The sequence below is a fragment of the Janthinobacterium sp. PAMC25594 genome (assembly GCF_019443505.1).
GTDB lineage: Bacteria > Pseudomonadota > Gammaproteobacteria > Burkholderiales > Burkholderiaceae_D > Janthinobacterium.
Genome location: NZ_CP080377.1, coordinates 6,358,299 through 6,415,969, shown reverse-complemented (window position 1 = coordinate 6,415,969; position 57,671 = coordinate 6,358,299). Strand labels below are relative to the sequence as shown.

Genomic DNA, 57,671 nt, shown 5'->3' with positions numbered 1-57,671 from the left:
ATCGCGGCCCGAGCGCGCCGCAACCTGTCACCGTCGTGCGTCGCCCTGATCGCGGCGATCTGGACGCCACAGAATCACATCCAGAGAAGCACTTATGAAGCGCCCATCATTCCAGTTTTATCCAGCTGACTGGCGCATCAATTCCAAGCTGCGCCGCTGTTCCGAGGCGGCGCGTGGAGCTTGGGTCGATATCATGTGCGTGCTGCACGATGCCGATGAATATGGCATCTGCCGCTGGCCCCTCAACGAGCTGGCCCAGGTGGCCGGCGTGCCACTGAAGCTGGCGCGCGAACTGGCGGCTAAGGATGTGCTCAAGGGAGCGGACAATAATGCGGCGGACTACGTTTTCACGCCACGTCATGCAGGTCGTGACGGTCAGCCGGTGACTTTGGTGACGTCAAACGCAGGCCCATTGTGGTACTGCAGCCGCTTCGTGCGGGATGAATATATCCGCCAACGGCGCGGGCAAGGTACCCGTTTTGGCGACGAAAACGCACCACCAAACAACACACCAAAGACAACACCAAAGCCCACCATTGGTGATGACTTGGGAGACGGCTCTACATCTTCATCTTCATCTACATTAAAAACAAGTACCCCAAACCCCGCTGACGCGGGGCCTGCTGCCAAGCCGGGCAAAAAGGACTCAACCCCGGCGACTGCGCTGCAAACGTTCCTCGACGACTGCCAGGCCAAGAACGAACGCCCCCTGCGCAACTACGCCCCGCTGTGGGGTTACGCCCAAGGCGCCGGCCTGCCTGTCGACATGGTGGCCTTGGCCTGGGCCGAGTTCTGTCGGCGCTTCCTGCCGGGCGGAACGCAGCCAGCGAAGCGGCAGAAGGACTGGCGCGCCACCTTCCGCAAGTACGTCGAAAACAATTATTTCAAGCTGTGGGCCATCGACCGTGAGGGCCAGTACTTCCTGACTTCGAACGGCAAGCAGGCAGAGAAATTTCAAGAAACCAAGGAAGCGGCATGACCGAAGAACAAACCCTGCCGGCCGCCATTGAGGCCGAGCAATCCGTTATCGGTGCACTGTTGCGCGATAACGCTGGCGTCGACCGCATGGGTGATCTGCGCCCGGCGCACTTTTACCGGCACGACCACCGCACGATCTTCGTGGAAGTGCTGCGCCAGATCGCCCAGGGTGGCGAATGCGACGTGATTACGGTGTCCACCGCGCTGGCCCAGTCGCTGCCTGACTGCGTGGCCTACCTGAACTCGGTGGCCCAGAGCATGCCCAGCGCCGCCAACATCGGCCGCTATGCCGACCTGGTGCGCGACCGCGCGTTGCGCCGGGGCCTACTGGCCGCCACGGCCGACATGTCCGAAATGGCCTTCAAGCCGGACGGCCGCAGCGCCGGTGAGGTGCTCGACGCTGCGCAATCGGCCCTGGCGGCGCTGGCCGAAACGCGTACCTTGCGCGAGCCGATCCAGGCCAGCGCTGCCATGATGGCGCACATCGATGTGCTGGGCGACCGTGCAGAGCGCAAATACACCGGCATCGCCACCGGTTTTGCCGATATTGACCGCCTGCTGAACGGTGGCCCGAATCGTGGTGCGCTGGTGATCCTCGGCGCGCGGCCATCGATGGGTAAAACCGCGCTGGCCCTGAACATCGCCACCAATGCAGCCGAGACACACTCGGTGCTGTTCCTGTCGCAGGAGATGCAGAACGGCGAGCTGCTCGACCGCGCCGTGGCCGCGCTTGGCAGCATCCCACTCAGTACGGTGATCCGCGGTGATTTCAGCGATGGCGACTGGAACAATTTCACGGTGGCCAACGTGAAACTGAACGCCATGGGCCTACACCTGGACGATCAGCCGGCGCTGACGCTGCTGGACGTACGCAGCAAGGCGCGCCTGGTGAAACGCAAGCATGGCCTTGACCTGCTGGTGGTCGACTATCTGCAACTGATGAGCGGCGCCGGCGACAACCGCAATAGCCAGATCGAGGAAATCACGCGCGGCTTGAAGGCGTTGGCCAAGGAGTTGAACATCGTCGTGCTGGCCCTGTCCCAGCTGTCGCGCAACGCCGCCAACAAGGCGCGCCCGCAACTGTCCGACTTGCGCGACTCCGGCGCCATCGAGCAAGACGCCGATATCGTCATCTTCGTGCACCGCGACGAGGTGGACAACCCGCAAAGCCACCTGCGTGGCTGCGCCGATATCTTCGTGGCAAAGAACCGGCAGGGCCGCATCGATGACGTGCTGCTCGCCTACGAAGGCATGTACACCCGCTTTACCGACAACAACCGGCCACGCCCGGCGGCCCCCACCCAGAGCTACAAGCGCGGCCTGGCCGAACACCTCTAGCAAAAAGGACCATCCGCATGACATTCGCCCTGTTCAAGGTCAAGAAAATCTGGCACTACCGCTTCCAGGTGGCCGGCAGCCGCGTTCAGCGCAGCACGCGCGAACGCGCCAAGGCTCGTGCCGAAGCGGTGGCCAGCCGCGCCTACGATGAGGAGGTAGTGCGCACGAACGGCGGCAAGCCGGTACCGACACTGCGCGCGCTCTTCGCCGAGTGGCTATTGGTGCGTGGCCCGGTGTCGAGCGCCGCCCACGTGCGCAGCGTCAGCACCTGCTACCGCCTGCACCTGTACGACCTGGGCGACCTGCTCGTCAGCGAGATCACTGCACGCCACATCGAGCTGGCCCGCAACGAACACCTGACCACGCGCGAGCCGGCCACGGCCAACCACTGGCTGCGCGTGATGCGGCTGGTGACGAATTGGGCCGTTTCCCAGGGCATGCTGGCACGCCGGCCATGGAACGTGGCCATGCTCAGCACACAGAAGCGCCCGCGTAAAATCCTGCCGCTTGATGTGGCCATGCAGTGGCTCGATGCCATCGACGGCGCCGGCCGCCGCTCCCTTGCCGTCTCCACTGCTATCCGCTTCATGTTTGGCCTGGGCCTGCGCGAAAGCGAAGCCGCCAGCGCGCGCTGGGAATGGATCGATTGGGAGCGGCGCACCTACACGCCCGGCATCACCAAGGGTAAGGAGGCCGAGCCGGTACCGATGCCCGCGTGGCTGGTCGACTACCTACAACCCCGGCGCCAGCCCGAAGGCCTGATTACCGCGCGTAAGGACGGCAGCCAGCAGCCGCCCGGCTTCGCCCGGCGCCCTATCGCCACTGCCAACGCCCACTGCAAGACCAAGGGCATCACCCCACACCGTCTGCGCGGCAGCTTCGCCACCCTGCTGTCCGAATCAGGCGTGCCGATCCAGACCATCCAGAAGGTGCTGCGCCACAAAAGCCCGTTGACCACCATGGCCTACCTTGAGAAGAACCTCGACACCGCCGTGCAAGCGCAAGGCAGCATCGCCAAGAAAATGGGATTCACTGCACGGCGAAAAAGTGGCGAAGACCAACCCGCAGACCCGCATGAATCCTGAATAGCATGATTATCGGTAGTCATCGGTACAAATCCGGCGCGGAAATCCGCCGCCGGCAAAAAATAGATACAAACTGAACAAGAAAGGGACCGAAAATGCGTCGCGTCAGAAAAGAGGAAGTGCAGTTCGAGCGCCAAAATGGCCCTGATCCGCTGGACTATTGCTTGGAGTGCTGGAAGGAGTGGATGGATGACGACGACCGCGACCTGGGTGCCAAAACTATGGGTGGCCTCGTTGGGAATTCTGATGGGCATGGCACTGATTCGATTGAAGATCAGCGCAAACGCGACCATGAGATTGCCAGGGCGACCGATGCGATGATAGACAGCCTTTCAAAACTGCACATGTGGGCTATCTACAAGTCTTGCAGCGTCGGCACCCCGTGGCGTTTCCCAAATGCTGATTTTCCTGCTGTTGCCATAGAGGCGCGGGCGGTCCTGTTTGCAAAATTGAAGAAAAATGTTTGCACTGGTTCTCGTTTTTGACCTACAATTCGAAGTACAGGCGGGTTCCGCTCGCCTGAAAATATTGAAGCCAGCCTAAAAAGCTGGCTTTTTTGCATTTCTGAACGTGTTTTTTTCATAGGGGAACTTGTCATGGGTCGCAAATCTTCGCTGACCGATGACCAGTGGATTGAGGTCGAGCGGCGTCACCTGGTCGACGGCATTTCGATCAATGCGCTGGCGCAAGAATTCGGCGTCAATGAATCCTCTATCCGGCGCAAATTAAAGCCGAATAAAGCCGAAGCGCCGAACACGAAAAAAGACCTTCGCGTCATAGCGGAAAAGATGGTTCAGGCTGATGCGACGAATAAGCATATTGCCGAACTGTTCGGCGCATTGCCGCAAGGCCAGCAGCGGATCGTCTCCGAGCTGGCGCGCAAGCTGTCGAATGTAAGCGAACATGCCGCGTCAGCAGCCGAGTTTAGCGCTGCCTCGATGCACCGTTTGTCGATGCTGGCCAATCAGCAGCTCGAGCTGGTAGATGACGTCGATCCGTTGAAAAGCATCAAGCGCTTGCAGGTGGCGGCGCTGCTGCAGGGCCATGCCAACGCCGCCAGCAGCATCCCGATGAACTTGTTGAGAGCGAACAAGGAAGCCATCGACGATATGAACAAGGGCAACGTCCCGGAAACGATGAACTGGCAAATCGAGTTCGTGAGTCCTGATGGCAATTAAATTCCCGCAAAAGCTGGCCTTCCTGCTGACGAAGAAGGCGCGCTACAAAGGCGCGAAAGGCGGCCGTGGCAGCGCAAAGTCCTGGAGCTTTGCGCGCGCGCTGCTGATCAAGGGAAGCGCGCAAAAGCTGCGCATCCTGTGTGCGCGTGAGGTGCAGAAGTCGATCAAGCAGTCCGTGCACAAGCTGCTGAAGGATCAGATTGAGGCGCTAGGCCTGGGCTCCTTCTACCAGGTGTTCGATACCGAAATTCGCGGCAAGAACGGTACCGAGTTCGCTTTTTCTGGCCTTGCTGAGCATACGGTCGAGTCGGTCAAGTCGTTCGAAGGCTGCGATATCGTGTGGGTGGAAGAGGCACAGACGGTCAGCAAGCGTAGCTGGGCCGTGCTGATCCCGACCATTCGAAAGGACGGCTCGGAGATATGGCTGTCGTTCAATCCTGAACTTGATTCGGACGAGACATACGACCGCTTCATCACGAATCAGCCTGAAGACGCGATCATCGTCGACATGAACTACATGGATAACCCGTGGTTCCCCGAGACGTTGGAGAAGGAGCGGCAGCATGCCAAACTGACGCTGCCGCCCGCTGAATACAGCAACATCTGGGAAGGCAAGTGCATGCCCGCCGTAGTGGGCGCGATCTATTACGCCGAAGTCGCCCAGGCCGAGGAGGAGAAGCGCCTCTGCAATGTGGCTTACGATCCGATGCTCAAAGTGCACGTTATATTCGATCTTGGCTGGAACGATGCCATGTCGATCAGCTTGGTGCAGCGGCATGCTGGTGAGCTGCGCATCATCGAGAACATCGAGGAAAGCCACAAGACGCTCGACCATTACTCGGATGAGCTGAAAAAGAAGAATTACAACTGGGGCTTGGTGTTCTTGCCGCACGATGGTCGCCACAAGGATTACAAGACCGGCAAGAGCGCGGAAGAGATCATGCGCGGCTTTGGCTGGGACGTGCGCATCACCCCAAACATGAGCATCGAGGACGGAATTCGCCTGACCCGCATGACCTTTCGCCGCATGTACTTTGACAAGGGCAACGCGGCCCGGCTATTCCAGTGCGCCAAGCGGTACCGGCGCCAGATCAACCAGCAAACCCGCGAGGCTGGCGCGCCACTGCACGACGAGTGGTCGCATGGCGCCGACAACCTGCGCTACATCGCCATCAATGCGGAAAGCATGACCAACGACACGTCGCGGCCTGTCTACGACTACACCAATTCAGCAGCATCAGGAGCAAGGGCAATTTAATGGACGACTTCCAGGAAGCGCAGGAGCTGTACGAGGACGCGATGAACGCGACTCGCGAACAGCGGCAGCAGATTGAGGAAGACCTGCGCTTTTCCGACCCATCGAACCCGCAGCAATGGGATGAAGCCGTCAAACGCTCCCGAGAGCTTGACCCGGGTGGCGCGCGGCCGTGCCTTGTGATGGATCATGTGGGCCAGTACGTTGCCAACGTGGCCGGCCAAGTCACGAAGTCGCCACCGGCCATCCACACAGTTCCAGTCGGCTCCGGCGCCGACGTCAAGGTCAGCGAGCAGCTCGACGGTATGCTGCGCCACATCGAATACGCCAGCCGCGCGCAGGCTGCTTACGGGATCGCCCTGACCTCGTCGGCGCGCACCGGCGTGGGCTATCTGGTAGTGCGCCCTGAATACGTTGACCGCGCGCTTGGCTATCAGGAGCCGCGCATCAGCGCTGTAGCCGATCCGCTGCGCGTGGTGTTCGACCCGTGGAGCGTGCAGCTCGACGGCAGCGATGCCACGTTCGGCTATCTTCTGACCGCCGTCAGCCAGCGCGAGTTTGAGCGCAAGTACGGCGCCAAGGCCGAGAAAAAGAGCTTCGGTTCGGAGCGCCAGTCATGCGGCGAAGGTGAGCGGCAATCCATCATCGTGGCCGAGCAGTGGTACAAGGAAGAAAAGACGCGCCAGATCAGCATCTGGACCGGCGCCGACGGCGAGGACCAGGCCGGTAGCGAAGATGAATACTGGGCTGCGTGTCAGGCTGCTGGTGCGCAGCTGCCCCTCCAGCGCGTGTACAAGGATAAATACGAATGCGTCAAGTGGCGCACGATGTCTGGCGCTGGCATCTTGGAAACGCCGAAGAACAAGGACAGCAGCGAAGGCCTTTACCCAGCCGATTCCATCGGCATCGTGCCGGTGTATGGCTACTGGGGTATCGAGAACGGCGTCATGCGCTATTGCGGCATCCCGCGCCGCGCGATGAACCCACAACGGGCCTACAACTATCATAAATCGGAGTTGCTGGCCTACATGGGCAGTGCGCCCAAGGCGCCATGGATTGTGCCAGCGCGCTCTATTGCGGGGCTGGAAACGCTGTGGGACCGCGCGTCGCTTGATTCACGCGCCTACTTGCCATATCACGATGTAGATGAGCGCGGCCAACCTATTGCGGCGCCATCGCGCCCGAATGTCTCCGTCAACCTGCAAAATCATGCAGTTGGCGCCTCTGATGCGCTGCACGACCTGGAAGCGAGTATCGGCATGTATCAGGCCAACCTAGGCGCGCCGAGCAACGAGTCGTCTGGCGTGGCCATCGATGCACGCAAGCAGCAAGGCGAGGCATCGACCAGTCATTTTCCGCAGCAGCTGGCCTTTTCGCTGGGTCAGGTGGGTCGCATTGCCGTGCAGATGTCGACGAAGCTGATCGATACCAAGCGGCAGCAGCGCATCATGGGTATAGACGCGAAGCCTGGCACGGTCACGATCGACCCAGAGCAGAAGGAAGCGATGCGGGACACTGACGAGGGTATTGTCATCAACCCGAACGTCGGCGACTACGACGTTCGCGTGGTGGTCGGCTCGTCGTTCTCTACCCAGCGCAGCCAGGCGCAGACCGCCCTGGGCGAGGTGATGCGCACGAACCCAGACCTGACACCAGCCATCGCACCGCTGTGGGCGCGCAACCTGGATATCCCGCATGCCGATAAGCTGGCCCAAGTGTTGACCGCCATGGCGCCGCCGGCGGTACAGGCCATCCTCGACCCGGAAACCAACAAGACGCCGAAGCCGGAGCAGCTGATGCAGCAGATGAAGCAGATGGAAGAGTCGCTGAAGGAGGCCTTGAAGCACGCGCACGACGCGCAGGCCGAGGCCGACGAAGCCATGGAGCAGGTACACAACAGGCGCGAGGAAAACGAGGCGAAGGAACGCGAACTGAACATCAAGGCCTACGATGCCGAGACCAAGCGGCTTCAGCTGACCAGCGCGGCCATGACACCGGAGCAGATCCAGTTGATGGTAGCGCAAACCGTCGAGAGCATGCTGAGCAACCCGACGCCGCTGCCATCGGAACAGCCCCAAGCGGCCGAGCCGGTCGCGATGCAGCCCGAACATCAGGAACAGATCGAGCAGGTGCAGCAGGAAGAGCCAGACCCGAATGACCCCAGCCAGATGGATGCTCAAGCACCGCCCGGCATGCCTGACCAGCAGGACCCTGCTGAAATGCAGACCCAATCGAACCCGCCAAGTGCGGGTTTTTCTTTGCCTGAACCACAACCAGGAGCATGACCTTGACCACTGAAAACGCATTGCCACAAGGCGGCGACGCCGCGGCGGGCGCCACGAACGACGATCACACCGGCGCCGAACACGAAAACCAGCACGGTGATGCCGGTGACGCAGGCAACTCCACCGCCATAGCCGAAGGCGAAGGTAATGCCGCGTCGGCCGAGCAGCAGAAGGAAAAGACGGCCGAGCAGCGCGAAATGGCGCGCCTGCGTCGCCGGGTCGACAACCTGACGCGCCAGAAATACGAATTGCGGGCCGCAGTCACGCCCGCACAGCAGCAACAGCAGCACGCCGACGAGAACGACGACGAGCCCGTATCGATGACCCGCGCTGAATTGCAGCGTCATATCGCAGAGCAAGCCAAGCAGCTTGCACCAGCGTTGACGCAGCAGCAGGCCGTGGTTGATCGCCGCCAGGGCGTCGTCGCATCGCTGGCGAAGGAATGGGGTGCCGAAAAGTTTGACACCCTGGCATCCGATCTGGACGATGTGTTCGACGGTTTGGCAGATCGCAGCGGCGCGCCCAAGCCCGCCACTGATGCGATTTTCGAATCCGACAACCCGAAAGGCTTGATCGAGTACCTGACCGACCCGGACAACGTCGAGGAAGCCGAGCGTATCGCAACCATGTCGCCCACCCAGGCCGGCCGCGCGATCGCCCGCATCGAAGACAAGATCGCGGCAGCCGGTAAGGCAGGCAAACCCAAGCCAAGCAACGCGGCAGCGCCGCTGGAAGCGCCGCGTAACGGCGCCGGCAAGACCAGCCCCATGCCCGACCCATCCAACACCAAGGCCTACATCGCCTGGGCAAATGCCCAGGAACGGGCACAACGCTAAATAGGAGCCTTTCATGGCAAACGCACTCCAGACCTCGCAGATCATCACCAATGAAGTGTTGCGCATCGCGCACAACGCATCGGCCTTCCTGGGTAACACCAACACCGACTACAAGGATGCCTGGGAAAAGGATCTCAAGCCCGGCCAGAAAATCAGCGCGCGCGCACCGGTCCAATTCATGCACCGCGATGGTGAAACGGCCGTGGTGCAGGACATCACCGAACGCAACGTCGACGTGACGCTGCAGCCGCTGCTGGGCCTCGATTTCGCCATCGGCTCGACCGAGCTGACCACCTCGGTGGGCAGTAACGGCCAGGTCAGCAAGGCATTCAAAGAACGCTACCTGAAGCCAGCCGGCCTGAAGCTAGCCGCCCTGCTCGATTACCGCCTGGGCGTCGTGCTCAAAAATGGCACGCACCAGATCGTGGGCACGCCCGGCACCCCGCCAGCAACCTTCGCAGACCTGTTACAGGCTGGTGTGCCGCTGGACCGTATGAGCGTGCCGCGCGATGGCCAGCGTATGGCTGCCATCGAACCGGGCGCCAACGCCACCATCGTGGCAGGCCTGTCGGGCCTGTTCAACAACAAGGAAGTGCTGGGCGAGCAGTACAAGACCGGCGTGATCAAGACCGGCGCTGGCCTGGACATCGCCATGTCGCAGAACGTGCCATCGCACACGGTCGGCCCGTTGGGCGGCGTGCCGCTGGTCAACGGCGCCAACCAAGGCATCATCAACGCAGGCGCGACCGACAATCCGTATGCGGCCACCACGTCGCTGGTGACCAACGGCTGGACCGCCGCCGCTGCGCTGCGCCTGAATGCCGGCGACACCTACACCGTCGCCGGCGTGTTTTCGGTCAACCCGGAAACCAAGGCCAGCACGGGCGTGCTGCAATCGTTCCTTGTCACCGCTGCCGTTTCGTCGGACGGTGCCGGCAATGCCACCATCATCGCCAGCCCGGCGATCATCGCTGGCGGTGCTTACCAGAACGTGACTGCGCGCCCAGCCACCGGCGCGGCCATCACGATCACCTCGGGCGCTGCCAATACGACCTACACGCAGAACATGGTCTGGCACCGCGACGCCCTGACCTTCGTGTCGCCAAAGCAGGAACTGCCAGGCGGCATGGATATGGCCTACCAGGCATCGATGGCTGACGAGGGCGGCATTAGCCTGCGCTTCGTGCGCGGCTTCGATATCACCGCCAACAAGTTCATCAGCCGCTTCGATGTCCTGTGGGGCGCCGCCGTGACGCTGCCGAACTTCTCGGTGCGCCGCACCAACTAAAGCGACCAAGGCCAGCCACGCGCTGGCCTTTTCGCATTTACCCAATCAAATGGAGCACACCATGTACCCACTCAATATGAAACTGAAGGAAGGCGTCGGCTTTGCCGTTGCCAACGACGAAGCCGAACACGACACGCTGGCCGCCGCCGGCTATGGCCCGGCCCGCGCTGGCGCCGTTGCAGTCGCGCCAGCGACGCAAGCGGATTTCGCCGCCAGTGTCCGTGCCCAGCTCGATGCGGCCGGCATCAGCTATCCGGACGGCGCTGGCCTGGCCAAGTTGGTAGCCTTGCTGCCAAAGGAATAAGCAGTGGTCACCGCCCGCACCATCATCAGCCTGGCACTCGAAGCCATGAACCGGCTTGCGCCAGGTGAGGCGGTAGATGCCGACCTGGCGGCTGTCTGCCTGCGTCGGCTCAATGCCATTGCCGATGACTGGTCGGTCGGCAGCACCATGCCGCCACAAGACCAGATCGTCTCCGGTGTGATCACGGGGCCAACGCTGACGCTGGGCGTGGGTGATTTTGCAGCAATCGCACCGGGCGACCAGGTCGAGCAGTTGCAAGCCGACGACTATCCCATGGCACCGATCACCATGGCGCAATACAACGATATTCAGCTGAAAACGACAGGTGGCCGCCCGGAAGTATGGGCGCGCGATGGCCTGTCCACCATCTTCCTGTATCCAGCCGCCACTGGAAATACCATCAACGCGCTGTCGCGCAAGGCCTTTTCGCAGTTCGCCGACCTCGATACCGCCTACCTTCTACCCGCCGGCTATCAGGGCGCCTTCGCTGCCGCGCTGGCCGTGGCCATGGCGCCGGCACTGCTGGGCAAGGTCACGGCCGATCTGATGCTGGCCGAGCAGCGCGCCCTGTTCCGCATCAAGAGCGGCAATATTCGCCCAGCCATGCTGAGCACCAATCCACTGGCGCCCAACTGCGTCGGCAACATCCTGCAGGGCTGGAACTGATGGCCGGCCGCAATTACGTCGCCTGTATCGGGCCCAGCTACCACTTGGATGACCGCAAGGCAGCTGTGCAGACGGCGATCAACTGCTATCTGGAGCAAATCGAAGGTCTGGGCGAGACGCGCGTGCTGACGCAGGTATCGGCCCCTGGCTTGGCCCTGTTCCTCACCTTGGGCGCCGAGATTCGCGGCCAGCGCAATGTTGAGGGCCGCTGGTTCGTCGTAGCTGGCAGCACCTTGTTCGAGATCGTGGCCGGCGCCGCCGTCAGCCGCGGAACGCTGGCGTCGTCCAGTGGCGCCGTCGGAATGGCGCACAACAACACCCAGCTGGTAATCGTGTCCGGCGCCGTGGGTCAGGTCTACACCTTGGCAAGCAATGTGCTGGGCACGATCACTTCGCCGGCATGGCGCGGCTCGAACACGGTCGACTTCATCGACGGCCACATGATTTTTGTGGCACCCGGTACCGACCAGTTTTACATCACCGCCCTCGACGACGCCAGCAAGCTCGATGCCCTGGACTTCACCTCGGCCGACGCCCAGCCGGACAACATCGTCACCAGCAAGGTGCTGCACCGTGAACTGATCCTTCTGGGCACCTACACCACCGAAATCTGGATCAACAGCGGCGGCGCCTTGTTTCCCTTCGCGCGCTACAACTCGGCGCAGATCGACGTCGGTTGCGTCGGCAAGGATGCCGCCATCGTCGCCGCCGATTCGATCTTTTGGATCGGCCAGACGCGCACAGGTAGCGGCATCGTATATCGCATGCTGGGCCATGCGCCCTCTCGCGTTTCCACGCGCGCCATCGAGCAGCTGCTGGCCAAGTCTACCGACCTGGCAGCGGCCAGCATGTGGACATACCAGGTTGACGGGCATGAATTCATCGGCATCAACGCGCCGGGCATGGACACCACACTGGTCTATGACGCCGCCATGCAGCAATGGCATGAACGTGCTGAATGGGGTGATGGCTGGGCGCCGCTGCGCGCTATCGACGTGTGTTTCGCCAATGGAGCGCAATACGCTGGCGATGCCGCCGGCAAGCTGTACAAGATCGACCCCGCCACCTACACCCTGGGCGGCGATCCGCTGGTGCGCGAGCGCACATGGCCCCACATGGTCAAAGGCAGCATGGAGCCGATCACATTCGCTGGCCTGGAACTGGCTTGCACTACCGGCCATGGCGGCAACGTCACGCTCGAACTATCGAACGATGGCGGCTATACCTTCGGCCCCAAGCTGCTGCGCCCGCTGGGCGCCATCGGGCGCTGGATGCAGAAAGTGCGCTGGATGATGCTGGGCACGGCGCACGACCGGGTTTTCCGCATCCGCTGCTCCGATCCGGTCCCATTCAATATCCATGCGGCGGCCATCGATGATTAGCGTCCCAGCCCCAACCCGTATCGCTATCGGTACCGCAATGGTGGCGGGCAAGCAAGTCGAGATCTACATCACGCCGGAATGGGCGCGTTATTTCGAGTCGCTCAATGCCCAGTCATCCAGCACCTTGCAGAATTTCAACAATTTTGCCATGGGCGCCTTCATGGGCCTGCTAGCCGAAGGCAGCGACGGCGCCGAATCAATCCCGCCGCCGCCTGGTCCCCGTGGCTTCCCAGGTGATCAGGGTTCAACCGGCCCGGCGATAACGCTGGGCGATGAGGGCGGCGGCTCAACAGAGTTTGTGCCCGGTCCACCAGGCCGGGACGGCGAGCCCGGAAAGCCGGGCCCCGCCATTTTTATGCTGCAAGAGCCAGAGACGACTGACGTATTCTGGCCCGTCAAACCTAACTGAAAGGCAACCATGGCCTCGAATAAGACTTTCCGCTTTGGCCCAGTCGCCCTGAGCGCGACGCTGACCACCAACTTGCTCAGCCCGCCCACGGCCGCCGGCGGCGTCAACGCTGGTGCATCGTCGCAGTACATCGTGCTCAAGCATATCCGCGTGACGAACAAGACAGCCAGCGCCGCGGCCTTCTCGACATTCCTCGGTGCCAGTGGCGCCAACGCAGCGGGCACCGAAGTCATCGGCGCTGGCCAGCAGGTGCCCGCCAACAACTCCTACGACTGGTACGGCATGCTGCGCCTCGATGCAGGCGAATACCTGGTCGGCGGCGCTGGCACGGCCAGCGCGCTGACGATTTCGGGCGAAGGTGAGATCGGGGTGGCTGGCTGATCATGCAGAAAATCACGGTGACCTATGGATGCGGTTTCGCGCCAGTGCCGGCCCGCACGATGCACGACCAGGTGCGCCGGCTGCAGGAAGACCTGAGCAAACTACCGCAGTATCAGCCAGAAACTAAGCATCGCTTTCATGGCGGCATGTACTGCCGGGAAGTCTGGCGCCCAGCTGGCGTACTGGTGGTCGGCAAGGTGCACCGCAAGGAGCACTTCTACCTGATTGTCAGCGGCACGGTCTGTATCACTACTGATAGCGGCGTGCAGTGCATTACCGGCCCGGCCATGATTGAAAGCATGCCAGGCACCAAGCGCGCGGTCTACGCGAAAACGGATGCCCTGTGTATGACGTTTCATCGTACTGATGCGACTGACGTCGATGCGGCCGAGGCAGAACTGGTCGAGGACGAACCGACAGCAATGTACGCCGCTGGCAATTTGATCAAAAACACGACGCAAGGAGTTCTGTCATGACATTTTGGGTAGCGGGAGCCGCAGTCGTCGGCACCATTGGGGGCTCGCTGATCAGTTCGAACGCCGCCGGCAACGCCGCCGACCAGCAAGCGCAGGGTACTGCCGATAGCCTGGCGGAAAGTCGTCGCCAGTACGATCTGACGCGATCGGATTATGCGCCGTACTTGGCAGCTGGCACCAAGGCCCTTGGCACGTTCGCAACGGAAAACGATACTCCGCTCGATCGGAGCCAGGTCCAGCTCGAACCCGGTTACCAGTTTGGCCTGGATCAGGGCCAGCAGGCAATTAACCGCCAAACCTCGGCCGCCGGTGGCCGCATCTCCGGCGCAGCCCTGAAGGCTGCGGCCCAGTACGGCAGCGACTACGCCACCAGCGGCTACAGCGCGGCATACAACCGCGCTAACCAGACGCGCACCGACCGCCTGAATCGCCTGGCCGCGCTGGCCAATATCGGGCAGACCAGCACTCAAAATGTGAGCGCATTGGGCGCAGAGGCCACGGCATCGAACAACGCGCTGACCCGCGCTGCTGCCAACAACGCCGGCGCTGCCACGCTGGCCCAGGGGAACATCTGGGCCAATACTGGCAATCAACTCGCCGCGATTTATGGGCGCAGCGCAGGAACCGGGCAGCCAGCAGGCGGTTACGCTGACGAAATGGCGCGAATCAACGCACAAGCAGCGAGTGGAGGATAAAAATGGCAGACGACAATATTTTCCAGCAGTACCTGCGGCCGCCGAAGTCGGTGCTGGAATACGCCGACGAGTACGACCAGGCCGACGCGCGCAAGCAGACGCTGCAGCAAAATGCACTGACACTGGCTGCCGGGCAGCAAAAGCAAGACGACTATACGCGCGAACGTGGCGCCGATAACGCGCTTTCCCGCCTCGTTTCGAGTGGGCAGACGCCAGACCAGGTCGCGGTGGGGTTGGCCCAGGCCGGTTACGGCAAGCACGCACTCGCCTATACGAAGCAGCAGCAGGAGCTGGCGAACGCCAAGGCGACCAATGAGCACCTGACCGCGCAGACCGGCAAGCTCACGGCGGAGAAAGACGGCCTTGCCTATAAGCAACGAGAAGAAAAGCGCCAGAAATCCATTCAGGATATTGCGGCCTTTACCGACCCGCAGCAGGCACTGGTCAGCCTGGCTTTACATGAACAGGCTGGTGATATCGATCCTGAGCAGGCGGCGCTTGTGCGGCAGACTATCCCGAAAAACCCTGCCGACTTCCCGAAATGGCAGGTCAGCATGTTGCAACGGATAATGTCGGCCAAGGATGCGGCCGGCCAGATCGCGCCCGATGCGAACAACATTGCCACCAACGCCCGTATCAAGTCCGAGGGCGATGCAAACCGTGCTGTGACGGTGTCCGGGCAAAACAAGGTCGATGAGCGTGCCCGTAAGGCTGCAAGCCAAGGCCGCATCCCTACTGGCTATCGTGCCAACCAAGATGGAACACTTGTATTTATCCCTGGCGGGCCAGCCGATCCGAAAATCGTCAAAGGCAAGCCGACCGAATTCGAAGGCAAATCTGCCATCTTCGGTGCGCGTGCCGAAGAGGCAGATAGGATTTTGAACTCGATTGATTACCGGCCTGCGGCCGTCAACTCAAAGCGATCACTGGAAGGCTTTCCCCTTATCGGTGGCGCTCTGAGCGCCGCCGCCAACAAATTCTCGTTGACAGATAGTGATCAAAAGGCAGAGCAAGCCCAACGCGATTTTGTGAATGCGGTGCTGCGACAAGAGTCCGGTGCCGCGATTGCCGCATCGGAATTCGATAATGCCGTTAAACAGTACTTCCCCCAGCCAGGCGACAGCGTTGGCGTGATAGCACAAAAAGCCAAGGCCAGAAAAACCACGATTCAAGGCTTGAAAAAGAACGCCGGAAACTCCGCATTCACCGCGGACTCTGGCGTCGCCAAGCCATCCCTCAACGACATTTTCAAATAATCCATGGCTACCGTACAAGAGAAAATTGCGCAGGCCAAGGCGGCCGGCTATGGTGATGCTGAAATTGTCGGTCACCTGGCCGCAATGCCTGAATATGGCGAAAAAATCAAGGCTGCATCGAGTGCCGGATACAAGCCGGAAGAAATCGTCAGCCATCTTGGCGGTCCGCAGCCTGCTGCAGCCGCGCCGGATGCCTCCAAAGCAAAAGGCGGCGGCTTTCTCGATGGCGTGGTGGCCGCCGGCGCTGGCGCCGGATCTAGTGCCGGACGCTTCGTCCTGGGCGCGCAGCGGCTTGTGGGCAAGGGCCTGGTCGGCCTCGATAGCGTCACGTCACCAACCCCGTCATTATCGGATTTGGTTACCAGCAATAAATCCCCATCCCTGTTGAATCGGGCCGGTAACTGGCTGGTCAAGGATGCAGAGGAAGGCCGCGCGCGGCTGACTGCCGATCTGGCGCCCTATAAAGAGAAGAACCCGCTGTCCGCCCTGGCGGGTGAAGTAAGTGGCGATATCCTCGCGTCGCTGCCGGTCGGTGGCGCCCTAGTGAAAGGCGGCGCAAAATTGATGCAGATGGCCGGCATCACGCAGCAGGCCGGCAAGGTCATTGGTGCGCTGCCACGTGCCGCACAGGCCGCTGGCGTGGGCGCCGCCTACGGTGGCGTCATGGGCGCCACTAACTCTAATGCCGACACCTTTGGCGGCTCGCTGGGCGATGCGGCTACGTCGGCCGCCGCCAGCGCGGCGTTTGGCGGCATCTCATCGCCAGTGGTGAGCGGCCTGGGCGCCATCGCGGGCAACGTGAAACAGCGTTTTTCCCAGTCATCCGCCCTTGAATATGCAAAACAAAAAGCGGCCGAGGCTATCGCGCGCGACGCGCGCGGAACCCTGGCGACCGGCGGCTACGTCAACCCGCTCACCCAGGTGGCGGCCCGCTTCGGCAAGCTGGGCGATGAGGCAGTGCTGGCGGATGCCGCCGGGCGCAATACGAATCAGCTGCTCGATACGCTGGCCACCCTGCCCGGCCGGACCAAGGAATCCGTGTATAACCTACAGCGGCAGCGCACGGCCGGCGTGGGCGAGCGCATGCGCAGCGCGGCCGAGAAAGCCTTGGATACCCAGGGACAGCGACAAGCAACCACCGTGGAGGCGCTAATTTCTCGCCGCAACCAAGATTCGGCTCCGCTGTATGCGCAACTGCGCCAAATTGAGGTGCAGCCATCAGATACCTTGAAAGCCATCGTTGCCGACGCGGACAAGCTGGGCGCCGTAGCGCTCGGCCGCAAGATTGCGACCGGTTACCAGCAGCCCTTTACCATCGACGGCACGCCCGCAGCGAATGGCATCATGAACCAGTCCGGCAAGTGGGGAATGGGCGACTTGGATCACGTCAAGCAAGGCCTGGACGACTTGTTGAAGTCCTCGAGCGCGACGAAGCCTGATGGCACAGTGACGGCGCTGGGCCGCTCGATCACGGACTTGCGCAGCAAATTAATCAACGAACTCGACACGGTCACGACCGACCCGCAAACCCGGGTGTCTCTGTACCAGTCCGCCCGCAACGCGTTTTCGCAGCCCAGCTCCCTGATCGATGCGGCCAACGCGGGCAAGAAGTCGATCAATCAGGGTGAGGCCGGTATCAACACCGTTGTGCGTAACATGAGCGACAACGAGCTGCAAGCATTTCGCATCGGTGCCTTTGAGGGTCTGCGCGAAAAGCTCGGCACCCAGGGCGGCCAGACCAACATCATGAATATGTGGAAGGAGCCAGCGACGCAAGAGAAATTGCGCGCAATCTTCGGCAGCCAGCGCGCCTACCGCGAGTTTGCCGCTGATGTGGCCAAGGAAGCGCAATTGAAGCGCATCCAGAGCGTCGGCGTGGGTTCACAGACAGCGGCGCGCCTGGCGGGCATGGGCGACCTGGACACGCGCGCACTCACCGAGGCTGGCAGCAGCGTTGCGGCGCTGAAGGCCGGCAACCCGCTGGTGGCGATTGGCGCCGCCAAGAATGCTTGGAACCGCGTGGCCATTCCGGAGCCCGTGCGTAACCAAATGGGCGCCATGCTCCTGTCGCGCGGCGCCGAGGGCCAGCAAAACATGAATGCCATCGTCAAGATCGTGCAACAGCTGAACGACCACAATTTGATGCTGAATGGCGGCGTCGGTGCCTTGGCTGGCCAGGCCGGCGGAAGCCTGTCCGGCAACCTGTCAACGCCAGCACGCATCCAGCAGCAGTAACCCGCACCCCACGCACCCAGCACGCCGCCCTTCCAGGCGGCTTTTTCTTTTCCAGCCTCGCTCATGCGGGGCTTTTTTGTTTCCAGGGCCAACCATGTCAGCAAGCCAGCCAGCACTTTTCAACGTCCAGGAATTCACCGACGACGGCATCACCCTGGTCGGTGGCCGCCTGTATACGTATGCCTTCGGCACTACGGCCCAGAAAGTGGCTTACACCGATCCTGAGGGCACCGTGCCGCAGACCTACACGGCCGATGGCCTGGGTGGCCAGTACATCGCGCTCAATGCGCGGGGAGAGCTGCCGACGCCTCTGTACCTGGGTAATGGCTCATACGATATCAGCCTTAAACGATCAGACGGTACGACGGTATGGACGCGCAAAGCAGATGGAGTTAATAATCTTACCAACACATTTATAGCGCTGTTGGCTAGTTTTCTCGGATCCAGCCTTATTGGTTGGATTTCATCGGCGATTGGTTCGGCATTCCGAACCGTGCAGGATAAACTACGCGACCAAACAAGCTTATTTGATTTTATGTCTATTGAGCAGATTAATGACGTCAAGGCTGGAACAAAAGCAATTAATGTTGGAGAATCAATACAGGCCGCATGGGACTGGTGCGTCCCTCGAGGAATTGCATTACACGTACCAGCAGGTGTATACAGAATTGATGCTCCACTTATAAAGCTGAGCAGCTTCTCGGCACCTGTGATGTTTGGCGAAAATGGAATGTTCTCTGTTTTTGATTTTTCCAACATTCCAGCAGGCGCATCTTCTTGTTACATACAGGGAGGTAGCGGCCGCCTTTTGTCCGCAAATTGGTGCAATATCGGATTTAAAGGAAACGGGACGCAGATAGCTATAGAAATAGATGGACAATGTGGAATGACATTTAGTGACTGTGTTTTCTCCGACCTGTCCGGTGGATTTCTATTTAATAATAAAACTGCGGGTTCATTTGGTGAATATCTTATAGCAGATTCTTGTGAATTCAAATCATCTTGCTTAAAACCAATTGAATACAGAAAGTCCAGTGGAGATGCGAGCTTCCACGGGTCTGGACTGCGGGATTGTTTGGTCAATGGCGCAACCGGATACCCGGTTGTGACCGTAGGTGATGGATGCTTTCCATATAATTCACCACTTAGCTTACAGTTATGGCCACAAGGCGGCCCAGTTATCCTTGTTCAGCACAATGGTACTAACCCTAACGTTCCTGCAATTTTCCATGGCTCAATTACCCTTGAGCCGAGCGCCACAAAACAAGTTGTATTAGGTCAAGGCCCTGGTAATTTATTAATGGACTCCACCATCCTATCAGTTAATGAGAATTGGACTCTTGGTACTGCTCGCCTCTGTGAGCACATAACGCTTGCATCAAATGGGCAACTTTCCTTGCTGCGGCGACCTTATACATCAAGCGCTACCCCCGTAGTAAATGGCGGCGGTGTAAACGTTGACCTAACATTCAATAGAAATGCAGGAATTAAAACAGGAATGTTGTTGCATATAACTGCGCGTGGCGCAAATTATAGATGGTCAACATTAGGCATTGCAACAATGGCATCTGGCCAAGGTGGCGCAAATACATTTACTAAGATTTGCGATACGGTCGTATTCAATACTTCCGGATGGGGGGCGCCTACATACTCCCTTGATGCCAATGGTTTTGTTGTTGTAACTAATGCGTCGTCAGGATTTAGTGTTACGTTGGACATTGCAGTATCCCAGTTAGGCTACAACATAGGGTAATAAATTATTTACTAATGCATGAAAAGTAACAATGTTGCATGTTGGTAAATGATTAGATTGGAATATCCCCCATAGGTATTGAGTCTAGTCAAAAATTAACTTCAACCCGTCTATTTATGTCAAAGGCATACCCTCTTGACTACTTAGTTAAGCCGTAAAGACTGAGACCTACCTACCCCATCAAAGGCACCCATGACTGAACCCGCAACAATTACCGCCGCCGGCGGTGCACTCGCTCTCGGTACCGTGACACTGACCGGCTCGATCCTCGGCCTGGAATACGATGTGCTACTCGTCGGCCTAGCAGGCGGCCTTGTCGCCTTGTCGATGGTCGACCAGACCAGCCGTCTGAAAATGGTTATTTCCGTCATGACAAGCGCCTTGGTAGCCGGTTATGTCGGACCCATTGCGCATGCTGGTGCGATGGAATATTTTCCCTGGATGGCGAAGTCTGCCGACGCTGTGCGCTGGTTCTGTGCGTTCGCCGCCGGCGTCTCGGCACAAACCATCGTTCCGCTCGCATTGGGCTGGCTGAAGAAAAAAGGAGGTGTTCAATGAGCCTCATGCTCACCCTGAATTTGCTGGCCGGAGCCATCCTGCTCTGCCATTCTTTGTGCGTACTGAATCGTATGAATCGCCACAGCAACCACCTTTACCGCCTCTTCTATGTGCTGATGGGCGTGGGTGCGCTCGCCGTGCTGGCAGGCCCACTGTACGGCTACACGCAGCCACCTCCAGGTGAAGCGCTTTTGAAGGTAGGCATGACTGGTGTCGTCGTGATTGGCTGGTTGATCAAAAACCGCAGGGCCGTACCATGAGCGCCCTGGAACTGTCCCAGCTGCTGGCCATCATGCCGCTGGCACGCGCGCGCGCGCCAGCCTTCCTGGTGCCGCTGAATGCGGCCATGCTGGAATTCGGCATCACGACCCCAGCGCGCCAGGCGTCGTTCCTGTCACAGGTCGGGCACGAGTCTGGCCAGCTACGCTATGTGCGTGAGCTGGCCAGCGGCCAGGCCTACGAGGGCCGTGCCGATCTGGGCAACACGCAACGTGGCGACGGCGTGCGCTTCCGTGGGCGGGGCCTGCTGCAGGTGACCGGGCGCGCGAACTACGCCGCCTGTGGCCAGGCGCTGGGCCTGGATCTGCTGGCACAGCCCGAGCTGCTCGAGCAGGCCATCAACGCCTGCCGCTCGGCAGGCTGGTTCTGGCAGACCAAGGGGCTGAACGCCCTGGCCGATGCCGGCGATCAGGTGAAGGTGACGCGACGCATCAATGGCGGCACGAATGGCCTGGCCGAGCGCCTGGCGCTATTCGCGGTGGCGCAGCGGGTGCTCGCGTGAGTGCGCTGGCTAAGTTCGCCGGCAAGGTGCCCAGCTGGCTGTACGCCACCGTAATGCTGTGCGTGCTGGCGAGTGCCGGCATGCTTTACCAGCGCCTCCTCGGTAACGCCCAAGGCCGGGCGGAAGTGCAGGCGCTGTGGGATACCGACAAGAAGACCCGCGCGGCGGCGGAAACGAAGGCGGTGGCGCAGCGCGCTGCCGAGAATCTGGCGCTGGCCAGGCAACAGGCCGCCAAAGCGGCGGCCGTCACGAAAGTCTACGATGACGAAATCAACGATGTGCGCGCTCGTCTTGCTGCTGCTGAGCGCATGCGCAAGCCCGCCTTCTGTCCAAGTGCTGGACCTACCGCCCCGGCCGGTGCCAGTGGCCCCGAAGGAGGCACTGCAGCCGATCCCGCCAGCGGGCTACTTCCTGACGCAGTGGCGCGAGATATTCAAGCCTTGATCCTGCAGACGGAAGAGGTAGCCGCGACTGGACGGGCATGCCAGGCATTTATCCGAGCCAACATCGTCCCGTAAGCATGTATAGTAGAACTTTTCGTGGCGCCGATTTTGCATTCCTGTTTCGGGAATCGCAATCTCTCCTCCCCAAAAAATCCCCATGATGCTCTGAGGCCCGCATTATTGATGGCGTTTGACTTCCGGCTCCGGGCACCAGCGCACAGAATTTGGAAACATCGAAAAAGCCATTAAACCCAATATAATCAACGGGTTAGTGGCTTTTTTTTACGTCCCGACATTTCTCTTGATCCAGATTAAAGCCGACAAAAACCAGTAGCGATTACGCCAAATTTACGCCATGATTACGCCTCAACGAGAGGGATGCATGGCTTCATTCAGGAAACGGGCTGGCGGCTGGGAAGCCGGGGTCCTGAAAGCCGAAAGCCGGGGCCAGGTCTGACATTTGGACACGACCTTGGTTTTTGTAGAAATGGTGTCGTGAAATTCGCCCTACTTTGAAGCACGAACTGTGAAGCTTTTGTCCGATTGTCAGACCTGCCCCTCGCTCGCATGGTGCGCTGGCCGGCAGCGCTCAAACGGGCGCACCAGATAATCGGCATGCCGGTGCTGGCCGCCTCGACAGCAGCTTGCCAAGTTACATTTCGGCATGGTGGCGACTGTCTGGGACATGGATAAGGCATTCACCGGGGCGTGGTAAGGCGTGTAGTTTCCTGTTCGGCAATTTGCTATTCTCGGGGGCGTCTGGCGGCCGTGGATGTAATGAGTTATCGACGGCAAGCGGCCAGAAGCAAACGTTTACGTTGATGTGACAATGTGTGACTTTTCTCGCTTGGTAATTCGTTATGCTCACGGACCGCTGCAGGCCAGAAAGGCCGTGGTCACAACTTGTCAGCTCTCGATAAAAACGCTGTAAAATTAAGTAGAAATAATTTTTGTAGCGAGCACCGACCATGAAAAATACACTTAGTCATGAAAATTTTCTACCCTCTTTCTTTAAGCCACATGGTCAAGTGAAAGTCTGGCCAGAGGGGAATGTCGTTTTTCTTGATTTGACCGGGCCGTTCAATCGCGAATTCTTTTCTTCACTCCTCGTCCTCAATGACACGCTTTATTCGGAACTGAAGGGTAACGGGCCTTTTGTGGAAATAGCCTTGTTTCGAGAGAGCATGTTAATGCCGCAGGATGCACTAGCGGAATTTGGCTCTATTCTCCTGAAGCGAAGTGAATGTAACATCTCCCCTCTTGCTACCGCCTGGGTAATTGGTGAAGAAATTACAGAATCCATTATTATGCTTCCTTTGTTTAAAAAGAAATTTTCTGAGGCGGCCCGACCATTTGAAGTTTTCAATTCTTTGGATGACGCGAATGCTTGGGCGCGTGAGCTGCTTCTGTCCGCCAATAGTCGATGTCAAGACCGGCCTGGTCATATACGCGTTTAACGAATAATTCCGGCTTTTTCTCCCGCCATTTCTTCATCGCTTGAATCGGTGTTGCGTTATCCAAGGCGCGCTGGGGAATGTTGTGGTTGTAGATTTTCAGGTAATTGCGCAGCGTCGATTCCAGTTCGGCACGGGAGCCGAAACGGGTATGGTTGACGACCTCGCTGATGCGGCCATTGAAGCGTTCGACCATGCCGTTGGTTTGCGGGCGCCTTGCAGAGCATCCGGTTCTGTTTGTCATAACGTCACAATAATTTCCCACGACCTACTTAACGTTCGGCGACCGCAAATTCCTCTGTGCTCGCACTCGATTTCCGTATGAGCCTTTTGGAGAGAATGTTTGGACGTTAATTATTCATAATAGAGTCACGCTGATGTGTCCAACATTTCTCAGCTAATCTGTACCCTTCAATGTTCTCAGCTGGGCTGCGATTAACAGCCAACTTGCGAAGGAAATTATGAATATACGTGTAATTCAATGTTTCTTTGCCGCTGGGCGTTTGCCTCGCTCGCTCAGCGTTCCCTGCGAGGTTCGAAGCAAGGCGCTTTGCAGGCGCAAGTGGCGCAGTCGGCGGTTCAACTGGCGGACGGTGGCATAGACCCGCGGCAACTTGGTCTCCTACGCGGAGGCGGGCAGCCATTATCACAAGCGCTTCTGGCGAAGATGGAATCGGCGTTTAACGCTGATTTTTCCGACGTGCGCGTCCATATAGGACCGCAGGCGGGCCGGCTTGGTGCCCTCGCCTTCACGACAGGAAAGGACCTCTACTTCGCGACCTGGCAAGATGCCGCAACCGCACTGATCGTGCGTTCCAAGGACTTGGCCCCGACGCCGCAGATAGCGGTGGCATCGGTGCGATGGTTAGTAAATTTTCCAAGCTTGCGCAGATCGGCGAACTGCTCATGTCGATCACTTCCGGGCCTGGGGTAAAACGCCACAACACCTCTGCCTGGATCACCGGCAGGATCCAGCCACAGGACTACCAGAAGATGTATGTCCCCATCGCCAACATCCGTTCTCAGCACAGCATCGATGGCGCCGCCGTCGTCACGACCGCGACGCGCACCGCCAGCATCCTAAACTGGCTGAACCAGCATCCGTCCGATCAGTACATGGATATGAACACGCTGAACGTGTTGGCAGGCTCGACGGGAAATATCAAGGTGGGCCTGGGCGACGGTGACAACTACATCACGCTCGATGACGTTGGCCGGGTCGAGGCGATTCGCGGCGCCTTACAGCAGAATGGAAACCATGCGCTGCGATATATCCAGGTTTACGCCGTCAAGCTCGACGATGACGAATACCAACAACTGCGCATCCGTGATGCACATGGCGTCCAGCGCACGGCCTATGTCCATAACCTCCTGCCTTACTCTGCTCTTCCCCGCTTCGCCGCCGGCACTGCCTTGAACATCCTGAAGAACAAGATCGCACCAAAGGTCCTTCCCGTCATGCTGGCGTCACCCCTGCCGTCCCGCGATGTGCCCGACATCTGAACATCGAGGGCGCGTCTTTTGGTTTTGTCGCAATAGGAAACCGTCGATGGGTCGACGACTTCCTGCCCTGGAACTGCGCTGCCAAGCTGGCTGGTTGAACTCCGCTACCCAGCGGTGTGGCAAACATCTACTGGCGAAAGCCTGTCATTAAATCCGTGACCGCGTTTCGGATCATAAAATATCTCGATGTAGTCGAAGATGTCCAGGCCTTCTTGACGGCGTAGTACAGACTGCGGCTGATATCGAGCACACGACATAGCGACTTGACTGAAAACTCGCTGCGGTGCGTCTCAATGACGGCGTACGTCACTTCTTTAGGCGAGTTAAGTACGCATCTAACTTTTTCAAGATGGCCAGCTCCTCCTGGGCACTGGCAAGGTCACCTTTTAACTGTTCGATTTCACTCAGATTGCCCGTCGGTGGCCGGCCGGGAGAGCGCAGGACTTCCTCCAAGGATTGCTCATCGAGCTACTTCGCCCACTTGTAGAGCTGGTTGCGACGTAGCCCTTGCTCTACCGCCAAATTAGTGGCGCTTTGATTGCCCGCGCGCAGCCGCGCTACCACATCGCGCTTGAACTCATCTGTGAATGTGGCGCGCAACTTGGGTGCTGATTCCGGTGAAGTGGGAATGATCTCCCCCTTCGAAGGCAATTGTTTCTTCTTCATGAATATCCTCCGGCGGACGGTACAGAGTCGATGGTGCCGCGTACCAGCCAGGCTCGTAGATAAGAGGCCAGCGCCACGCGCGGGGCAAAGGGGCGCGGCAGTCGGAGGGCAGATGGCATCAGGTGGAGTCATGAAAGTATTGCAGCGTGTCGCAAACGTTCAAGACCTACTTGACTGACCAAACGATACTACCTTCATCACATGCCAACCGAGGGAGTCTCATGAATACCGCTGCCACGCCCGTCTTGCACAAGGTTGCCGATTTATTAGTAAATGAAAATTTTCGGTGACAGTACCCGGTGGGAAATGCAGCCCTCGGTGAGGTATGGAGCGCCAGCGCAACACAGGGAAATCAAACTCACTCATGGATTCATATGTCAATTCGTCAATTTCACCGCCTGTCGGCATGTCTGCTGGCAGCCTATATATTGCTGCATCTTGCTAATCACCTGGTGGCTGTTGCCGGCGCCCACGCGCACATCGCCTTCATGGAGGCGACCCGGCCGCTGTATCGCAATGCCGTTGTCGAGCCGGTACTGTTGGCGTGCGTGCTGTTTCAATGTGGCAGCGAAATATGGATGACGCTGCGGAGATGGAAAGAACGTTCCGGATTCGTAGCGTGGCTACAGGCCGGCTCAGGGATCTACCTGGCCCTGTTCCTGCTCTTTCATGTCGGTGCGGTCCTGTTTGGCCGCGCCGCACTCAGGCTCGACACCAATTTTTACTATGCCGCAGCCGGTTTTGTACGGATGCCATATGCATTATTCTTTGCGCCGTATTATTTCTTCGCAGTGTATGCCCTATTCACGCACCTGGGCTGTGCCGCATATTGGCAAGTCAAAGCGCGCTCGCCCATGGTGCGCAGGCTCGCCATGGGCGTTCCGGCGGGAGTCGGCCTGGTGGTCGCCCTGCTGATTGACCTGGCGTTAGCGGGCATGCTCCACCCGCTCGACATTCCCGCGAAATACCTGACTATTTACCAGTAAGCCGGGCGCGGCCACAGCGAGCCAAAGCACGCATGCGCCCGGCAGCGCCGACATTTTTGCAACAACAGCCTTCGCTCCTCTCGCTTCGCCGCGACTTCCTGCTGATATAATACTTGCAACGAAGTAAGACTTCGAAATGTGCGCCTCAAGGCTCCCGCAACCGTCCGTGTACCGCTAAGCCCATGAGCTCCCTTTTCGACCACGAGATCATCCAACAGCTGCACAGCGGTGGCCGCTCGCGGGTGTATCGCGCCAGGGCCGCTGATGGCACCGCGCTGATCGTCAAGAAGCCCAATCAGCAGTTCCCTTCCTTTCAGCAACTGGCACAATTCAAGCGCGAGTATGCGATCGCACGCCGCTGCCGCCATCCTGGCGTGGTGCATCCGCTGGCGCTGCAGTTGCACGGCGGGTGCTGGACGATGCTGCAGGAAGATGGCGGCGGCCAGGCGCTCGACCAGGTTTTGCGCACGCAGCTGGCGGCGCGCAGGACGCCGGCGCAACCTGCGTTGGCGCTGGAGGATTTTTTCGACATCGCGCTGCAACTGTGCGCGGCGCTGGAAGAGGTCCATCGTCATGGCGTGATCCACAAGGACATCAATCCATCCAATCTGGTGTGGAACGCCGATCGGCGTCTGCTGCAGCTGACCGATTTCGGCATCGCCTGTGAACTGCCATACGAAAGCCCTGGCATCGTCAATCTCCAGGCCCTGGAAGGCACCTTGCGTTACATGGCGCCGGAACAAACGGGGCGCATGAATCGGCGGGTCGACTGGCGCGCCGATTTCTATGCGCTCGGCGCCACCCTGTACGAACTGCTGGCCGGCCAGGCGCCGTTCGAGGCGGGCGACGCGATGGAACTCGTGCATTGCCACATTGCCCGCAGTCCCGACTGGTCGCACCCTGCACTCGCCGACTTGCCTGGCCAGCTGCTGCCGATCATCCAGCGGCTGCTGGAAAAAAATGCCGATCAGCGCTATCAGAGCTTGCAAGGCCTGCGCCGCGACCTCGAAGCATGCCGCGCGAACAAGCCGGCGCAGGCGCTCAAGTTGTCCGACCACAATCGCCGCTTCCTTGTGCCGCAGACGCTGCATGGGCGCGAGGATGCCATCGCCGTGCTGCTGGCGGCGTTTGAACGCAGTGCCGCGGGTAGTTGCGAGATGCTGCTGCTGGCCGGCCATTCGGGCATCGGCAAGTCGGCGGTCGTCAACGAAGTGCAGAAACCGATCGTCGCCCGGCGCGGCTGCTTCCTGTCCGGCAAATTTGACCAGCTCCAGCGCGACGTACCGTATGCCTCGCTGATCCAGGCCTTCCAGGGGCTGGTGCGCCAGCTGCTGGGCCAGCCCGAGGAAACGCTGCGGCAGTGGTCCGGAAAACTGCACGGCGCCCTGGGCGATGGCATCGGCGTGCTGGTCGAACTGATTCCCCAACTGGCGTTGATCGTCGGCCCCACCGACGCCTTGCCCGCATCGGCGCCGGCACAGGCCCAGCTGCGCCTGGACCGCCTGTTCCCCCGCTTCGTCGAAGTCTTCGCCTGCGCCGGGCATCCGCTGGTGCTGTTCCTGGACGACCTGCAATGGGCCGATGCCGCCACGCTGCGGATGATCGAACTGCTCATGCTCTCCTGCGACAAGTGCTGCCTGCTGTTCATCGGCGCGTACCGCGACAACGAAGTGAGCGCCGCGCACCCGCTCATCGCGCTGCGCGACAAGCTGCTCGCACGCGAGGTGCGCCTGTCCACGCTGTTACTGAGCCCCCTGAGCGAGCCGCAGGTGGCGCAAATGGTAGCGGCTACCGTGCGCGTGGCGGCACCTGACTGCGCGCCCCTGACCCGCATTTGCTACAACAAGACGGCCGGCAATCCATTTTTCCTCAACCAGTTCCTCGCTTCGCTCAATGAGACGGGCCACCTGCGCTACCGGGCCGAAGGCGATTGCTGGGACTGGGACCTGCCCGCGATACAACAGGTCAAATATACCGACAACGTGGTCGATGTGCTGCTGGAGAAAATCCACCGCCTGCCCACGGCAACGCAGCACCTGCTGCAACTGGCCGCCTCCAGCGGCAACCGCTTCACGCTCGACACGCTTGCACTGGCAACGGACCGCTCGCCCCGGCACACGCAGCAAGCCTTGTGGCCGGCGCTCCATGCCGGACTGGCCCAGCCGCTCGACGAACGCTATAAATACGTCGATGGCGACACCCGTGCCGGCCACAGCGGCGTCAATTACCGTTTCCTGCACGACCGGGTGCAGCAGGCAGCCTACCTGGTCGCCGATGCCGGCACCCGCGCGGCCAACCATCTTCGCATCGGCCGCCTGCTGCTGCGGCATACGGCGCCGGAGCACCAGGACGTAACACTGTTTGAAATCGTCGAGCAGCTCAACGCCGGCCGTGCGCTGCTCGACGATGCGGATGAGCGCGTGCAGCTGGCGGCGCTCAATCTGCGGGCCGGCGGCAAGGCACGACGCTCGGCCGCGTTCCAGGCCACGCTGGAACACATGCGAATTGGTCTGGGTCTGCTGTCTGCGGAGGCGTGGAGCGTCCACGCCGACCTCTGGCTCGACCTGCAGCTGGGCGCGGCCGAAGCGGCTTACCTGTGCGGGCAGTTCGATGCCGCCGAGGCGATCTATCCGCTGCTGCGCGCCCGCACCTTGCGCCCGCTGCTGCAGGTACGCTGCATTGCCATCCAGGCGCACCAGTATCAATTGCAGGGCCGCCTGCTCGACGCCATCGCCGTGCAGCGCGAAGGCCTGGCGCAGTTGAACATCGCCATTCCACACGATGTGGCGCACATGAAGGCGCGCTTCGACGAGATCCTCGCCGATATCGGACGGCAGCCTGGCGCGCGGGCGCCCGACACCTTGCTGGCGGCCGGCGACATGTGCGCGCCGGACGCGGTGGCCGCGATGCAGATGATGCAGGGCCTGTGGATGGCCAGCTATTACGCCGGCCAGCAGGATCTGAGCGCGCTGATGGTGGTATCGATGACGCGGCTGTCCATGCAACGGGGGAACAGCGATTTCAGCGCCGTCGCCTATGTCGGCTACGCGATGATGCTGGCGCTGTACGACGGCGACGTGGCGCGCGGCTACGACTTCGGCGCGATGGCGATGGCGCTGGCCAGGCGGCGTGCCAATCTGCAGACGCGCACGCTCACGGGCCTAATGTTCGGTGCGCTCATCAGCCATTGGACGCAGCCGCTGCGCAGCTCCGACGCCCTGTACGAAGAAGCCTTTGGCTGGGCACTGGAAATCGCCGATTTCGTGCAGGTCGGCGTGGTGGCGGCCGTGCGCGCCACCGAGAGGATGATCCTCGGCGACTATCTGCCGCACCTGATGCACGACATCGAGCACGACCTGGCGCTGATGCGCGCCAACGGCCAGCAGGCGATGGCCGATTGCTGCGTCGCCGCCGCTGTCCAGCCGATCAAATGTCTGATGGGCCTGCTGCCCCGGCACGACAGCTACGATGATGCGACGTTCAGCGAGGCGCGCTTCCTCAATCAGTATGGCGACTCGCAGCTGTACCGCGCCTACTATTTGCAAGGCAAGATCCGCAACGCCTACCTGTTCGACGGCGCCGACGCCGAGCTGCTGGCCGGTCAGCTCGGCATCGTCACCCAGATCATGCGCGGCCAGGCCAAGGTTGCCGAGTGCAGCTTCTACGCCGCGCTGATCCTGATCCGCGCCTTGCGACGCGACCCGGCGCGACCCGATGCGGGCGCGGTGCTGAGCGTGATCGACGCACTGCAGGCGAGCCTCGCCGAGTGGGCCAGGCAAGGCTCGGACAATAGCGCGGCCAAACATCTGCTGGTGATGGCCGAGATGGCACGCTACAGGGACGATCTGCAGCTGGCCACGCGCCATTACCGGCAGGCGATCGACGCCGCGGGCCTGGCAGGCTACATCAACGTGCAAGCGCTGGGCAATGAGCTGTGCGGCGAATGCTGGTCCGAGCAGGGCCACGCGCGCGTGGCCGGCGTCTTCATCCAGGACGCCATCGCGCACTACGGCCAGTGGGGTGCGGAGGGCAAGGTGACGCAACTGCGGGCGCGCCACGCTGCGCTGCTGTCAAGGATGGATGGCCGCGCCACGCTGTCGCATGTGGGCCCCCACACGCACGGCGCTTCCGCGCTCGACATGGTGTCGCTGCTGAAAGCGGCACAGATCCTGTCGAACGAAGTGGGCCTGCGCAACGTGCTGACACGCCTCATTTCCATCGTATGCGAAAACGCTGGCGGGCAAGTGGCGCGCCTGCTGCTGCTATCCGAAGGCAGCTACCAGCTGGAGGCCAATATCGATGACGATGGCATCACCGTCCTGCAAGCACGGCGGCTCGACCTGAACGCCGCCAGCGACCCGCAATTCCCGCTATCGCTGCTGCGCTACGTGATCCGCACTGGCGCGGAGGTGATCGAAGACAGCATCACGGGCGTCTCGCGCTTTGCCGCCGACGCGTACGTGCAATTGCGGCGGCCGCGCGCCGTCATGTGCCTGCCGATCCGGCACGGCGGCCAGATCGGCGGCATCCTGTACTTCGAGAACCGGCTGGCAGAAGCCTCGTTCACGCAGGAGCGCGTCGCCTTCCTGCGCATGCTCGGTGTACAGGCGATGATCTCGATCTCCAGCGCCAGGCTGCATGACAGCCTGGAGCGGCGCGTTGCCGAACGCACGGAGCAGCTGGAAGACGCCAACCGCAAGCTGGCGACCCTGTCCATCACCGACGGCCTGACGGGCCTGTCGAACCGGCGCCATTTCGACGACGTGCTGCGCGCCGAATGTGCGCGTGCCACGCGCGTCGGCCAGTCGCTTGCCGTCATCATGCTCGATGTCGACTACTTCAAGCGCTTCAACGACCGTCACGGCCACCAGGCCGGTGACGCCTGCCTGATCCGGGTCGCGCAGGCGCTGGCGGCCGGCATGCGGCGCGCGGGCGACCTGACGGCGCGCTACGGCGGCGAAGAGTTTTCGATCGTGCTGCCGAACACGGGCGCTGACGAGGCGCGTCAGATCGGCGACGCGCTGCGGCGTGCCATCGAAGAGCTGTCCATCCCCCATGCGAGTGCGGATGCGGCACAGGTGACGATCAGCGTCGGCATCGCGGTCCAGTCGCCACCGGGCGCCGCCGATCCCGACGCCCTGTTGCGGCTGGCCGACGCCGCGCTATACCACGCCAAGGATGCGGGACGCAATTGCGTGGTGCTCAACATTCTGCCGCCTGGCTGACCAGCAGGCCGGCGCGGGGCGACTCTCCTCACTCGCTGCCATGACTGTTATCGCGCGCCTGCTCCCGCGCTTTTTCGCTTGACGCCAGCCCGTTGAAAAACAGATTGAGCAGCACGGCCACGATGGCGGCCAGCAGGATGCCGCTGTGCAGCAACGGCGACAGGGCCTTCGGCATGTGCTGCGCATATTGCTCTGCCACCAGTGGCAGCATGCCAAAACCGATAGCCAGGGCCACGATGAACAGGTTGTTGCGGTTGCTCTTGTAGTCGACGCCGGCCAGGATGCGGATGCCGGTGGCGGCCACCATGCCGAACATCACCAGCCCTGCCCCGCCCAGCACGAACGCCGGTACGGCTTCGGCCGTCTGCGCGATCTTCGGGATCACGCCCATGACCAGCAGGATGATGCCGGCCGCTACGCAGACCCAGCGGCTGCGCACGCCCGTCACCCCGACCAGGCCCACGTTTTGCGAGAACGAGGTGTACGGGAAGGTATTGAAGATGCCGCCGATCAGCGTGCCCAGGCCATCGACGCGCAAGCCGCGGCTGATGTCGTCCTGCGTGATGCGCTTGTCCGTCATTTCGCCCAGCGCCAAAAACATGCCCAGCGATTCGATCATGACGACGATCATCACCAGGCTCATGGTCACAATGGCGACCACGTCGAAGGTCGGCATGCCGAACTGAAACGGCGTGACGATGGCAAAGGCCTTGGCGCTGGCCACCTTGGCGAAATCGGCCTTGCCCAGCGCAAACGACAAGGCTGTGCCGGCGATGATGCCGATCAATACCGCGATATTCGACAGGAACCCCCGGCCATACTTGGCCACCAGCAAAATGACGGCCAGCACGAAAAAGACGATGCCCATGTTATCCAGCGCGCCGTAGCCGGGGTTGGCGATCAGCGGCACGGGGCCAAGCGGCGCAGGCAAGCCGGCCGCCGTGGCGGCAGCGGCCATCTTGAGGAAGGCGGGATCGGCAATTTGCGCCATGGCGGGCGGCCCGCCCATGGCCCAGTTCACGCCCACGCGCATCAGCGACACACCGATCACGGCGATGATGCTGCCGGTGACCACGGGCGGAAACAGGGCCAGCAGGCGGCTGATGAAAGGCGCGATCAGCATGGAGACCACGCCGGCGCCGATCACGGCGCCAAAGATGCCGGTGATGCCCAGGGCCGGGTTGTTCGCCATGGCCAGCATGGGACTGACGGCGGCAAAGGTCACACCCATCATCACGGGCAGGCGGATGCCGAAGTACTTGCCGATGCCCAGGGACTGGATCAGGGTCACCAGGCCGCAGCAGAACAGGTCGGCACTGATCAACGCCGCCACCTGCCCGGGCGGCAGCTTGAGGGCACGGCCGACGATCAGCGGCACGGCGATGGCACCCGCATACATGACGAGCACATGCTGCAAACCGAGGGTGAACAGCTTGCCGGCTGGCAGGATTTCATCGACGGGCGATGGCGCGGCAGGCGTGCCGCCCGGAGCGCTGCGGTGGATGGATTTCAAGCGGGGAGAGGCCATTTACGCTCCATTTCCTGGGTTGCCGCGGCCCGGATGGGCGCAGGTGAAAGGGAAAAGCAAGAGAGAAACGGGACGACAGGAACACACTGGCGGTGGATGAGGCATGCAAAGCTCCTTGGATGGGATGACCAAGGTATGCCATGCACGCTTCGTGCCAGCGACGATTGTATACAGGAATTGTGCCGAAATACCATCACGTTCGTCAAAATCAGGCGCCCGCCACGCCGCGCTGCACTGTTTTCTGGCGCGCCAGCACGCGGCCGCACCAGAAGGCGGCATGGGAGGCAGCATCAGGACCGGGCATGAGGAAACGCCACCGGGCGCTCGCGGCCAGGGGGCATGCACGGTGCAGCCTGCCGCAAGTCAACTGCACTCTGGCCACCAACCAGGCGCCGATGTCGTCAAGCAGCGCTCTGCGCTAGCTGCCGGCACAGCCATCCATCAGCGCTTCCAGCTGCCGCACATAGGCAGTACGCAATTGCTCGCGCGCCAGCAAGGCTTGTACTTGCGCAAAAATGCCGTGCTGCGGCACGGCTGGCAAGAGTGGCGCCGCAGGGCGAACGGCGATACAGGGCACGGCAATGGGCAGCCTTTCCGTTGCCGCTTCCAGCCTTGGTCCGCCTGCCGCGCAGCCCCCCAGCAGACACACCAGCAGGCTGGCCAGTGAACAGGTCAGTGAGCAAGCGCGCAAGCAGAGCCAGACGCGCAGCGGCGCCGGCGCACTCGTCATTGCCGTGCATGCCGCGCTCATGGCGTCCCGCCAGCGGCGCTTCCAGCCGTTTCACGGGCGATCAGCGCCTCGGCCGCGCGGCACGCATCGCCTGCGGGCTGCAATGCCAGGATACGCGCCGCAGCCGCCTGCGCCTCAGTCTGCCCGGCCAGGGCACCGGCCAGCGCTAGCCGGGCCCGCGCCGAGCGTCGTACGCCCTCCTCCCTCAGTGCATTCAGCGCCTGGTCCTGGCGCAGCAATACGCCTTGTACCTGCAGCACTTGCGCCGCACATGCGGCACGGCCCGCTTCGCGTCCCCAGCGCTGGGCGGAAAATACGGCTGCCCCCAACAACAGCAGCATGGCCACAATGCTCAACGACGGCTTCATGCGAGCACCCTGCGCGCTGCCACGTACAGGGCCAGGCGCTCGGCCAGGCCGTTCACGCCGCCGTTGATGCGGCGCGTCACCCGTTCCTGGTCGCCCGCGTCGGCCAGGCGGTTCAAGCCGCGCGATTGCCAGAACCAGCCCGCCGAGCGGCAAGCGAAAATCGTTTGCTCCAGCAACTGCGGCGCCACCAGCAAGTCCAGGCCCAGCGCCACGCCGCACGCCGCATAATTGACGCGCCCCGTCACCTGCAGCAAGCCGCGTCCTTTGAAGCGCACGCCATCACCGGCGACAACATTGCCCAAGTCGGCCCGGCCTTCATAGGCCGCGCCGCTGGCCAGTTCGCGCACATGGCGCAACTGTCCCGATTCGTGGCCCACCTGCGCCAGGAACGCCGCCTGGCGCAGCGGTGTATCGATGCCGAACTCGGCCATCGCCGCATTCAGTGGCGCCAGGAACAGCGTAGCGCGGCGACCGGCCAACGGCATGATCTGCATCAATTGCGCGCCTGTCACAGCATACCTCGCACATCCTTGACGGCAGCGGCCGCATCGGCCGCCAGTTCGCCGATATCCTTGCCGCGCCGCTTGTCGAACCAGCGCACGCAGGCGCCCAGCACCCACCAGGCGGGCAAGCCAGCCGCCACCATCACTGGTGCGGCGATGAACAAAAATCCCGTGGCCGGATCGCCGCCATACAGGCCCGCCACGGTCTTCGCGCTGTCAAACAAGCTGGGCCACCACGACAGCACGGCTGCCACGAGTACGGGACCGAGAAAGGTGGAAATGATAATGCTGGAACAAAAACGAATAAACGCCTCCTTGGTGGACTGGGGCCACATGAACATGAAGCCCAGCGACGTGGCAGCGGCGCCAGCCAGCACGGGCACGCCAAACAGTTTGATTAAAGCGCCGCCGGCGGCGGTGGTTTCGAGGGCCATGGTTGCCTTTCAGGTGGTGGAAATGAAAAAACCCGCCGAAGCGGGTTTGTGGTGGAGTGCTGCTGTACTACACGACCTTGACCATCACATAGGCCCGGCCATCCGGCTCGATCGAGATCACGCGGCCGACCGCGCGCAGGTACTGCTTCATGCTGAGGTCATCCTCGTGCACGGGAACGCCCTTGATGCCGGCGCCGTCCTGCACCGGCACGATGTAATCGCCTGGTTGGGCACCCTGCACGTTCACCGGCACGCGGCCGGCGATGGCGATGCGGTCGACCTTCTGGCGCTTGACTTCCAGCGCCGCGTCGAAGGTGGCCATGGCCTCGGCGTCCTGCTGCACGGCGACGTTGTGGGCGGCCAGCGCGGCAGTGTAGGCGGCTTGCTTTTCCGCCCATTCTTCATCGGTGTCGCCTGGTTCAGTTACCACGTCCTCGTAATCCGGTGGATTGGCGCCGGCCAATGGCTGCTGCGTGACCACGTCTTCACGGCGCAGGGGCTGGCTCGGTGCTGGCCCTGCCTGGGGCGACGGGCGCTGCCCTACGTCGCTGGCCCAGGAATCGCCACCGACAAACGAGGGTGCCGTCGATTTGATCGAGAACATGATGGCATCGGCCCACTTGTCCGTGACTTTATTGTCGGCGGTGATGCCGACAATTTGACCGGGGGAGACGATGCCGCAGATTGGGCTTTTGAAAATATACTCGGCATAATCGTTACCAGATGTATTAACTGTACCGGAAGCTGAGATGCTGCGGCCTGTAACGGAGTTCTTACCCACGTACAGTACCGACAGAGTTGGCCCCCAACTACCTGTCCCATCAGAAGCCAAAATTCCTACACTTGGCGCTGGCGCATTATCTACGCCGACCATAAGAATCTCTGCACCTTGTCCCGTTCCACGGGATATATTGTGAAACGCAGCTGGGTCTGAGCTTCCTGCTTTGAGCAAGGGAACATAAACCATGCCATTACCGGCAATGGAGAACAGTGTTGGGGTGAAGTTTCCCGAACCCACGTCACGAGCCTTTAGCGTCAGTTTATACCCCAGCGCGAATGGGCTGGCATTTTCACCGACGGACACGTAAGCATTGAAGAAGCCTGCGTAAGAAACGCCCGAATTACCAGATACACCAATACGAATGGCTTCTGCTTCTTGTTTAGCCGCCATTGAATTTGCTTTTGGTGCACCTGCGATATACGACACAGAAGATGTGGCTCCATCTTGCGCACGCACCTCAACAATACTGTCAAAACTAGTGCCATTTTCGAAACCTACATATTCGCCTGTTCCATAAGAGCGAGGGGATTTGTAGGTATTACTTCCAACATTAGCCCCGCTATCCCATACAAGAGTGCCGGAAACTGTGTCCGTATAGGTAGGCGACGCATACGACTGGCAGCCAAGACCTTGCAAGTTGAACGCGGCTTTGGCGAATATTGAGGGAAGAAAAAACAGGTAAACAGAGTGACTTCCATCTACTTCTTGGTAGACAACAAATCTAACTTCCTTTGGGACATACAAGCTAGAAGACCAATCTACTGAGAAATAACCCCGATTACCCATAATTACAGTCATCGCTGTAACTTGATTACCCCCCCACCCGCCAAGCATTGCGTCTATACGTAGGGTAGCGTAGGAACCAATATTTTCTACTGGTAATGTTGCAATTTTATACAAGCGTTGCCCTTGGCCAGCATGAAGGAATGTATATCCAAATTTACCAGCAGCTTTAACTGCCAGAGGCACATCTGTATATAAAGGTAAATTTGGATCAAGCCAAGCAGGGTTCATATAGCCATTCGGCCCTCCAAGCGGAGACCGCCCCACCCCTGGCGCATACGACGCCACAACGGCGCCGCGCCCAGCCAGCTCATTCAGGCGCTGGATCGTATCCTTCTGCCCATAGTAAAAAAAATCTCCCATTACAGCTCCTCGATTTCAATGTTGGTGGCATAAGCCTGGAAAGATGGTGTGGTGATGGCGGCCAGATTGGCCAGGCGCCCATACACCTGGTGCGCCTGCTCCAGCTCAACGTCGTCGCTATCGGGATACAGGCTGACGAAAAGCGGACGCGACAGGCCGTTGCCGCGCACGATGCGCCACAGTTCGGCACGGTCCAGCGGCGTCATGTGATCGAGCGCGAGCGACAGCTTGCGGTACATCACGCCCCGCTCCACCTTCTGTTCGCCGGCGCCGTTGCGATACTGACTGCTGGTATCGACTGTCGTGATACCAGCACCATACGATGCGTTCTGCTCGGGACTCCAGTAAGCCCCCGCCACCAGGCGGGGAGCCTCGATATAGCCGGCAGGATTGTCGGGGTCGGCCAGGTCAATCACCAGTTTCCTGATGCTGCGCATCTGGAACCAGCACCGCGCATACGTACCGCCGCCGTAACTGTAGGCATTCAAGCCTAGCGGCAATGCGCCCCAGTCCCACATGCCCAGCCGCGCATACTCACACGCTGGCATGACGCCGGAATCGAACGCTGGCGCAGCGTCGCCAAGCTCGATGTAGCCGCGCACGCGGATGGTCGCAGTTGGAGTCAGGTTGCAAAACGGCAGGGCCACGCCACCGATGATTTCCGGTGATGGCCACGTTGCCGTCATGCTCAACGCTGCGCCGATTGAGCGCAACACCAGAGACTTTCCGTCGCGCTGCATATTGGCCGGCCCCAGCGCACCCGCCTGGCTCGATGCCGTCAACACCGCACGGTCGGCGGCATTGTCATAAATAATGCGTAGATTTTTCATTAGATTTTCACCAATTTCCAGGTGATCTCGGTTGGGTTGATGTAGCCACTGCCACTGACTGGGGTCCAGGTAAATCGAATGTATATCTGATTATCGAGAGGCAAGAGGGAGGCTCCGTTGTTGAGGCCATCACCAACAACAATAGACGCTTCGCTATAGCCATTGCAGCCACCGCGCCAGCTCTGACCATCTGAAATCGTGGCATTGGCCAAAAAAGTGTCCGATGGGACGGTATGCCATGGAGACTCGAATCTGTGCCCGGTATCGATGTAAACAGTAAACTGACGATATTCGTCATTAATCCATCCCACTACTCCTGGGGAAATCCGCTCCACTCCATGCTTCACCAGATTCGGTGGCGAGAGGATTCGGCGGGCAAAAGTACCCTCTCCATCGGCGGTGATCCGCACGGCTCCCGAGCCAGCATAGATAAACGGCATACTACCGGTAGCGTTAAAATCGATGAACGTTGTATTATTTTCGTTTTGCCCCCGTCCGGCAATAACTGTCGTTGCCGTCAATCTCCCGGAAAAAGTGCCAGACGCACCAAGTAGTTCACCACGAAAAGTGCCGCTGTTCGCATAGAAATTCCCATTCCGGTCCAGATGCCATCCTGTCGTACTGCCATTCCAATTACTGCTATAAATGTCGCCGCCAATCTGCGCGTTTAAAATGGCGGCGTTAGCGATGTAAGTCGGCGAATTGGTCGGCGTGATCTGACCGTAAAGATTGTCTCCAAACCTCGCTCCTGGACCATCGGCCCAAGCAGATGGCACCGTCTGCGCGGCAAGCGCCACGCCGAAGTACCACGACGAGGTAAAAAGGTAGGCATCGACGGCACCCTTGCCAACAAGCACGCCGCGTACAGACGCGTAAGCGGCCCCTGCCGGCGCCACAGCAAATACAACGGATCTTGGCCACACGCTCAGGGGGCCTGTGGTCGACACGTTGTCCACAGCGTTCCCACCCATCTCCGTTATATACGTGCCTGCGGCATCGTAAAAGGCGATATTTGCCGCGCCCTTGCAGCGGTGGGTCGTCATGTAGATACTGAATTCATAGCGCACGCCAGAAATCACCGGAAATTTTCGGAATGCGCCGTCCTGCCTCGGGGTCATGATAGCCACCGCATCTACTGGAACGGTCCCGGGGCACCGCATGTAAACGCCGCCGGCGCCGGTCGGCCGGTAGAACTCAGGGCTATCAATGACAGCTGTCAGCCCTGGGGCGAAAGAATACTCCACGCCGAAGCCCCCCGCAGTGCCAGGGTACGGGCCGGAATTACTGATCAGATTGCCTGCGCCTATCCCCGCATTCATATAGTTCGACGTCAAGGGCGTGCCGGCGCTGAGGATAATATTGCCAGCTGTATCCTTGATGCTCAGCCCTCGCGCATCAATCTTTTCGGCTGTAACGGAGTCCGCCGCCAGCGCCTGCGTTGCCACAGTGCCCGGCACCAGCAAATTGCCGTTCAGAACAGTATCCAAGCTCTCCCAGCCGCCATCAACGTAGAACTTCGTCACCGCATGCGTCGCGTCATACAAGGTCACCACGTCGCGATTGATCGGCGCCCCATAGCCTGCATGCCCCAGCTCATACACGGCCGAGGCATCCGACCAGGCCGAATAGCCGGGCGCCGTCACCGTCACGGTACCGCGCTGGCCGGTGGCGCCATCGGCGGCTAGGCGCGCAGCGGCCGCCCATTCGCCTGGGGCGATGTCGTCGGTCGCCGTGCGCGACGCGGCCGTGGCGCCCGATGTGAACAGGTAGGCACCACCCGCCGTCGGCACCTGCGTCGACCAGCCGTTGTTCAGGCCTGTCAGCGCGCCCGTGGCAAAGGTGAATGTGCATGCCGCGCTTGGCAGCGCCGGCGCAATGTTGGAGGCGCCGCGCTGGTAGATGCGCACGGGCGCCACATTCAGGCCGTCGACGCCATTGGCGCCCGCAGCACCATCTTTGGCCAGCTGCACGGCCCCCGCCCACTCATTGGCGGCGATGCTATCCGTGGCATTGCGCGAGCTGGCAGCCGCCACGCGCACGTACAAGGGCGCCGTGCCGGCCGGGATGTTCTTCGACCAGCCATTGGCCAGGTCGTTGCCGGCCGGCGTGGTGATGGCCGCCGTGGCGAAGGTGTAGATCACGTCGCCGGGCGAGTCCGCAGGCGCCACGGCCGCGCGCTTGTAGGCGAAGGCCTGGCCCGTGTTCAAGCCGGCCAGGCCCGTCTCGCCGGCAACGCCGTCGAAGACCTTGCTGACCATGTAATTGGCGAGGTAATCGACGCCGAATTCGCGGATGCGCGCCTGCACCAGGGCGGTATCCGTGGTCATGGTGGCAAAGTCGACCGTGGCCACGTTGCCGTTGACCCGCAAGGTCGTGCCGGCTGATACGGAAAACACGATATCGCCCACCACGTTCACCGGCTTGGCGGTAATGGCAATCGAACCGGGCGCGCCGGCGCCGGCGCTATTGACGCGAAAGACGGGCGTGCTGGCCGACATCAGGATCGCCTTGCCATCGGCCGTCGTGCTGAAGCGCTGAGCCGTCGCCTGCAGCAGCGTATCGCGCGCGCCGCCGATGGCCGTCATACCAGCACCCCCACCGTCACGCGCCCGGCCAGCCATTGGTGCGACAGCAGTACCACCACGCCGGGCATGCCGTCCTGCAGGCCGAAGCGATCATCGCGCAGCACCACGGGCTGCCCCAGTTCCAGCATCATCATCTCAGGCTCTCCATCAAATTCGTAAATCGTGCGCTGCACCTTGTTCAGGGCCAGGCGCCGGGCCGCTTCCGCTTGCGCGTCCGCGTTGGTCTTGAGGCAGGTTTCGATCTGCGGCGGGTCATCCGTCAGCCGGTAGCGCGCCTTCACATCGCCATCGACAGCGGTTTCCGTCAGCCACTCCGTCGCGTACAGGTCGGCATGCGCTGGCGGGATGCTGGTGGTCAGACTGGCCTGCAGCGTGTAATTGCGGTCGAAGGCGATCTTGACGGCCGCCACCACTGGCAGGCGCTGTACCGGGCGCAAGGAATTGAGTCGCATGTGTTCGGGGCCAATCTGCACCGGCACGCCGGAGGCGGGCAGCGCGATCTGCACCAGGCGCAGCTGGCCGGTGCGCGACATCAGCGCCTGGGCGCCCACGCTGGCCGCCAGTTGCTGGATAGCTTGCGCCTGGTTCGTCCGGTCCGCAACGTACAGGCCCACCAGCTGCGGGTGGGCGGCATCGAAGGCGGCCAGATTGGCCAGGTCCAGGTCGGCCAGGGTGAAGTGGTCCGATACCTTGCCGTAGGCGGTGGCGATACGCTGCACCAGCGGCGCGATGCGCGGCGCATAACCGCCGCCCTTGTCGCCCTGCACGCTGGCCGTGATCGTGGTGGAAAACGGATCGGTGGTCAGATTGAAGCGTCCCGCCTGGTCATTCAAGGCCACGGCAATCGGCTTGCCGTTGGTGCGCACCTCGAACGTCGATTCAACCGCGCCGAGAAAGCCGTATTCCAGGGTCGCCGGATCGGTCAGCAGCGGCGTGACGTTGTGGCACTCGCCAAACGGTATCGGCAGGATGGCGTCCTTGTTCGGCGTCGTGCCCCCCAGCTTGGCCTCGGAGATCGGCGTATTCAGGCGCTGCAGCTTGTCGCGTAGTACCAGGTTGACCGACTCGCGCCCCGCACTGGCCCCGTCGGCGATGATGCCGTCGAAGACCAGCTGGAAGTCGGCACGCGGCCAGGAGGGATCGCCTGCCCATGCTTTGATCGGCCGGTTCATCCAGACGTCATCCAACCAGCCATCCAGAGCGCCATCGGCGTTATCGAGTTCAATATCGCCGCCCGACAGGCCCGCCTCGCCGGACAGGCTGACCTGTTCCGTGAAGGCCAGGCCGCCCTTGGCCAGCGGCTGGTAGACGGTATTCGCCGGCACCTCCTGCGGCCCGGTGACATACGGCCGCGAGGCGATATACCGCGTCACCTCGCTGCCGGCCACATTCACTTGCGCCTCGACCAGCACCATGCGGATGGCCGACGGGCTTTGCAGCCATTCCTGAAATTGGGCAGCGGTCATGCGTATTCTCCTTTCACTGAATTGGCCCAGGCGGATGCCCGGGACGATTTGTCCACGCCATCGACCACCGTCCTGGCGGCATTGGCGTTCGATTCAAAGGTGGCCTGGATAGTGGCGCCCGTTTGCACCCGCTGGTCGGCGCGCAAGCCTTCCAGTTCCACGCGCATGGCCTGGTTGTCTTCGCGCAGGCCGCGGATTTCGGCCACCAGTACGTCGGAACCGACGTTCGCCGCCGACGAGTAGCGCACGGGATCGAAGACGGCCGCCGCGACCGGAGTGGTCATCGCGGCAAGTGCAGCGACCACAGGAGGATTGCTGAACTGCACACCCAAGTCCACAGCACCGCCCATCGCCGCCCGCAGACCGGCGATGGCCTGCGCCACCGTCAGCACGCTGTCATTGATCTTGATCAAGCCCGATACCTGGGCATTGAGCGCATCCAGGCTGGCCTGCTGCACGTCGACTTGCGCGGCAGCCCATTTCAACGCTTCCTTGTTCGCTTCCACCACGCGGGCGTAATCTGCCGCATAGCGGGCGTCGGACGCATTGACCACTTGCGATGCCGTCAAAAACGCCTGTTCGGCGGTGGACAGGCCCGATTGCGCCGTCGCGTCGCCCGCATTCGCGGCCGCCAGGGTTTTCTCGAACTGGGCCCGCGCTTCCGCATATTTCTGCTCCGGCGTCAGCGTTGACTGGGTGCCCAAAGCCATGCAGGAATTGAGCCCGTTCAAGGTCGTCACCCACGATTTCGACTTCTCCAGCGCCGACTTGGCCGCTGCCGATTCCGTCTCGTAGGCTTTGGCCAACGCATCCTTCGCGCTGGTCACCGCCTTGACGGCCAGGATCTGGTCGAACAATCCACGATTAGCATCGGCGACGCTGGCACGCTGCGCGGCCAGCAACTGCGCTTCGCTTTGCGTCAGCTGATTCAACTGCTGTTGCAAGTCCCGCCGTTCGCTGGCGATATCGCTGGCTGTCCTGGTCACCTCAGCCAATTCGCCCGTGGCGGCGGACAGGTCCGCCGCATAGTCGGCGGCTTTCTTGAACGGTTCGGCGATGGCAAGCAGCTGCACATACATATTCTGGCCGGCGACCGTATTCAAGTCCTGCGCCAGCACCAGCGCCTTGAATTGCTCGCTCGTCGTCACGCCGGACTGCCCCATCGCCGCCATGGCGCTACGCACCGACTTGGTGACGGGGTCCATCTGCTCGGCCTCGCTCAGGAAATTCTGAACGAAGAAACCTGTGCCGCTGGTCAGGGTATCGAGGTCGCCCGCCGCGTGAATCAGGCTTTCGCTGAGCGCCACCGCGGAAAGGCCGGAAGTGTTGAACGACTTGCCCAGCACTGCCAGCACGTCCGACACCTGCATGTAGTTGTTGGCCACGCGCGCCAATGTTTCCAGGTAGCCCTCGCCCACGGCCTGGTATTTTTCCAGCCCCCCCCACGCCGAACTTCGCCATGTCGTCGCCCAGCTTCGAAAAGGCCGCTTCCAGGGCCTTTTGCACTTCCTCGCCCTTCAGGTCCTTCAGGCTGATCTTGCCCAGGCTGACGACGAAGGAATTCAAGCGCGCCGTGAAGGCATCGCCGCCCATGCCCAGGGAATCGGCTGCCGCCACGATGCTCGTGCGCAGGCCGAGAACGATTTTTGTAAACTGGTCATTCGTTTCCACTCCCATGGCCGTGAGATTCGTGGACTTCTTGTCACTGGAAAACCAGCCGCCAGACTTTTTGATATCGACATAGGAATTCACGTCGAAGCGCTTAGTATCAAGGTCGCCCAGGCGCGACGAGTTGGTGACTATCCCCACATCCTGCACCGTGGTCTTGCCGCCAAAAATGCTGCTGACGACATTGCCGATGAAGCCCCCGCTGGAACTGCCTTTGGTTCCCAATGCGGATGTCAGAATGTCCGAGCGCACCAGCAAGCTGCCCAGGCCGCCGATGCCCGAGACGATCTGCTTGAGTGAGACCACCATCGACGAGGAATATGCCAGGCCCAGGCCCGAGTTTCTCTCCATGATTTCCAGGCTCTTGGCGATCGACTCCGACTTCGCGGATGAATCACCGAGCACCGTGCCAGTGCCGTTGGCGGCCTGGCGATCCTTGGCGGTGGTATCGGCACCACCGCCACCGGAAACGGCGACGCCGATTGCCGCTAGCATGCCGGCCACCATGGCGAACGCGCCGATACTGGCGGGGAACGGCGTGGCCAATGACGAGGCCAGCGCCGACACACCGTAGGCGCTGGACTTCGCGGCCTCTGCGGCAGTTACCGGCACGACCGATGCTGCCTCACCAGCGACTTCCGCCGTGATCGCCGCAGTCTTCGCCGTCGTCACCAGGGTGATACTGGTCAGCTTTTCAAACAGCGACTTGGCATTCATGGCAAATTCATAGGCGCGGAATCCTTTTTCCACCTTTTCCATGAGTTCATAGCCGGCCGACTTCTCTTTGAAAAAGCCCTTCGCGGCAGTCGCCATGTCGTGATACTGCTTGACCGTGGCCTTTTTCCTGTTTTCCTGTGCCTTTTCCTGCCCTTTCTCGGACGGGTCTTCCTTCACTTCCTTGGCGAAGTTAAAATCGATATCGTCCTGCGCCTTCCTGAAGCCCAGCAAGGCCGTGGTCATTTTTCCGATGGTGCCGCCGACCTTGCCAAACGCGTGCTCCAGTTTTTCACCGAACGTCTTGGCAAACTCACCTGCCTCCTTCCATTCCGCCTCGCTATATTTGCGAGTGGGAGCTGCCGGAGTTGCCGGTGCTGCCTTTTCCTTGGCATCGGCAGCCTCTTTGCCTGCCGTGTCCAGCTTGTCCTTGCGCTGCTCTTCAATCGCATAAGCGCCATATTTGGCGCCTGCGCCAGCGGTGGCGGCGCTACCCGCGGCGCGGAAAGCCGCCAGCCGCGTATAGGCATTGCCCAGGCCATTGACCACCTTGAATGCATCGGCCAGCGACTTCGCCTCGCCGGCATTCCACGCCCCCAGGGCCTTCGAGGCGGCAGTGGCATCGCGTGCCTGCTCCGCCAGGGCGCGCAGCAACAGCGCCGACGATTCCGCCTCCGTATTGGTCGCCTTCATGCCCTCGGCCGCAGCCAGGCTGGCCCCACTGATTGCATTCAGTACCTGCGCGGTGTCGGTCGCCTTCGTCAAGTCAATGACAAATTTCAATTCTGTTATCTCTGGCATCGTTGGCCCATAAAAAAGGCCGCGCATGGCGGCCGGGTTGGAAAATGCGGGTCAGCCCGCCGCATGCTGGTGCGACAGGAACAGCGCGTCGAGCTGGTCCAGCAACTGCTGCTCGAACGGCTCGATGGCGATGCCGTGGCGCGCCTGCCAGGCGAGGATTTCCGTGCTGGCGATGGGATTGACGGCCATGCCGTTCTGCCGCTTGCGGTTCAATTGCGCAAACCATTCCCACACGTGCGCCAGCTCGAACGGCATGGGCGGCGTCGCCTCTTCGGGCGGTGCGCGGTACAGCGGATGACGCCGGGCGGCATCGATATGCTCGCCCTTGGCATGGCCGTCGGCCGCCCGCGCACCGCGCTCGAACTGGTGCCCGGCGTAGCGCAGCAGGCTGGCCGTCAGAGTTTCAAAAAATTCGACTCGTTTTCCAGCGCCGTGGTGACCTTTTCCTGCCAGGTTGGATATTTTTCAAAGGCCGCTTCCAGCAGCGCAGCATCGAGCGGCACGGGGGCGCCGTTGCTGGTGAAGCCGTACCAGCCCGTGACCACGGCCAGGGCCAGGCGTTTCTGGTTGCCGTCGATGGCTTGCACCAGCAGTTCCGCACCTTCGTCGGTGGAGGCGTCGATGGCCGTCTTGCGGCGTGCCGATTTCTTGTAACCTTCAGCGCGCACGGCGTTGTTGGCCACGCGGTATTGCTCGCTGTTCTTGCCGACGATGGTCAGGCCGGCCACGGCTTCGCCGTCCGCGTCGAAGATGACGGGCACGTCGAAGGTGACGGGAGCGGCCACCGCGTGGAGGTTGCCGATGTCGAAGCCTGCCTGGATTTTTTGTGCGTTGTTCATGTGTGCTGCTTTCTGGAAGAAGTAAAAAAGTAAAAGGCCGCCCTCACGGCGGCCTCGGTGCAGGTCAGCCGCTTACAGCGCGCTGTCCTGGATGCTCAAGGTGGTCGCTTCGTGCTGCGCGTCGGTGCCCTTGTAGCGCAGGACGTCGAAGGCGCAGGTGACGATCTTGTTTTTCTCGCCGTCGTCGATCTTGGCCGAGGTGATCTTGATGCGGCCCATGGCCAGCGCCAGCACGTCGGCGGTCGGCGCCGTGCCCGACGCCATGGCGTAGGCCAGCGGGATTTCCGTCTCGGACTTGAAGTAGTCGAGGTAGGTGGCGTCCTGCAGCAGCACCGTGAACTGGCCCGAGCCCATCACCTTGCCGCGCGAGGCGGCCGTGGCGTACTTCGAGCCGATCACCGGGTCGACCTTGACCTGGCCGTCCAGCGAAACGGACATGCCGGTGCAGATCTGCGACGGGATGCCGTTCACGGACAGCATCGCCGTGGCGCCCGAGAACTTGCCGGCGCCCGGCGCGGCCAGCGGCGTAGGGAAATACGGCGCGGCCGTGGTTGGACCTTCCGCTTTGCCCATCAGGGTGAAATCCAGGCTGGTGATGCCGTTCGGCTGCACGGCGATATCCATCTTGCTGACCAGCTGGTCGACGAAGCTGCGGTGCACGCCGATCTTCGGATCCTGGACTTCGGCCGTGAACCAGTCGGTGGTGTGGCCGCTCAAAGGGGTGAAACTGCGCTTGCCCACCGCCGCCACGCCGACCGAGTCGCCGGCCGCCTTGACGACCATGGCCGAACCGTCCATGAACTGGCCATTCAGGTTGGTGGCCGTCACCGAAGTCACAAAAAAGTTCTTCGCGTTGTTGGCGGCGGCCGGCGCCGTCATGCCGGTAATGCGCACCACGCTGCCGGCGCGGAAACCGTCTGCCAGCCAGGAGCCGGCACTGCGCGTCAGGCCGGAGGCGACGGCAGCGATGGTGGTTTGCGCGGCAGCCACGCCGCCCGCCGTAAAATCGCGGCGCAGCAGCGCCGCCATCAGCGGCGCATACGTGCCGCACGCCGCCTCGGCCTTGATGGCGCCCGTCGTGCGGAAGTTACCGAGGCGGGTATCGCCCTGCTGCTGGCTGGCGTCGATTTCGGCGCTCGCGTACTTGTCCGCTTCCGTGTCGAAAGTGGCTGTGACGCGGGGATAAATCTGGCCGCCGCCGGCGGCGGCCTTGCTGCCTTCGGCGCTTTGTTTGCTGATAACGATCAAGCTGTCGATGCCGTTTGCTGTCGATGCCATAAGTAATACCTTTCGTGGGATGAAAAAAAAGACCGCATCTGCGGTCTTGAGGGGGGAACTGCCAAGTATCAGGAAAATAAAAAGCCCGCACGCGGTGAGGCGGCGGGCGTCCGGACGGCGCGGGGCCGTGCCGGATGGAAGATGGGCGAAAGAAGCCATAAAGGCGGTTCGCTGCGCTGAGTTCCCCTATCGGTGTCGCACCAGAGGCGCGTCTATTACGAGTGGAGAAGCATGTGGTGTACTGCGGTGTGACGTGTGTTGCAGTTGCTGCGTGATCGAGACTCTATTCTAGGGGCGTTTTTTGCATCAGCAGGCATATTGCAGAATTTTTTCAGTGCCCCAGGCGACGCATGGCGCGGGCGCCGTGCGACTGGAAGATGCCTTCCAGTTCGCTGACCATGTCCTTGATGCGTTCAAGTTCAAAGCCGCCGGAGCAGCTGATGGCCGCTTCGCCGCCGCCGTGGCAAGCCTGGCAGACGACAGGCGCGCCGGCCTGCAAGGCGGCGACGACGCCCGTGCCGTGGCAGACCTTGCATTTGCTGTCGAGCCAGTGCGCGAGCGACGCTTCGGCCACGCGGCGGTACAAGGTATTGGCGGCCTGCGCATCCCAGGCCGTATGCGCCTTGACCCAGCGCCGCGCGCGGCCCTTCTGCGTCACGGCCGCCGTCCAGGCGCGCAGCAGCTGCGCCAGGTTGCCCGCATTGCCCTCGAACAGGCGGCTGACGGTACCGTCCGCGTATTTGACGCGGCACAGCAAGGCGCCCATGTCGCCGGCCAGCGCGGCTGCCGCGATGACATCCAGGTCGTGGTGGACGGCATTGTCGCGCAGGTTCCGCGATGACAGCGATGCGATGTATTTTTCTGCAAACCCCATGATTTCTCCTCGTTGATTCTTGTCTTAGTTTTCTTGCGCCGGTCCGAACAACGCCGCCACCAGCGGATCGCGGCGCGCCGCACCGCGTGGCCAGCACGCCGTGCGGCGCACCTGCGGCGGCAGATCGGCCCAGCCGTCGACCTCGTCGTCCGGTTCGCCCAGCGCGTACAGGGCGGGTCGCTGGCGCCCCGGTTCCGTGCAATGGCGCTGCGCCAGGTGAATCTGTCCCATGCCGCACATGTGGCGCAAATAGCGGCTCATGGTGCCCGCATCGAGTCCCAGCAAGGCGGACAACTGCGCCGCGCTGGCCTGCCCCTGCTCGCGTATGTATTGCGCGATGCGGGCGATATGCAGCTGCGACTTCTTGCTGCGTCCCTGCAACTGACGCCCCTGGCGTGGCGCCATCCTGCTTTCCACCAACTGACTGCTGTTCAACATCTGCCTGACCTCCCGTGGTGTCGCCCATCGGCAGACGCTGTAGTGCGTTTGCGACAGGCAACGAGTGGACTTTATCAATCGCTAATGTTAAAGTCAAGCATTTGGTAATTTATCAAACGGTAAATTTCGGGTTTAATGTGGAGATGAATATGTATCAATACAGACGCGACCGCCTGCTGGCCCTGATCCGCGAGCACTACGACAACACGCGCAAGAAAATTTCCGACGTCAGCGGCTGGAGCGAGGCGCGCATCTCGCAAATCCTCTCGCCCACCTACCGCGAGGGACGCGCCTTCAGCGAAAAAATCGCGCGCAAGCTGGAAGCGGACCTGCAGCTCGACAGCATGTACTTCGACCAGGGGGCGGCGCCCGACCAGGCAGAGCTGGCGGCACGCGCGCTGGGCGAGGTACAGCCGGTGGTGGTGCTCGATGGCGAAGATGCGCGCTTCTACCCGATCCGCAAGGTGAAATTGCGCCTGTCGGCCGGTATCACGGGTTTTGCCATCGAGCCGGAAACGCACGACGGCAGCACCATCAGCGTGCCGCGCAGCTGGGTCGAGCGCAATGGCTACCACCCTGAAAAACTGGTGGCGATCAAGGTCAAGGGCGAGAGCATGGAGCCGGCCCTGTACGAGGACGACGTGGTGATCATCAATACGGCCGACAAGCGGCCGGCCGACGGCATTGTGTTTGCCATCAATTACGAAGGCGAACCGGTGGTCAAGCGCATGGCGCGCGATATCGGAGAATGGTGGCTGACCTCGGACAACCCGGACCAGCGCAAATACCACCGCAAACTGTGCCGCGGCAATGAATGCCTGATCGTCGGCAGGGTCGTGCGCAAGGAAAGCGACCGGATTTGAAAGCGAAGTCTATCGATTGATAAACTTCGCTTGCCTCATGGCGTTGACGTCAATGCCGCCTGGATCTGCTGCAGCGATGCTGGATCGTCCATCGACGTCAGGTCGCCCGGGCTGCGCCCTTCGCAGATGGCCTGGATCGAGCGGCGCAGCAGCTTGCCCGAACGCGTCTTCGGCAACTGTGGCACGAACAGCACGCGCGCGGGCCGCGCCACGGCACCCAGCTGGCGGTCGACCACGGCCATCACTTCGCGTTCCAGCGCCGCTTTCGCTTCAACGCTGTCGAAGCCCTGCGGATTTTTCAGGATCACGAAAGCCATCGCCACCTGGCCTTTGAGCTTGTCTTCCACGCCCACCACCGCCACTTCCGACACGTTCGAATGGCTGCTGATGCTTTCCTCGATTTCGCGCGTGCCCAGGCGGTGGCCGGCCACGTTGATCACGTCATCGGTGCGGCCCAGAATAAAATAATAGCCGTCCGCATCCCGCACGCCCCAGTCGAACGTGGAATACACCTGCCGGTCGCTGAAGGTGGACCAGTAGGTCTCGACGAAACGCTCGTCGTCGCCATACACGGTCTGCATGCAGCCTGGCGGCAGCGGGCCTTCCAGCACCAGCACGCCCTTTTCGTTGGTGCCGCACTCCTCGCCCGTCGCTTCGTTGAGCAGCTTGACCTGATAGCCGTACATGGCCATGCCCGGGCTGCCCAGGCGCGTCGGCGTATCGGCCACGCCTTTCGCCACCGAGAGGATCGGCCAGCCCGTCTCCGTCTGCCAGTAGTTGTCGATGATGTCCACTTTGAGTTCGTCGGCGATCCATTGCGAGGTGGTTTCATCGAGCGGCTCGCCCGCCAGGTACAGCGCCTTTAGCGAAGACAGGTCGTACTTGCGCATCAGTTCCACCAGATGCTTGCGCAGCACGCGGATGGCCGTGGGCGCCGAGAACATGCGCGTGACCTTGTATTTCTCGACGATGCTCCACCAGATGCCCGCATCGGGACAGATCGGCAAGCCCTCGTACAGGATGGTGGCCATGCCGGCGATCAGCGGGCCATACACGATGTAGGAATGGCCCACCACCCAGCCGATATCCGAGGTGGCAAAGAAGGTTTCGCCGGGCTTGCCGCAGAAGTTGTACTGCATCGACGACGCCAGCGCCACCGCATAGCCGCCCACGTCGCGCTGCACGCCCTTCGGTTTGCCCGTCGTGCCTGATGTGTACAGCACGTACGACGGCTCGTTCGATTCGAGCCAGGTGACGGGCACCTGCGCGTCCAGGTGCTGCTCGCGCAGGGTCGCGTAATCGACGTCGCGGCCCGGCGTCAGTTCCATCGGCACCAGGTGGCGGTCGACCAGCAGCACCTGCCGCGGCTTGTGCGCGGCGATGCGAATGGCTTCGTCGAGCAGCGGCTTGTAGGCGATCGCCTTGCCATTGCGCGAACCGGCATCGGCGGAGAACACCAGTTTTGGCTGCGCATCGTCGATGCGGCTGGCCAGGCTGTTGGCGGCAAAACCGCCGAACACCACGGAATGCACGGCGCCGATGCGGGCGCACGCCAGCATGGCAAAGACCGCCTCGGCGATCATCGGCATGTAAATCAGGACGCGGTCGCCCTTGACCACGCCCAGCGACAGCAGGATGGCGCCGCAGCGCTCCACTTCGCGCTGCAGCTCGCGAAAGCTGTAAGTGCGCTCGGTATTGGTTTCGGTGGAAATGGCGATCAGCGCGGCGGCATCGCCCTGGCTGTCCACCCAGCGGTCGACGGCGTTGTGGCACAAATTGGTGGTGCCGCCGACGAACCATTTGGCGAACGGCGGGCGGGAATAATCAAGCACTTGCGAAAACGGGGTATGCCAATCGATCTTGTCCGCTTCCTCGCGCCAAAAAGCCTCAGGCGTGTCGATCGAGCGTTGATAAAATGCTGCGAAATTCATGTCTCCTCCGGTAGGCGTGCAATCTTGTATCGGGTCCGGGCGAACTGGCCCGGGCGCCGCTTATGTGCGTCGTCTGTGTGCCATTCGCCTGCGTATTTTTTCCTAAAACGCGTCGCCGGGAATGCGTACAGTCCCTTCCATCAGCACGCGCGCGCTGCGGCTCATGATGGCCTTGGTGACGCTCCATTGACCATCGACCTGCTGCGCTTGCGCGCCCACCATCAGGGTGCCGGACGGGTGGCCGAAGCGCACGCTGGTTTTTTCGCCGCCGCCCGCCGCCAGGTTCACCAGCGTGCCGGGAATGGCCGCCGCCGTGCCGATGGCGACAGCCGCCGTGCCCATCATGGCGTGGTGCAGCTTACCCATCGACATGGCGCGCACCAGCAGGTCTATCTCGCCCGCTTCCACCTTTTTCCCGCTGGACGAGACATAGCCGGCCGGCTTGGCGACAAAGGCCACTTTTGGCGTGTGCTGGCGCTTCGCGGCCTCATCCAGATGGGAAATCAAGCCCATGCGCAGGGCGCCGTGCGCGCGGATGGTTTCGAAACGGGTCAGCGCGGCCGGATCGCCATTGATGGCGTCCTGCAGTTCCGTGCCCGTGTAGCCGATGGCCTGCGCATCGACAAAAATCGTCGGGATGCCGGCGTTGATCATCGTGACTTTCAAGGTGCCGATGCCGGGCACGTCGAGCTCGTCGACCAGGTTACCGGTAGGGAACATGGCCGAGCTGCCAGCATCGCCGCCCTCCTCGTCCGCCGCCGGATCGAGAAATTCCAGTTTCACTTCGGCGGCCGGGAAGGTCACGCCATCGAGCTCGAAGTCGCCCGTTTCCTGCACTGCGCCATGCGTCACGGGGACGTGGGCGATGATGGTCTTGCCGATATTGGCTTGCCAGATGCGCACCGTGGCGATGCCGTTTGCAGGCACGCGGGCGGCGTCCACCAGCCCGCTGGCGATGGCGAACGAGCCGACGGCCGCCGACAGGTTGCCGCAGTTGCCGCTCCAGTCGACGAATGGCTTGTCGATGGAGACCTGGCCGAACAGGTAGTCGACGTCGTGCTCCGGCTTGCTACTTTTCGCCAGGATCACCGTCTTGCTGGTGCTGGACGTGGCGCCGCCCATGCCGTCGATCTGCTTGCCGTAGGGGTCGGGGCTGCCAATCACGCGCAGCAGCAGCGCATCACGCGCCGCGCCCGGCACTTGCGCGCTGGCGGGCAAATCCTGCAGGCGGAAAAACACGCCCTTGCTGGTGCCGCCGCGCATGTAGGTGGCGGGGATCTTGATTTGGGGGGTGTGGGTCATTGAAATTCCTGCATTGAATGGCTGATTAAACCCAACGGCGAAATGCCGGGGTCGGACCCTGAGGGTCCGACCCCAGACCTTGCCTTTGAGGTGAATTGCGCGATCACATCGCCACTACGCGGCTTTCGACGACTCGAGGAAGTCTTGCGCAAAGCGCTGCAGCACGCCACCGGCCTCATAGATCGACACCTCTTCCGCCGTATCGAGGCGGCAGGTGACGGGCACTTCCACCGTTTCGCCGTTCTTGCGGTGGATGAGCAACGTCAAGGTGGAGCGCGGCGTGCGTTCGCCCACGACGTCATAGGTTTCGCTGCCATCGAGGCCCAGGGTCTTGCGGTTCACGCCAGGCAGGAACTCCAGCGGCAGCACGCCCATGCCCACCAGATTGGTACGGTGGATGCGTTCAAAACCTTCGGCCGCGATGGCTTCCACGCCGGCCAGGCGCACGCCCTTGGCGGCCCAGTCGCGCGAGGAACCCTGGCCGTAGTCGGCGCCGGCGATGATGATCAGGGGCTGCTTGCGCTCCATGTATACCTCGATGGCTTCCCACATGCGCGAAATCGTGCCTTCCGGCTCGATGCGCGTGAGCGAACCCGCTTTGACTTTGCCGTCCTCGATGACCATTTCGTTTTTCAGGGTCGGGTTGGCGAACGTGGCGCGCTGCGCCGTCAAGTGGTCGCCCCGGTGCGTGGCGTAGGAATTGAAGTCTTCCTCGGGCAAACCCATCTTCGCCAGGTATTCGCCGGCCGCGCTATCGAGCATGATGGCGTTCGATGGCGACAAGTGATCGGTGGTGATGTTGTCGCCCAGGACGGCCAGCGGACGCATGCCTTTCAGTGGGCGTGCGCCAGCCAGCGCGCCTTCCCAGTATGGCGGACGGCGGATGTACGTCGTCTGCGGACGCCAGTCATACAGGGGGCTGACCTTGATGCCGTCGTCCACCTGCGCGGCAAACATCGGGATGTACACCTTGCGGAACTGCTCCGGCTTGACGCTGGAAGCGACGATGGCGTCGATTTCCTCGTCGGATGGCCAGATATCCTTCAACTGGATAGCCTTGCCGTCCGGAGCGATGCCCAGCACGTCCTTTTCGATATCGAAGCGGATGGTGCCGGCAATCGCGTAGGCCACCACCAGCGGCGGCGAGGCGAGGAAAGCCTGCTTCGCGTACGGGTGGATGCGGCCATCGAAGTTGCGGTTGCCCGACAGGACCGCCGTGGCGTACAGGTCGCGCGATACCACTTCTTCCTGGATGACGGGGTCGAGCGCGCCCGACATGCCGTTGCACGAGGTGCAGGCAAACGCCACGACGCCAAAGCCCAATGTTTCGAGCTCGGTCATCAGGCCCGCTTCCTGCAGATACAGCTCCACGGTTTTCGAGCCTGGTGCCAGCGAGGACTTGACCCACGGCTTGCGGGTCAGGCCCAGGCGGTTCGCATTGCGCGCGATCAGGCCGGCGGCGATCATGTTGCGCGGATTGTTCGTGTTGGTGCAGCTGGTGATGGCCGCGATGATGACGGCGCCGTCCGGCATCTTGCCCGGCTCATTTTCCACCACGCCGGAGATCCCGCGCGCGGCCAGTTCCGACGTCGGCACGCGGTTGTGCGGATTCGACGGCCCGGCGATATTGCGCACGACGGACGACAGATCGAACGTCAGCACGCGCTCGTACTCGGCGTCGACCAGGCTGTCGGCCCACAGGCCCGTTTCCTTCGCATACAGCTCCACCAGTTTCACCAGTTCGTCGTCGCGGCCCGTCAATTTCAGATACTTGATGGTTTGCGCATCGATGTAGAACATGGCGGCCGTGGCGCCGAATTCCGGCGCCATGTTGGAAATCGTGGCGCGGTCGCCCAGGGTCAGGTGCGACGCGCCCTCACCAAAGAATTCCAGGTAGGACGAGACGACCTTCTGCTTGCGCAAAAATTCCGTCAGCGCCAGCACCGTGTCGGTGGCCGTGATGCCCGGCTGCGGTTTACCCGTCAGCTTGACGCCGATGATGTCGGGCAGGCGCATCCACGAGGCGCGGCCCAGCATCACGCTTTCCGCTTCCAGGCCGCCCACGCCGATGGCGATCACGCCCAGCGCATCGACCATGGGCGTGTGCGAATCCGTACCCACCAGGGTATCGGGATAGGCGACGCCATTTTGCACCTGGATCACGGGCGACATGCGCTCCAGATTGATCTGGTGCAGGATGCCGTTACCTGGCGGGATCACGTCGACATTTTTAAATGCTTTCTTGGTCCAGTCGATGAAATCGAAGCGGTCTTCGTTGCGGCGGTCTTCGATGGCGCGGTTCTTGGCGAAGGCATCGGGGTCGAAACCGCCGCATTCGACGGCCAGCGAGTGGTCGACCACCAACTGCGTCGGCACGACAGGATTGACCAGGGCCGGGTCGCCGCCCTGGGCCGCGATGGCGTCGCGCAGGCCGGCCAGGTCGACCAGGGCCGTCTGGCCCAGGATGTCATGGCAGACGACACGCGCGGGGAACCACGGGAAGTCCAGGTCGCGGCGGCGTTCGATGAACTGGCTCAGCGAGGCGTTCAGGCTGGCCGGGTCGCAGCGGCGCACGAGGTTTTCGGCCAGCACGCGCGAAGTGTACGGCAAGGTGGCGTAGGCGCCTGGCTGGATCGCATCGACGGCGGCGCGCGTGTCGAAATAGTCTAGCTGGGTGCCCGGCAAGGGCTTGCGGTGCAGGGTATTCATCGGGGTAGTCATTGCAGTGCTCATTATTTGCGATCCTTGATCGGCACGAATTCCAGGTCTTCAGGACCCACGTAGTTGGCGCTCGGGCGGATGATCTTGTTGTCGATGCGCTGCTCGATGATGTGGGCGGCCCAGCCCGAGGTGCGCGAAATAACGAACAGCGGCGTAAACATCGCCGTCGGCACGCCCATCATGTGGTACGACACGGCCGAGAACCAGTCCAGGTTCGGGAACATGTTCTTGATTTCCCACATGACCGATTCCAGGCGCTCGGCGATGTCGAACATCTTGGTCGATCCCGCTTCCTGCGACAGCGAACGCGCCACTTCCTTGATGACTTTATTGCGTGGGTCGGAAATCGTGTAGACGGGGTGGCCGAAGCCGATCACCACTTCCTTGTTGGCCACGCGTTCGCGGATGTCCGCTTCCGCTTCGTCGGGATTGTCGTAACGCTTCTGGATGTCCAGCGCCACTTCGTTCGCGCCGCCGTGTTTCGGGCCGCGCAGCGCGCCGATGGCGCCCGTGATGGCCGAATGGATGTCCGAACCCGTGCCGGCGATGACGCGGCTGGTGAAGGTCGAGGCGTTGAATTCGTGTTCCGCGTACAGGATCAAGGACGTGTGCATGGCTTTTTCCCACGATGCCGACGGTTTTTCGCCATGCAGCAGGTGCAGGAAGTGGCCGCCGATCGAGTCGTCGTCCGTTTCCACTTCGATGCGCTTGCCGTTATGGCTGTAGTGGTACCAGTACAGCAGCATGGAGCCGAACGACGCCATCAGGCGGTCCGCGATGTCGCGCGCGCCAGGCGCGTTATGGTCGTCTTTTTCAGGCAGGGTGCAGCCCAGCACGGACACGCCCGTGCGCATCACGTCCATCGGGTGGGCGGCGGCCGGCAGCGCTTCCAGGGCCGACTTGACAGCCGACGGCAAGCCGCGCAGCGATTTCAGCTTGGCTTTGTAGCCTTTCAATTCGGCGGCGGTGGGCAGCTTGCCGTGCACCAGCAGATAGGCGATTTCCTCGAATTCGCAGCTGTCGGCCACGTCCAGGATGTCATAGCCGCGGTAGTGCAAATCGTTGCCGGTCTTGCCGACCGAGCACAGCGCCGTATTGCCGGCGGTAACGCCGGACAGGGCGACGGATTTTTTAGGCTTGAAAGTAGCGACTTGCGGTGCGGTCATTGTGTTCTCCAGATTGAATAGTCTCGGGTGCGTCAATGCGGGACCGGCATGCGGTCCCTGCTTCTTTACTTATTTCTTTTGCGCGGCGAACAGCGCGTCGAGCTTTTGCTCGAAGTCGTGATAGTTGATCGATTCATACAGCTCCATGCGCGTCTGCATGGTGTCGACGACATTCTTTTGCGTGCCGTCGCGGCGCAGCGCGCGGTAGACGTTGTCGGCCGCCTTGTTCATGGCGCGGAAGGCCGACAGCGGATACAAGGCCAGGCCCACGTGCGCGCTGCGCAGTTCGTCCAGCGTGAACAGCGGCGTGGAACCGAATTCCGTGATGTTGGCCAGGATAGGCACGTTGACGGCCTTGGCGAACGTGGCATACATGTCCAGGTCCGTGATGGCTTCCGGGAAGATCATGTCGGCGCCCGCCTCGACGCAGGCGACGGCGCGTTCCAGTGCCGCTTCCAGGCCATCGACGGCCAGCGCATCGGTGCGCGCCATGATGACAAAGTTGGGGTCCGTGCGCGCATCGACGGCCGCCTTGATGCGGTCGACCATCTCTTCCTTGCTGACGATTTCCTTGCCCGGACGGTGGCCACAGCGCTTGGCGCCCACCTGGTCTTCGATATGCAAGCCGGCCGCGCCGAACTTGATCATCGATTTCACGGTGCGCGCCACGTTGAAGGCGGACGAACCGAAGCCCGTGTCGGCATCGACCAGCAGCGGCAGGTCGCACACGTCGGTGATGCGGCGGATGTCGGTCAGCACGTCGTCCAGGCTGGAAATGCCCAGGTCGGGCAAGCCCAGCGAGCCGGCCGCGACACCGCCGCCGGACAAATAGATGGCTTTATAACCGGCACGCTTGGCCAGCAAGGCGTGGTTGGCGTTGATGGCGCCGACGACTTGCAACGGGGATTCTTCCTGGACGGCCTTGCGGAATGCGGCACCTGCGGAGTATTGAGTCATGTGTTCACCTTATGGGTTTCGGATGGTCCCGAATGTTTCACGGAGTGGCTATGAGCATCAGTATTGCAAATGCCGTGCCAGCACCGCTCACCGGCCCGGAAAATGCGTCACGCACAGTGAAAATCAGGGGAAACGGCCACGCAACGGCGCTGCACGCGCTGTCACGCACGGGAACAGCGATGTCATAATGCATGACAATGATGTTTCAAATATGTTTCAATCATTCCATTTGAAACATTGAAACATGAAACAGACCAGACTGCCACCGGGCGCGCACATAAAAAAACAGCCGGCGGGTGCCGGCTGCAGGTTTGCTGAAAATGCAGGAGCTA

Annotated in this window: 51 protein-coding genes and 1 pseudogene (2 of these 52 cut by a window edge); 29 read left to right on the top strand and 23 right to left on the bottom strand. The window is 61.5% G+C overall.

The features are described 5' to 3' along the window. The 24 genes from KY494_RS28810 to KY494_RS28695 form a co-directional block, all read left to right on the top strand. Positions 1-98 carry the 3' portion of a hypothetical protein gene (locus KY494_RS28810; protein ID WP_219889277.1) on the top strand. 274 nt of this gene lie to the left of the window's left edge, so 98 of the gene's 372 nt are visible here — the last part of the coding sequence; its start codon lies beyond the left edge, outside the window; it ends in the stop codon at positions 96-98. Then, complete coding sequence (locus KY494_RS28805; protein WP_219889276.1) at positions 95-979, top strand: hypothetical protein; 885 nt, start codon at positions 95-97, stop codon at positions 977-979. Before KY494_RS28810 ends, KY494_RS28805 begins: the two co-directional genes overlap by 4 nt. After that, positions 976-2,316, top strand: a complete 1,341-nt coding sequence (dnaB, locus tag KY494_RS28800; protein WP_219889275.1) for a replicative DNA helicase — start codon at positions 976-978, stop codon at positions 2,314-2,316. Before KY494_RS28805 ends, dnaB begins: the two co-directional genes overlap by 4 nt. A 17-nt stretch (positions 2,317-2,333) precedes the next feature. Continuing rightward, on the top strand, positions 2,334-3,401 hold the full coding sequence (locus KY494_RS28795; RefSeq protein WP_219889274.1) for a site-specific integrase: 1,068 nt from the start codon (positions 2,334-2,336) through the stop codon (positions 3,399-3,401). Positions 3,402-3,496: 95 nt separating this feature from the next. Next, entirely contained in the window at positions 3,497-3,886 is a 390-nt protein-coding gene (locus KY494_RS28790) for a hypothetical protein (RefSeq protein WP_219889273.1), read from the top strand. Positions 3,887-3,997: 111 nt separating this feature from the next. Next, the gene (locus KY494_RS28785) at positions 3,998-4,579 is read left to right on the top strand and encodes a hypothetical protein (protein WP_219889272.1); all 582 of its coding nucleotides are present in this window, start codon (positions 3,998-4,000) and stop codon (positions 4,577-4,579) included. After that, the gene (locus tag KY494_RS28780; RefSeq protein ID WP_219889271.1) at positions 4,569-5,837 is read left to right on the top strand and encodes a PBSX family phage terminase large subunit; all 1,269 of its coding nucleotides are present in this window, start codon (positions 4,569-4,571) and stop codon (positions 5,835-5,837) included. The genes KY494_RS28785 and KY494_RS28780 overlap by 11 nt, the downstream gene beginning before the upstream one ends. Beyond that, positions 5,837-8,119 (top strand): portal protein, encoded by a 2,283-nt coding sequence (locus tag KY494_RS28775; RefSeq protein ID WP_219889270.1) that lies wholly within the window; start codon positions 5,837-5,839, stop codon positions 8,117-8,119. Before KY494_RS28780 ends, KY494_RS28775 begins: the two co-directional genes overlap by 1 nt. A 2-nt stretch (positions 8,120-8,121) precedes the next feature. Beyond that, positions 8,122-8,955 (top strand): hypothetical protein, encoded by an 834-nt coding sequence (locus KY494_RS28770; RefSeq protein ID WP_219889269.1) that lies wholly within the window; start codon positions 8,122-8,124, stop codon positions 8,953-8,955. Between the two features lie 13 nt (positions 8,956-8,968). Continuing rightward, on the top strand, positions 8,969-10,243 hold the full coding sequence (locus tag KY494_RS28765; protein WP_219889268.1) for a P22 phage major capsid protein family protein: 1,275 nt from the start codon (positions 8,969-8,971) through the stop codon (positions 10,241-10,243). A gap of 61 nt (positions 10,244-10,304) precedes the next feature. Then, a complete protein-coding gene (locus KY494_RS28760) occupies positions 10,305-10,547 on the top strand; it encodes a hypothetical protein (protein WP_219889267.1) in 243 nt (80 codons plus the stop codon). A gap of 3 nt (positions 10,548-10,550) precedes the next feature. After that, positions 10,551-11,213, top strand: a complete 663-nt coding sequence (locus KY494_RS28755) for a hypothetical protein (RefSeq protein ID WP_219889266.1) — start codon at positions 10,551-10,553, stop codon at positions 11,211-11,213. After that, positions 11,213-12,595, top strand: coding sequence for a packaged DNA stabilization protein (locus tag KY494_RS28750; protein ID WP_219889265.1), 1,383 nt, complete (start codon positions 11,213-11,215; stop codon positions 12,593-12,595). Before KY494_RS28755 ends, KY494_RS28750 begins: the two co-directional genes overlap by 1 nt. Next, positions 12,588-13,004: a hypothetical protein gene (locus KY494_RS28745; protein ID WP_219889264.1), complete on the top strand. Its 417-nt coding sequence runs from the start codon at positions 12,588-12,590 to the stop codon at positions 13,002-13,004. Before KY494_RS28750 ends, KY494_RS28745 begins: the two co-directional genes overlap by 8 nt. Before the next feature lie 9 nt (positions 13,005-13,013). Then, positions 13,014-13,385, top strand: a complete 372-nt coding sequence (locus KY494_RS28740) for a hypothetical protein (RefSeq protein ID WP_219889263.1) — start codon at positions 13,014-13,016, stop codon at positions 13,383-13,385. Between the two features lie 2 nt (positions 13,386-13,387). Next, the gene (locus KY494_RS28735; protein WP_219889262.1) at positions 13,388-13,861 is read left to right on the top strand and encodes a hypothetical protein; all 474 of its coding nucleotides are present in this window, start codon (positions 13,388-13,390) and stop codon (positions 13,859-13,861) included. Next, positions 13,858-14,556, top strand: coding sequence for a hypothetical protein (locus tag KY494_RS28730; protein WP_219889261.1), 699 nt, complete (start codon positions 13,858-13,860; stop codon positions 14,554-14,556). Before KY494_RS28735 ends, KY494_RS28730 begins: the two co-directional genes overlap by 4 nt. Before the next feature lie 2 nt (positions 14,557-14,558). Next, positions 14,559-15,812: a hypothetical protein gene (locus KY494_RS28725; RefSeq protein WP_219889260.1), complete on the top strand. Its 1,254-nt coding sequence runs from the start codon at positions 14,559-14,561 to the stop codon at positions 15,810-15,812. Between the two features lie 3 nt (positions 15,813-15,815). Next, positions 15,816-18,047 carry a hypothetical protein gene (locus KY494_RS28720; protein WP_219889259.1) on the top strand — a complete coding sequence of 744 codons (2,232 nt, stop codon included), beginning with the start codon at positions 15,816-15,818 and terminating at the stop codon, positions 18,045-18,047. A 94-nt stretch (positions 18,048-18,141) separates the two neighbouring features. Next, entirely contained in the window at positions 18,142-19,800 is a 1,659-nt protein-coding gene (locus KY494_RS28715; protein WP_219889258.1) for a hypothetical protein, read from the top strand. A 192-nt stretch (positions 19,801-19,992) separates the two neighbouring features. After that, positions 19,993-20,358: a putative holin gene (locus KY494_RS28710; protein WP_219889257.1), complete on the top strand. Its 366-nt coding sequence runs from the start codon at positions 19,993-19,995 to the stop codon at positions 20,356-20,358. Further along, positions 20,355-20,618, top strand: coding sequence for a hypothetical protein (locus tag KY494_RS28705; RefSeq protein WP_219889256.1), 264 nt, complete (start codon positions 20,355-20,357; stop codon positions 20,616-20,618). Before KY494_RS28710 ends, KY494_RS28705 begins: the two co-directional genes overlap by 4 nt. Next, positions 20,615-21,139 (top strand): glycoside hydrolase family 19 protein, encoded by a 525-nt coding sequence (locus tag KY494_RS28700; RefSeq protein WP_219889255.1) that lies wholly within the window; start codon positions 20,615-20,617, stop codon positions 21,137-21,139. Before KY494_RS28705 ends, KY494_RS28700 begins: the two co-directional genes overlap by 4 nt. Next, positions 21,136-21,657 carry a lysis protein gene (locus KY494_RS28695; RefSeq protein ID WP_219889254.1) on the top strand — a complete coding sequence of 174 codons (522 nt, stop codon included), beginning with the start codon at positions 21,136-21,138 and terminating at the stop codon, positions 21,655-21,657. The genes KY494_RS28700 and KY494_RS28695 overlap by 4 nt, the downstream gene beginning before the upstream one ends. A gap of 1,287 nt (positions 21,658-22,944) precedes the next feature. On the opposite strand, the pseudogene KY494_RS28690 reads toward KY494_RS28695, so the two are convergent. Beyond that, positions 22,945-23,253 (bottom strand): annotated as a pseudogene (locus tag KY494_RS28690) (integrase core domain-containing protein); the annotation flags it as partial. A 264-nt stretch (positions 23,254-23,517) separates the two neighbouring features. Between KY494_RS28690 and KY494_RS30200 the strand changes: the two are divergent. Continuing rightward, positions 23,518-23,970 carry a DUF4157 domain-containing protein gene (locus KY494_RS30200; RefSeq protein WP_375143438.1) on the top strand — a complete coding sequence of 151 codons (453 nt, stop codon included), beginning with the start codon at positions 23,518-23,520 and terminating at the stop codon, positions 23,968-23,970. After that, entirely contained in the window at positions 23,943-24,539 is a 597-nt protein-coding gene (locus KY494_RS28680) for a hypothetical protein (protein ID WP_219889252.1), read from the top strand. The genes KY494_RS30200 and KY494_RS28680 overlap by 28 nt, the downstream gene beginning before the upstream one ends. 468 nt (positions 24,540-25,007) lie before the next feature. On the opposite strand, the gene KY494_RS28675 is transcribed toward KY494_RS28680, so the two are convergent. Continuing rightward, a complete protein-coding gene (locus tag KY494_RS28675; RefSeq protein WP_219889251.1) occupies positions 25,008-25,205 on the bottom strand; it encodes a transposase in 198 nt (65 codons plus the stop codon). 374 nt (positions 25,206-25,579) lie between these two features. On the opposite strand from KY494_RS28675, the gene KY494_RS28670 reads away from it, so the two are divergent. Together KY494_RS28670 and KY494_RS28665 are read left to right on the top strand one after the other, a co-directional pair. Continuing rightward, entirely contained in the window at positions 25,580-26,191 is a 612-nt protein-coding gene (locus tag KY494_RS28670; protein WP_219889250.1) for a hypothetical protein, read from the top strand. A 182-nt stretch (positions 26,192-26,373) separates the two neighbouring features. Then, entirely contained in the window at positions 26,374-31,416 is a 5,043-nt protein-coding gene (locus tag KY494_RS28665; RefSeq protein WP_219889249.1) for a diguanylate cyclase domain-containing protein, read from the top strand. A 28-nt stretch (positions 31,417-31,444) separates the two neighbouring features. Here KY494_RS28665 and KY494_RS28660 read toward each other — a convergent pair whose 3' ends face one another. The 15 genes from KY494_RS28660 to KY494_RS28590 form a co-directional block, all read right to left on the bottom strand. Further along, positions 31,445-32,944 carry a nucleobase:cation symporter-2 family protein gene (locus KY494_RS28660; RefSeq protein ID WP_258194539.1) on the bottom strand — a complete coding sequence of 500 codons (1,500 nt, stop codon included), beginning with the start codon at positions 32,942-32,944 and terminating at the stop codon, positions 31,445-31,447. Between the two features lie 418 nt (positions 32,945-33,362). Next, entirely contained in the window at positions 33,363-33,695 is a 333-nt protein-coding gene (locus tag KY494_RS28655; RefSeq protein WP_219889248.1) for a hypothetical protein, read from the bottom strand. After that, positions 33,692-34,042, bottom strand: a complete 351-nt coding sequence (locus KY494_RS28650) for a hypothetical protein (RefSeq protein WP_219889247.1) — start codon at positions 34,040-34,042, stop codon at positions 33,692-33,694. The genes KY494_RS28655 and KY494_RS28650 overlap by 4 nt, the downstream gene beginning before the upstream one ends. Next, positions 34,039-34,536, bottom strand: a complete 498-nt coding sequence (locus tag KY494_RS28645; protein WP_219889246.1) for a glycoside hydrolase family 19 protein — start codon at positions 34,534-34,536, stop codon at positions 34,039-34,041. The genes KY494_RS28650 and KY494_RS28645 overlap by 4 nt, the downstream gene beginning before the upstream one ends. A 14-nt stretch (positions 34,537-34,550) precedes the next feature. Continuing rightward, the gene (locus tag KY494_RS28640) at positions 34,551-34,979 is read right to left on the bottom strand and encodes a hypothetical protein (protein ID WP_035819886.1); all 429 of its coding nucleotides are present in this window, start codon (positions 34,977-34,979) and stop codon (positions 34,551-34,553) included. 67 nt (positions 34,980-35,046) lie between these two features. Further along, positions 35,047-36,906, bottom strand: coding sequence for a hypothetical protein (locus KY494_RS28635; protein ID WP_219889245.1), 1,860 nt, complete (start codon positions 36,904-36,906; stop codon positions 35,047-35,049). Beyond that, positions 36,906-37,736 (bottom strand): hypothetical protein, encoded by an 831-nt coding sequence (locus KY494_RS28630; protein WP_219889244.1) that lies wholly within the window; start codon positions 37,734-37,736, stop codon positions 36,906-36,908. The genes KY494_RS28635 and KY494_RS28630 overlap by 1 nt, the downstream gene beginning before the upstream one ends. Further along, the gene (locus KY494_RS28625) at positions 37,736-40,321 is read right to left on the bottom strand and encodes a hypothetical protein (protein WP_219889243.1); all 2,586 of its coding nucleotides are present in this window, start codon (positions 40,319-40,321) and stop codon (positions 37,736-37,738) included. Before KY494_RS28625 ends, KY494_RS28630 begins: the two co-directional genes overlap by 1 nt. After that, positions 40,318-41,787: a hypothetical protein gene (locus tag KY494_RS28620; RefSeq protein ID WP_219889242.1), complete on the bottom strand. Its 1,470-nt coding sequence runs from the start codon at positions 41,785-41,787 to the stop codon at positions 40,318-40,320. The genes KY494_RS28625 and KY494_RS28620 overlap by 4 nt, the downstream gene beginning before the upstream one ends. A 1,176-nt stretch (positions 41,788-42,963) precedes the next feature. After that, entirely contained in the window at positions 42,964-44,952 is a 1,989-nt protein-coding gene (locus KY494_RS28615; RefSeq protein ID WP_219889241.1) for a hypothetical protein, read from the bottom strand. 69 nt (positions 44,953-45,021) lie between these two features. Next, entirely contained in the window at positions 45,022-45,225 is a 204-nt protein-coding gene (locus tag KY494_RS28610; protein WP_219889240.1) for a hypothetical protein, read from the bottom strand. A gap of 140 nt (positions 45,226-45,365) precedes the next feature. Next, a complete protein-coding gene (locus KY494_RS28605) occupies positions 45,366-45,809 on the bottom strand; it encodes a hypothetical protein (protein WP_219889239.1) in 444 nt (147 codons plus the stop codon). Positions 45,810-45,881: 72 nt separating this feature from the next. Then, positions 45,882-47,087: a phage tail tube protein gene (locus KY494_RS28600; protein WP_219889238.1), complete on the bottom strand. Its 1,206-nt coding sequence runs from the start codon at positions 47,085-47,087 to the stop codon at positions 45,882-45,884. 331 nt (positions 47,088-47,418) lie between these two features. Then, complete coding sequence (locus KY494_RS28595) at positions 47,419-47,961, bottom strand: hypothetical protein (protein ID WP_219889237.1); 543 nt, start codon at positions 47,959-47,961, stop codon at positions 47,419-47,421. A gap of 24 nt (positions 47,962-47,985) precedes the next feature. Then, on the bottom strand, positions 47,986-48,366 hold the full coding sequence (locus KY494_RS28590; protein ID WP_219889236.1) for a FeoC-like transcriptional regulator: 381 nt from the start codon (positions 48,364-48,366) through the stop codon (positions 47,986-47,988). A gap of 182 nt (positions 48,367-48,548) precedes the next feature. Here KY494_RS28590 and KY494_RS28585 point away from each other — a divergent pair, with 182 nt between their 5' ends. After that, on the top strand, positions 48,549-49,262 hold the full coding sequence (locus KY494_RS28585) for a S24 family peptidase (protein WP_096236065.1): 714 nt from the start codon (positions 48,549-48,551) through the stop codon (positions 49,260-49,262). A 35-nt stretch (positions 49,263-49,297) separates the two neighbouring features. Here the strand turns inward: KY494_RS28585 and KY494_RS28580 are convergent, their stop codons facing one another. The 6 genes from KY494_RS28580 to KY494_RS28555 all read right to left on the bottom strand — a co-directional run. After that, the gene (locus KY494_RS28580) at positions 49,298-51,193 is read right to left on the bottom strand and encodes a propionate--CoA ligase (protein ID WP_219889235.1); all 1,896 of its coding nucleotides are present in this window, start codon (positions 51,191-51,193) and stop codon (positions 49,298-49,300) included. A gap of 102 nt (positions 51,194-51,295) precedes the next feature. Then, entirely contained in the window at positions 51,296-52,495 is a 1,200-nt protein-coding gene (gene prpF, locus KY494_RS28575; protein WP_219889234.1) for a 2-methylaconitate cis-trans isomerase PrpF, read from the bottom strand. Between the two features lie 114 nt (positions 52,496-52,609). Next, positions 52,610-55,204: a Fe/S-dependent 2-methylisocitrate dehydratase AcnD gene (gene acnD, locus KY494_RS28570; protein ID WP_219891779.1), complete on the bottom strand. Its 2,595-nt coding sequence runs from the start codon at positions 55,202-55,204 to the stop codon at positions 52,610-52,612. Between the two features lie 23 nt (positions 55,205-55,227). After that, positions 55,228-56,382, bottom strand: a complete 1,155-nt coding sequence (gene prpC / locus KY494_RS28565) for a 2-methylcitrate synthase (protein WP_219134697.1) — start codon at positions 56,380-56,382, stop codon at positions 55,228-55,230. A 69-nt stretch (positions 56,383-56,451) separates the two neighbouring features. Beyond that, positions 56,452-57,339, bottom strand: a complete 888-nt coding sequence (gene prpB, locus KY494_RS28560; protein WP_096236075.1) for a methylisocitrate lyase — start codon at positions 57,337-57,339, stop codon at positions 56,452-56,454. 329 nt (positions 57,340-57,668) lie between these two features. Further along, positions 57,669-57,671 carry the end of a hypothetical protein gene (locus KY494_RS28555; RefSeq protein WP_096236077.1) on the bottom strand. It continues 246 nt past the right edge of the window, so 3 of the gene's 249 nt are visible here — the last part of the coding sequence; the start codon falls outside the window, past its right edge; its stop codon occupies positions 57,669-57,671.

Excerpts from the sequence above, each read along its gene's own strand:
- KY494_RS28805 (WP_219889276.1), top strand. The coding sequence starts at position 95 with ATGAAGCGCCCATCATTCCAGTTTTATCCAGCTGACTGGCGCATCAAT.
- dnaB (WP_219889275.1), top strand. The coding sequence starts at position 976 with ATGACCGAAGAACAAACCCTGCCGGCCGCCATTGAGGCCGAGCAATCC.
- KY494_RS28795 (WP_219889274.1), top strand. The coding sequence starts at position 2,334 with ATGACATTCGCCCTGTTCAAGGTCAAGAAAATCTGGCACTACCGCTTC.
- KY494_RS28790 (WP_219889273.1), top strand. The coding sequence starts at position 3,497 with ATGCGTCGCGTCAGAAAAGAGGAAGTGCAGTTCGAGCGCCAAAATGGC.
- KY494_RS28785 (WP_219889272.1), top strand. The coding sequence starts at position 3,998 with ATGGGTCGCAAATCTTCGCTGACCGATGACCAGTGGATTGAGGTCGAG.
- KY494_RS28780 (WP_219889271.1), top strand. The coding sequence starts at position 4,569 with ATGGCAATTAAATTCCCGCAAAAGCTGGCCTTCCTGCTGACGAAGAAG.
- KY494_RS28775 (WP_219889270.1), top strand. The coding sequence starts at position 5,837 with ATGGACGACTTCCAGGAAGCGCAGGAGCTGTACGAGGACGCGATGAAC.
- KY494_RS28765 (WP_219889268.1), top strand. The coding sequence starts at position 8,969 with ATGGCAAACGCACTCCAGACCTCGCAGATCATCACCAATGAAGTGTTG.
- KY494_RS28760 (WP_219889267.1), top strand. The coding sequence starts at position 10,305 with ATGTACCCACTCAATATGAAACTGAAGGAAGGCGTCGGCTTTGCCGTT.
- KY494_RS28750 (WP_219889265.1), top strand. The coding sequence starts at position 11,213 with ATGGCCGGCCGCAATTACGTCGCCTGTATCGGGCCCAGCTACCACTTG.
- KY494_RS28745 (WP_219889264.1), top strand. The coding sequence starts at position 12,588 with ATGATTAGCGTCCCAGCCCCAACCCGTATCGCTATCGGTACCGCAATG.
- KY494_RS28740 (WP_219889263.1), top strand. The coding sequence starts at position 13,014 with ATGGCCTCGAATAAGACTTTCCGCTTTGGCCCAGTCGCCCTGAGCGCG.
- KY494_RS28735 (WP_219889262.1), top strand. The coding sequence starts at position 13,388 with ATGCAGAAAATCACGGTGACCTATGGATGCGGTTTCGCGCCAGTGCCG.
- KY494_RS28730 (WP_219889261.1), top strand. The coding sequence starts at position 13,858 with ATGACATTTTGGGTAGCGGGAGCCGCAGTCGTCGGCACCATTGGGGGC.
- KY494_RS28725 (WP_219889260.1), top strand. The coding sequence starts at position 14,559 with ATGGCAGACGACAATATTTTCCAGCAGTACCTGCGGCCGCCGAAGTCG.
- KY494_RS28720 (WP_219889259.1), top strand. The coding sequence starts at position 15,816 with ATGGCTACCGTACAAGAGAAAATTGCGCAGGCCAAGGCGGCCGGCTAT.
- KY494_RS28715 (WP_219889258.1), top strand. The coding sequence starts at position 18,142 with ATGTCAGCAAGCCAGCCAGCACTTTTCAACGTCCAGGAATTCACCGAC.
- KY494_RS28710 (WP_219889257.1), top strand. The coding sequence starts at position 19,993 with ATGACTGAACCCGCAACAATTACCGCCGCCGGCGGTGCACTCGCTCTC.
- KY494_RS28705 (WP_219889256.1), top strand. The coding sequence starts at position 20,355 with ATGAGCCTCATGCTCACCCTGAATTTGCTGGCCGGAGCCATCCTGCTC.
- KY494_RS28700 (WP_219889255.1), top strand. The coding sequence starts at position 20,615 with ATGAGCGCCCTGGAACTGTCCCAGCTGCTGGCCATCATGCCGCTGGCA.
- KY494_RS30200 (WP_375143438.1), top strand. The coding sequence starts at position 23,518 with ATGTTTCTTTGCCGCTGGGCGTTTGCCTCGCTCGCTCAGCGTTCCCTG.
- KY494_RS28680 (WP_219889252.1), top strand. The coding sequence starts at position 23,943 with ATGTCGATCACTTCCGGGCCTGGGGTAAAACGCCACAACACCTCTGCC.
- KY494_RS28675 (WP_219889251.1), bottom strand. The coding sequence starts at position 25,205 with ATGAAGAAGAAACAATTGCCTTCGAAGGGGGAGATCATTCCCACTTCA.
- KY494_RS28670 (WP_219889250.1), top strand. The coding sequence starts at position 25,580 with ATGTCAATTCGTCAATTTCACCGCCTGTCGGCATGTCTGCTGGCAGCC.
- KY494_RS28665 (WP_219889249.1), top strand. The coding sequence starts at position 26,374 with ATGAGCTCCCTTTTCGACCACGAGATCATCCAACAGCTGCACAGCGGT.
- KY494_RS28660 (WP_258194539.1), bottom strand. The coding sequence starts at position 32,944 with ATGGCCTCTCCCCGCTTGAAATCCATCCACCGCAGCGCTCCGGGCGGC.
- KY494_RS28655 (WP_219889248.1), bottom strand. The coding sequence starts at position 33,695 with ATGAGCGCGGCATGCACGGCAATGACGAGTGCGCCGGCGCCGCTGCGC.
- KY494_RS28650 (WP_219889247.1), bottom strand. The coding sequence starts at position 34,042 with ATGAAGCCGTCGTTGAGCATTGTGGCCATGCTGCTGTTGTTGGGGGCA.
- KY494_RS28645 (WP_219889246.1), bottom strand. The coding sequence starts at position 34,536 with ATGCAGATCATGCCGTTGGCCGGTCGCCGCGCTACGCTGTTCCTGGCG.
- KY494_RS28640 (WP_035819886.1), bottom strand. The coding sequence starts at position 34,979 with ATGGCCCTCGAAACCACCGCCGCCGGCGGCGCTTTAATCAAACTGTTT.
- KY494_RS28635 (WP_219889245.1), bottom strand. The coding sequence starts at position 36,906 with ATGGGAGATTTTTTTTACTATGGGCAGAAGGATACGATCCAGCGCCTG.
- KY494_RS28630 (WP_219889244.1), bottom strand. The coding sequence starts at position 37,736 with ATGAAAAATCTACGCATTATTTATGACAATGCCGCCGACCGTGCGGTG.
- KY494_RS28625 (WP_219889243.1), bottom strand. The coding sequence starts at position 40,321 with ATGACGGCCATCGGCGGCGCGCGCGATACGCTGCTGCAGGCGACGGCT.
- KY494_RS28620 (WP_219889242.1), bottom strand. The coding sequence starts at position 41,787 with ATGACCGCTGCCCAATTTCAGGAATGGCTGCAAAGCCCGTCGGCCATC.
- KY494_RS28610 (WP_219889240.1), bottom strand. The coding sequence starts at position 45,225 with ATGCCGTTCGAGCTGGCGCACGTGTGGGAATGGTTTGCGCAATTGAAC.
- KY494_RS28605 (WP_219889239.1), bottom strand. The coding sequence starts at position 45,809 with ATGAACAACGCACAAAAAATCCAGGCAGGCTTCGACATCGGCAACCTC.
- KY494_RS28600 (WP_219889238.1), bottom strand. The coding sequence starts at position 47,087 with ATGGCATCGACAGCAAACGGCATCGACAGCTTGATCGTTATCAGCAAA.
- KY494_RS28595 (WP_219889237.1), bottom strand. The coding sequence starts at position 47,961 with ATGGGGTTTGCAGAAAAATACATCGCATCGCTGTCATCGCGGAACCTG.
- KY494_RS28590 (WP_219889236.1), bottom strand. The coding sequence starts at position 48,366 with ATGGCGCCACGCCAGGGGCGTCAGTTGCAGGGACGCAGCAAGAAGTCG.
- KY494_RS28585 (WP_096236065.1), top strand. The coding sequence starts at position 48,549 with ATGTATCAATACAGACGCGACCGCCTGCTGGCCCTGATCCGCGAGCAC.
- KY494_RS28580 (WP_219889235.1), bottom strand. The coding sequence starts at position 51,193 with ATGAATTTCGCAGCATTTTATCAACGCTCGATCGACACGCCTGAGGCT.
- prpF (WP_219889234.1), bottom strand. The coding sequence starts at position 52,495 with ATGACCCACACCCCCCAAATCAAGATCCCCGCCACCTACATGCGCGGC.
- acnD (WP_219891779.1), bottom strand. The coding sequence starts at position 55,204 with ATGAATACCCTGCACCGCAAGCCCTTGCCGGGCACCCAGCTAGACTAT.
- prpC (WP_219134697.1), bottom strand. The coding sequence starts at position 56,382 with ATGACCGCACCGCAAGTCGCTACTTTCAAGCCTAAAAAATCCGTCGCC.
- prpB (WP_096236075.1), bottom strand. The coding sequence starts at position 57,339 with ATGACTCAATACTCCGCAGGTGCCGCATTCCGCAAGGCCGTCCAGGAA.